Origin of the sequence: Vibrio sp. 661, from assembly GCF_033339315.1 — a bacterium.
Lineage (GTDB): Bacteria > Pseudomonadota > Gammaproteobacteria > Enterobacterales > Vibrionaceae > Vibrio > Vibrio alginolyticus.
This window is the reverse complement of the sequence record NZ_JAWOUJ010000004.1, coordinates 159,298-216,968: the sequence shown is the minus strand read 5'-3', so window position 1 is coordinate 216,968 and position 57,671 is coordinate 159,298. Positions and strand designations below refer to the sequence as shown.

Below are 57,671 nucleotides of genomic sequence, written 5' to 3'. Positions count from 1 at the left end.
GCGCTAATCAAATCAATTACCAGCAAGCGTACTGGTACAGCCTTGGCGTCGAGGCGCTAGCAAAAGTGGGTATCGAACAAAGTTATAAAGACACCGACACGATTAATATGAGTCAACCGTGGGCGATAAAAGAGCAAGTCTATCCGTTAGATTATGGTCAAGCGGCGGGACGAATTAGAGACAAGCAAGCGTGCTTTAATCTAAATGTATTGAGTCGTGTGCAACCAACGGGTCAGCAAATTACAAGACCATATTTAGTGAATGTATTGCAGCGCCTATTAGAAGAGTTGGATGTCGAGCCATATCAAGCAGAAATCATTGCAGACTCTACTTGGGAATATATTGATGCTGACGACTCTGTCCGTTCGACTACTGGGGTTGAAGACAGCACATATGAAGCGATGAAGCCTTCCTATTTAGCATCAAATGGTTGGATGGCAGATGCTTCCGAGTTACGGGCTGTCTATCAGGTGAGTGGTGAAATTTTCCAAAAATTGGAGCCGCTGGTCTGTGCATTACCAAGTGATGACTGGCGTTTAAACGTGAATACGATTGATGTTGAGCAAGCTCCGATTTTGGTGGCAATGTTCTCACCAAACTTAAGCAGTAGTGATGCGATTCAGCTAATTGAAAAACGCCCATTTGATGGGTGGGATAGCATTGATGAATTTTTAGCAGAGTCAGAAATGGCTGGCTTAAGTGAAGATGTAAAGAAAAACGCCAAAGGCTATTTGGGTGTGGATAGCGCCTTTTTTGAATTGGATGCACAAGTGTTGGTGGATGAATCACGTGTACGTATCCGAAGCCTTTTGCAAAGTACAAATAGAGAAACGGTGACTGTAGTTCGCCGTCGTTTTGGAGGGATCAGTGAGCGAGTTTCTGACCGTTCGGCTGAGTAGCGAACAACAAAGTACCATTCCTTGGGTGGTGTGGTCGATAGATCAACAGGAAGTGATTGCTAGCGGTGAAATCGCCGGGTGGGAACACTTAGATGAATTGGTCTCATATGCTGGTCAGCGCCAAGTTGTGGCGCTGTTGGCGAGTAATGATGTGGTCCTGACGCAAGTGGATATACCACCTGGTGCAACACGCCAATTCGAGGCGATGTTACCGTACTTAGTGGAAGACGAAGTTGCTCAGGACGTTGATGGCCTGCACTTTAGCGTGTTGGGTAAACAAGCGGACAAAGCGCAGATTTGCGCAGTTGAACGTGCTTGGATTCAGACTGTACTGCAACGTTTTTCAAGCCAAGGTATCGCCATTAAACGCATTTTACCCGATGTGCTTGCGTTACCGGTTCGTGGAGAGCACAGCAGTGCTGCAATGATTGGCGAGCAATGGCTAATTCGTCACTCTGCAACAGAGGGCGCGGTTGTCGACGCTTCTTGGTTAGACCTTTACCTCTCTTCTTATCTACAAAATCATGAAGGTTGGAAGCTCGATTGCTATAGCTCGGTCCCGGAATCTGCGTTACCTGAAATATGGGAGCCACAACCAGAAGAAATGACGATGGCTTTACTGGCGAAGGGGGTGACAGAAAGCAAAGTCAATTTGCTGACTGGGATCTTCAAGCCGAAATCTTCTTGGGGTAAATACTGGAAGCTCTGGCAAAAAGCCACCATTGCTGCGGGGGTGCTTATCGTTGTCATGGTTGCGCAGCAGTTGCTCGTGGTCCACAAGTACGAAGCACAAGCTCAAGCGTATCGTGAGGAGAGTGAGCGTATTTTCCGCCAGGTGTTCCCAAATAAACGACGCATTCCTACCGTTAGTTACCTCAAACGACAAATGGATGATGAAGAGCGCCGCTTATCTGGTGGAAGTGGTCAGCAGGCAATGTTGTCATGGTTGGCGGCATTACCCGCGACGCTTGGTCAGGTCAGCGACTTGGAGATCACTAGCTTTAAATACGACGGACAACGTGGCGAAGTACGTATTCAGGCTCGTAGTTCAGACTTCCAACCTTTTGAGCAGGCTCGTGTGAAATTGGCAGAGAAGTTTAATGTTGAGCAAGGTCAGTTGAACCGTAGCGATAACGTTGTGGTTGGCAGCTTTGTTTTGAAGCGTTTGTGAGGTGATGATGAAAAATTTAATTTCTCAAGCTCAGGTTTGGTGGAGCAGCATCTCGCAGCGTGAGCAGCGTTTGGTCATGGGATGTGGCGCTATTGCCGTTATCGGTATTATTTATTGGGGTTTATTACAGCCAATGAGCCAACGTGCGGAGCTAGCTCAGTCACGTATTCAAAGCGAAAAACAGTTGCTAGCTTGGGTACAAGATAAAGCGGATGGCATCACTGCACTGCGAAAAAGCAGCGGTGTGAGCTACTCTAGTCAACCGTTGAATCAGTTGGTTTCTTCTTCAGCTCGTCGTTATAAAGTTGAGTTGATTCGCGTACAACCTCGTAATGAGAGCGTTCAAGTGTGGATCAAACCACTCGCGTTTAATCAACTAGTGGATTGGTTACGTTACTTGAAAGAGCAACAGGGTATTGAAGTCGAATTTTTAGATATCGACCGAACAGAGCAAGCGGGCATGATCGATGTAAACCGCCTTCAGTTTAAGCGAGGTTAAGGTGAAGCGAGCAGTACTTTACGTTGTTATCTTTATCGTCTTTTTTTCAGTCAGTCTTTTAATGGGATTACCAGTCTCTTGGGTGTTACAACAAGCACCAACAGTGAGAGGCCTGGACATTCAAGGAGCCAACGGTTCGGTATGGCAAGGTCAAGCTGCTAGTATTCGTTGGCAGCGCCAGAACCTTGGAGAAGTTAATTGGGATTTCCAATGGTCGAGTCTACTGACAGGTAAAGCTGAGTTTGCTGTGCGCTTTGGTCGTGGTAGTGAAATGGACGTTCGTGGGCGCGGTTTTGTCGGCTATAGCTTAAGTGATGGCCCTTATGCCAAAAACTTAGTTGCCTCGATTCCGGCGGTAAAAGTTGTTGAGCAAGCGCGCCTCCCTGTGCCTGTTGGTGTTGATGGGCAGCTTGAGCTGAATATTCGTCATGCGACTTATGCTGCGCCTTGGTGTAAGAACGGTGAAGGCACTTTAGTATGGAATGCCAGTGGTATTCAAAGCCCCGTTGGCAGCTTAGATCTCGGTCCTGTGATTGCCGATATAAACTGTCAGGATAGTGTATTGACGGCAACTGGTGAGCAGAGCAGCAAACAAGTCTCTGCGGCGTTTTCCGCTGAACTGATGCCTAATCAACGGTACTCAACCAAAGCGTGGTTCAAACCTGGTGCAGAGTTCCCATCCAGCATGGGGGAGCAACTGAAATGGTTGGGTAAGCCGAATGCTCAAGGTCAATATGAGTTTAATTACCAAGGGCGCTTCTAACCTATCGTGACAAAATCCAATATCTTAAAAGAGCTGCTATTGTGCAGCTCTTTTTGCTTTTGGATCATCGTAAGCTAAAACCTCTATTCGCTGTACATTGGGAATGAATGGAAATTTAAAACCATGATTTTTAATTGATTTGTTTTCTTTCGTTCAGCTTTACAGGCAATTGGAACATAGTAGGCCAAATACTCCAAGTGCTGTACAGAAGGTCAAAAAGAAAAGGCCACGAAGATATTCGTGGCCTTTCTATTGCTAGAATTTTGTGCTCTAAATTTTACCGATAGGGCGCTTAATCTTTGCGTTGTAAAATCTCATTCCAAGGTAAATCCGCATCACCAAGAACAATAAAGTTCGGGTTTTCTAGTGTTTCCCGCTCGTTATATGACAGCGGTTCTAATTGCGTGCTGAGAATACGTCCGCCAGCTTCTTCAACAATGCATTGTGTCGCAGCGGTGTCCCACTCACCTGTTGGACCTAGTCGGAGATAGCAATCTACCGCCCCTTCCGCGACGAGGCATGCTTTCAATGCCGCAGAACCGAGCGGTATTAAGTCGTAATTCCAGGCGCTACTCATACGGTTAGTAATACGATTGATGTCTTGGCGACGACTAATAGCAATTGCGATGCTTTGCTCTGGCTGTTCGTGTTTGTGTGTATGGATTTTGACGCTGTCCGACATGTCGGGAATTTTCCAGGCGCCTTTGCCATTATAAGCGTAGTAAGTCACGCCAGATACAGGGCCGTAAACGACGCCCATGGTTGGTCGATTGTTGTCGACCAACGCAATAATAGTGGCAAAGTCACCACTGCGAGCGATGAATTCTTGAGTACCATCAAGAGGGTCGACTAACCAATAACGTTCCCACTGAGCGCGTTGCTCTAAGCTTATGTCTGCGTCTTCTTCTGACAACACGGGAATGTCAGGCGTCAGATCACTCAAGCGTTCAGTGATGAACTTGTGAGCTGCAATATCTGCACTTGTTACGGGAGTTTCGTCACTTTTGGTGTAGGCCTCGTATTGCTTCTTTTCATATATTTCGAGGATCATTTGCCCAGCACTGCGGGCAATCTCGATGACTTGAGGAAGTAGGTGAGATAGATCTTTTGTCATTGGCATAAGTGATAGTCCTTACTCACAGTGTTATTCGGTTCTAATGACCGTTATTGGTTATGCTTGTGAGTGGTGTTTGGTAAGTGTTTCAGTGCCAACATTAGCGCTGTGATGCTTCGTGCTTCACAGAAATCCATGTGAGTTAATAACTCTTCGGCTTGCGCAAGTGGCCAACGCACAATTTCCAGTGGTTCAGGCTCATCGCCTTCTTGCTTCTCTGGATAAAGCGCCTGTCCTAAAAATAGAGTCATTTTGCTCGAAAAGTAAGATGGCGCGAGGATAACTTGTTTCAACGGGGTTAACTGATTACAGCCAAAGCCGATTTCTTCTTTTAACTCACGATCCGCAGCTTGGTGTGGTGTTTCTCCTGGGTCAATCAGCCCTTTTGGGAAACCTAGCTCGTAACGTTCAGTTCCAGCGGCGTATTCACGCACCAGTAATAAATCGCCTTGTTCTGTTACAGGGACTACCATTACAGCATCTCGTCCACTTGGCTTCATACGCTCATAAGTACGATGCTCACCATTGGAAAAACGAAGGTCGAGCGCTTCCACAGCAAACAGTTTGGATTTTGCAACCGTCTGGCATGAGAGTATCTCTGGTGGGGTTCGTTTCGGCATGACGCTGGCTCCTTGGTGTCGTTGGCGTTTACGAGATGCGTAAGATTCTTAATATATGAGAACTCCGCCTGAGTTTCTAGCGGATTTTACGAGTCGAGCTAAGCATCTCAGCATCACCTCAGTATCGATACAAAAATGGGAGACCGAAGCCTCCCATTTTCTGACAGTGTTTACTCTTAGTAGTAAGAGTGATCACCACGGTCATGTTCTGTAGCATCACGAACTGCGGTTAGTTCACCAATGAACTGGTTTAGCAGCTCTTTCTCGATGCCTTCTTTTAGTGTTACGTCAACCATAGAACAGCCATTACAACCGCCACCAAATGCAACAATCGCAACACCGTCTTCAGTGATCTCAACCAAGTTTACGTGACCACCGTGGCCAGCAAGTTGTGGGTTCACTTGAGTTTGGATAACGTACTCAACGCGCTCAACCAGTGGTGCGTCGTCCGCAACTTTACGCATTTTAGCGTTAGGTGCTTTTAGCGTTAACTGAGAGCCCATTTTATCGGTAACAAAATCGATTTCAGCGTCTTCAAGGAATGGCAGGCTTAGCTCATCAACGTAAGCTGAAAAACCGCTGTAAGAGAGTTCAGTGTCGGTCGATTCTACTGCTTCTGGTGGACAGTAAGACACGCCACACTCAGCGTTTTGTGTACCTGGGTTCACAACGAAAATACGAATGTTAGTGCCTTCAGGTTGTTGACCTAAAAGGTTAGCGAAATGCGTTTGCGCAGTTTCTGTAATAGTAATATTTGACACGACGAATACCCGAGTAAATTTGTAGGTTACTGCTGCTATTCTACTCTTGTTGACGTATGGGTCTAGTCTTTTTGATGCTAAGGCATGGCGAAGCGATCTAGAGAGAACGAGGAGCAGGTGTTCTGCAGATGCAGTAAATATCGATGCTTTCTACGCCAACTTCAAGTAGTAAATGACATAATTGTCGGACGGTACTGCCTGTGGTGACTACATCATCGACGATGGCAACATGGGAAGAGTGAGGGCGCTTATTGAGAATAAACGCGCCTTTTAAGTTTTGTTCACGGCTTGTTTTGGTATTACCACGCTGTGATTGGGCGAGCCTTACTCGACGAAAGACCTTCGCATCAAAATTAGTCTGCAATTGCTTGGCGAGGTGTCGGGCTAAAACATCACTTTGATTAAAACCCCGGCGCAGGTAACGCTGCCAGTGCAATGGCACACTGGTAATGATTGGAGCTGGCGTGGTGATGCGCTGTGCCAGTTGCTCGGTTAATGCTTTTACATGCCAAGACTCTCCGTGATCTTTAAAGCGTTGTACTTCCCGTGAAAGGGGAAAGTCGTAATCGCCTAACGTGTATAGCCTTTGCCATGGCGGTGGCTTTGAAAGACATTCACCACAAATACTATCCGTACTCATTTCTTCTTTCTGTAATGATAAACCGCAGCGTTGACATCGTTTTACCGGAGTTAGGTATTTTAAACAGTGCTCGCACCAGCGCAGAGTATTTGTGTGGCTTGGTGTTTGAATAGGGAACCGACACAGGCCGCATTGACTGCTCAATACGCGATGCATGATGTTTTGCCAGTGATGAGATAACATAGCGTTTATTCATGGTGATATTTTACTCAGCCTAACGCTTGGCTGAAGCCGTAGGGAATAAAATAAGTGGGAGAGATTGAGAGCATGAGCACGAAATTACACTGGCAGTCATTTGGTCAGGGACCAGATTTGGTGTTACTGCATGGTTGGGGCATGAATGGTGCGGTATGGCAGCAGACAGTCGAGTCTCTTCAACCTTATTTCCGAGTTCATGTGGTTGACCTTCCGGGGTACGGACATAGCGCCGAATCTCATGCTGAAGATTTAGACCATATTGCTAACCTGGTGGTGCAAGGTGCGCCAGAGAAAGCGATTTGGCTTGGTTGGTCCCTCGGAGGTTTAGTGGCGACGCATGTGGCGTTAAATATGCCCGAGCGCGTGGCTAAGTTGATTACGGTTGCCAGCTCACCAAAATTTGCCGCAGAAAAACCGTGGCGCGGCATTCAACCGAATGTACTGAGTGCGTTCACCTCTCAGTTGCTAGAAGATTTCTCACTGACCATTGAGCGCTTTATGGCGTTGCAAGCGATGGGCAGCCCATCAGCGCGTAAAGATGTTAAACAGCTCAAGCAAGCGGTACTATCGCGCCCTCAGCCAAACCCTGAATCGCTGTTGGTTGGGCTAAACATCCTTGCTGATGTGGATCTGCGCGATGCGTTGACGTCTCTTTCTGTTCCAATGTTGCGTCTTTATGGCCGTTTAGATGGGTTGGTGCCAATTAAAGTAGCTAACGATTTGAGTGAACAGTTGCCTCATACCCAGCAGTTTGTTTTTAATCAGTCCTCTCATGCGCCTTTTATCACCGAACATGACGAATTTTGTGTTCAAATCCGAGAGTTTGCTCACGATTGAGCAAGTGCGAACGGAAATACCTCAAGTTGTTTAAAAAGTGGTCGATATAAAGGCTGGTGAGGTTTTATTAGCCAATAAAGCTAAGCCATATTGACGAGTTGGGCGACTCTGAGGAGGGTTCGCAATGATTGTGTCACCGACCAACGTAAGTGTGCCACTGATCGCCCCATCCGTGAATGTGCAGACGGAACAAGCAGCTCGCGACAATAAAGTCCGAGAGCCTGTAACGCCAACGGTCGCATTGGCCAAAACCAATGCAGAGCGAAAAGTAAAAGGTGATGACAAGCGCCGACGTCAGTCTTCTTGGGATCCTTCAGAGCATCCTGATTATGATATGGAAACGGAAGTCGACACGCGTTATCAAGAAGAGCCGGAAGATACACTAGAACGGCTTTTTAGTTTGCTTGCGCTCAAATCGTATAGTGAAGACCAGGGGAAAGGCTACGCGATCCGCTTTCGCTTACCAAAGCGCATTTTGGATGCTGCGATCAATGAAGGATTAATGGAAAAGCGCAGGAAGGTGATCAAGTTTCATTATGGTCATGCAGTCGCTCCCCATACCCCGTCAGAAGTGATAGCAGTATTATGACGACTCAATATCCTACTCAAACAAAAACGCTCCAAGCAGGTTGACTGATTGGAGCGTTTTCTTTTTAGTTATGAAAGCTCGTTAGCGGTGAAGCCTAGGTAAGATTACTTTTTCGCTTTAGCAAACGCTGCAGCAAATGCACCGCCCATCGCGCTGTTCGATGACGAATCATCACGGCGAGGCTGACGACGCTGCGGTTGGTCATTACGACGCGGCGCTGCTGATGAGCGTTGGCTACGGTTGTCTTGACCCGGTTCGTCGTTCATACGCATCGATAGACCAATACGTTTACGCTGCACGTCAACTTCCATCACTTTCACTTTGACGATGTCGCCCGCTTTCACCACTTCACGTGGGTCAGACACATAACGATCTGTCAGTGCAGAGATGTGTACGAGACCATCTTGGTGAACGCCAATATCAACGAAGGCACCGAAGTTGGCTACGTTCGATACCACACCTTCTAGAATCATGCCCGGTTCCAAGTCAGATACCGAGTTTACACCCTCTGCAAACGTCGCCGTTTTGAATTCTGGACGTGGGTCACGACCCGGCTTATCCAGCTCTTTGATGATGTCTGTAATGGTTGGAACGCCGAAGTTATCGTCGGTGTAATCGACCGCATGCAGACCTTTAAGGAAGCTTGAATCACCAATCAGTGCTTTGATGTCTTTGTTGTTCTTCTCAGAAATTGCTTTGACCACCGGGTACGCTTCTGGGTGAACCGCAGACGCATCAAGTGGGTTCTTACCATCCATGATTCGTAGGAAGCCCGCACACTGCTCGAACGCCTTAGGACCTAAACGAGGTACTTTCTTCAAGGTTGTACGTGCTTCAAAGCGACCGTTTTCATCGCGGAAGTCGACAATGTTCTGCGCGATGGTGCTTGATAAGCCTGCTACGCGTGTTAATAGTGCGGCAGAAGCGGTGTTCACATCAACACCAACCGCATTTACACAGTCTTCCACAATCGCATCTAGGCGTTTTGCCAACATAGATTGGCTTACATCGTGCTGGTATTGACCCACACCAATAGATTTCGGATCAATTTTCACGAGTTCAGCCAATGGATCTTGCAAACGACGTGCAATCGACACTGCACCACGCAGTGATACGTCCATATTCGGGAACTCTTTTGCTGCAAGCTCAGACGCTGAGTAAACCGAAGCCCCCGCTTCACTTACTATGATCTTCTGAACTTTCAGGTTGCCACGTTTGATGACGTCTGCGACAAAGCTGTCGGTTTCACGTGAAGCCGTACCGTTACCAATCGCAATCAAATCCACGTTGTACTTACGCACCAACTGCTCAACGATTTGTGCTGACTTGTCGTATTGTTTTTGTGGTGGGTGAGGGTAGATGGTTTCGGTTGCAAGCACTTTACCTGTTGAGTCGACAACCGCGATTTTTGAACCTGTACGCAGACCCGGATCGAGACCAAGTGTTGCACGAGGGCCAGCCGGTGCTGCCATCAACAAGTCTTTTAGGTTAGTGGCGAATACTTCAATCGCTTCGATTTCAGCGCGCTCTTTCATTGCGCCCATTAGCTCGGTTTCCATGTGCATCGATACTTTGATGCGCCATGCCCAGCTGATCACTTGCTTACGCCAGGTATCCGCCGGTGCGCTGCTTAGCGTCACGCCATAATGATCGGCGATAATCGTTTCGCAGTAAGACTGACGAGCGCCTTCTTCCTGTTCTGGATCAGCGTTCATTGCCAATGTCAGGAAGCCTTCGTTACGGCCGCGTAGCATCGCCAGTGCGCGGTGCGATGGCACTTTGCTTAGGGGCTCGTTGTGGTTGAAGTAATCTTTAAACTTCTCGCCTTCTTGCTCTTTGCCTTCAACGACTCGTGAGACCAGTTCCGCATTGCGATTTAAGTGGTTGCGAATTTTTTCCAGTAAGTTTGCGTCTTCTGCGATGCGCTCCATGATGATCGCGCGAGCGCCATCCAATGCAGCTTTGGTGTCTGCGATGCCTTTGTCTGCATCAAGGTATTTGCTTGCTTCGCTTTCTGGCTCGGTTTGTGGGTGATTCCAAAGCTGATCTGCGAGCGGCTCAAGACCAGCCTCAATCGCGATCTGACCTTTCGTACGACGCTTGGGTTTGTAAGGTAGGTATAAGTCTTCAAGACGAGTTTTGCTGTCTGCCTGCGCGATCTCTTGTTCTAGCTCTGGCGTCAGTTTGCCTTGCTCTTGGATTGATTTGAGGATGGTTTGACGGCGATCATCCATTTCACGAAGGTAAGACAGACGGCTGTCCAAAGTACGCAGCTGGGTATCATCAAGGCCCCCCGTCACCTCTTTGCGGTAACGTGCAATAAAAGGGACAGTGTTGCCATCATCAATTAGGGTGACAGCGGCGTTGACTTGCTCTGGGCGAACATTCAGTTCTTGAGCAATCATGCGACAGATAGCTTGGCTCATCCGTGTTTTCTCTTTTAATTCGGTTTTGGTTGTATAGAACATTGGGGTCATTCGAAGAATTTGCAATGTTTTAAATTAACGAGGCAAAAATTTACCGGGCGCTGGTGGACATCAGTCAGATTTATGTCAAAACTGTAATTAAATTGAGAACTTATATCCGCAGTTATCGACTAACCTAATTCCACGGTTGTTGATATCACTAAATGTACCTCGGCTTATACGGATAATCATGATGAAAAAAATGTCTTTGGCGTTAGCGCTTACGAGTGCCTTACTTGCCGCCCCGCTTAGTTGGGCGCAGTCTATCTCAGGAACCACACAAGCTCCCGTTTATCAGCTCGATAACAAATTGGTACTAGGGCGTGTGGAGAGCGTCTACTACAGTGACATTCCGGAACTAAAAGCGGTGCCATTTATTGGCAAGATTGATACTGGTGCAGATACGACATCGATGCATGCGGAGAATATCCATGTCAGTAGCTCACACCCAGATTACCAAGATTTGAAAGATAACGAGTTACTTTGGGCGATTGTCGATGACTTAGGTGGTACGAAGGCAAAGTGGGACGCCGACAGCTTTAAGCCATATCAAGTAAAGGTTAGCTTTACGGTTCCTCACCCTTATACAGGGAAGGAAATACAGATTACCGATGATCTGGAAAGAGTGAGCGCGATTCGCAGTCGAACAAGCAAAAAGCCCATCCTACGCCCGACAATAAAAATGCCGATGACAATCGCTGGTCACACCGTTGATACGGAAGTGAACCTGACCAAGCGTACGCAATTCTCTTCTCCTATCTTGATTGGTAAAACTTATCTCGATGATAACGCATGGGTCTTCGCTGGTTACGATTATCTTCAAGAACAGCCAAGCGCAAAAATGATTGGCAAAAAAGAGACGGTTGAAGTCGAAGGTGTGCCATATAAGATCAGCATTTCAACTTCTAGCCGTTATACCAACGTCCATGCACTGGACATCAAGGTAGACAAAAAGCATAACGAAGTCTCTTTTATGTTAGAGGGCGAGAATGGCAAGCGTCATCCAATGACATTACCCTTGGTACGAATGCTGAAAACGACCAAAAGCGAGCGCCCTTTAGTCTATTTACCCGTAAAAGTCGGCGAAAATGAAACTCAACGTTGGTTGGTGTATCTGCGTGATCGCAGTAAGTTCAGTTCGCAAATTCGCTTAGGTCGGGACGTCGCGAGTCAGCACTTTGTTATTGATACGGACAGAGAAAATCTACTGGGTGGCGTAGAAAAAACGTTCAAAAGCGCACTCAAATCAAAACCTCTTGTCGTTTCACCAGAAGAACAGGTCACCATTGATGGTTATACCGTCCCTGCTTACCCCACTTTTACTGTGAAAACGCCATTACTGCGTGTAAATGGGTTTGAAGTAACAGAAAAAGGTAAGGATGAGTCCGTCACGTTTTATTTAATGAACGATGAGGGAAAAGAAGAAAAAATCACCAAACCAGTGTTGAAAAAGCTCAAGGTTGGCAGCGCAGTGCGCCCTGTTGTTGAAGGAGACTTTCTTCTCGGTAGGAAAGACACATCAATGAAGTTTGCGCTCGATGTGCTTGATGAGGGTGACACTCAACCCTTTTTCGTCTTTGGTCATGACATAGCCAAGGGGGGTGTGTTGCTGAACACTCGCGCAGACCATCTACTAGATGTAAGGCCACTTTTCAAAGCTGGCCATATCGAAGTGGCGGAAGTTGAGGGGATGTCTTTCCCTGTGAAGTTAGACACGGGTGCAGATGTAAGCTCAATCAATGCTAAGAACATCAAGCAGTTTAAGAAAGACGGCAAAGACATGGTGAGCTTTACCTATGAGAACGATCTTGGCATGAAACAGGCGTTTACTAAGCCTGTTGTTGACGTCATGCGTATTAAAGCGAAGAAAGGCGAGAAAGCGAACGTACGCCCTGTGGTTGAAATGCATGTTAAGCTTGGCGAATTAGAGAAGAAGATCCGAGTCAACTTACAGGACCGAGGTCGCTTCCATTACAGCATGATTTTAGGTAAAAACTTCCTAAAACATGGCGCGGTTGTTTCGAGTGATACGAATTACATCGTGACGCAAAAACCGGATTACGAAAAGTAACACTCTGGCCGCCTTATCACCTTGATACCCAAAGCCTGAAAAACATTGGATCTTTGGGTATATCATCTCCTTAATGCTGCCAAAGAGCAGCATTTTTTAGTTGAGATAGGAGTTAATTTGAAAACTAAGCTGATTACACGAGAAGGTTACAACAAACTCAAACAAGAGCATGATTACCTTTGGAATGAAAAGCGCCCGGAAATCACCAAGATCGTCACTTGGGCTGCGAGCCTGGGCGATCGCTCAGAAAATGCGGATTACACCTTCAATAAACGTTTACTCCGTCAGATCGACCGTCGTGTCCGCTTCCTTCGTAAATTCCTGCCAGAAGTCACGATCGTTGACTATTCTCCGCAACAAGAAGGCAAAGTCTTTTTTGGTGCATGGGTGGAAATAGAAAATGAGGCAGGAGAAGTGAAAAAGTTTCGTATTGTCGGGCCTGAAGAGATTTATGGCGATGCGAAAGACTACATCTCTATCGATTCACCTATGGCGCGAGCGATGTTGAAAAAACAAGTGGATGAAGAGTTCACGGTACGCACCCCAGAAGGTGAAAAAGAGTGGTTCATCAACTCAATTGAATACACTCAACCGGCCTCGGAAGACTGAGGCTTTATCACCGATTCAAGTCTCATGAAGTTCACTAGAAGTGACTTGGGTCTCAACGTCAGAATATTTGGTATAAAGGCATGGTGCCTTTCTCGGAGAAGTAAAATGAACAAAGCAGTCATGTGTAGTGCTGCACTAACAATAGGTTTCTCACTTTCAGTTTTTGCTCAAGATGAAGTGAAAGGCTGTGACGCTAAAGAGTTAGCGGTAGAGCAGCAGCTTGAGTATGCAAAAGCGCAAGGTAATGAGCATCGCATTAAAGGCTTGGAGCAAGCACTTTCCGCTATCCAGAATGAATGCTCGGAAGGTGAGCTGCGCCAAGAGCTGCAAACAGAAGTGGAAGAAAAGACTAAAGAAGTTGAGGAGCGAGAGGAAGAATTAGTCGAAGCTCAGCATTCAGGGAAAGCAGACAAAATTGAGAAAAAACGTCACAAGCTGGCTGAGGCACAGCAAGAGCTGCTTGAGGCCAAACGTGAACTGGAATGGAATTATGGTCAATAGTAGGTGCTGAAAATACCTGCTAGAGAGAGAATAAAGCGCTTAAGATAAAAAGAGTAACAATTTGCTTGAGCACGTTAGGAAAAACAGTGATACATTTTCGACAATAGACGCTTCTGAAAGGATGTTTCAATGCAAGAAAATCATAAAATTTTAGTGGTTGATGACGATGCTCGTTTACGTGCTCTATTGGAGCGTTACCTTTCTGAGCAAGGTTTTCAGGTACGAAGTGTCGCCAATGGCGAACAGATGGATCGCCTACTAACGCGCGAAAACTTTCACTTAATGGTGCTGGACCTAATGTTGCCAGGTGAAGACGGTTTGTCAATTTGTCGTCGTCTACGCCACGCGAACAATATGTTGCCAATCTTAATGCTCACCGCGAAAGGTGATGAAGTGGACCGCATCGTAGGTCTTGAGGTAGGGGCGGATGATTATTTGCCAAAACCGTTTAACCCACGCGAATTGTTGGCTCGCATCAAGGCCGTATTACGCCGCCAAACTGTAGAGTTGCCGGGTGCACCAAGCACGGAAGAAAAAGTGGTGGAGTTCGGGGAGTTCCGACTCAATCTAGGCACTCGCGAGATGTTCCGCGGTGACGAGGCAATGCCACTCACCTCTGGAGAGTTTGCTGTTCTAAAGGCGCTCGTGATGAATGCACGTGAGCCAATGTCACGAGACAAATTGATGAACATGGCGCGTGGCCGTGAATATTCTGCAATGGAACGTTCTATTGACGTACAAATCTCACGTTTACGTCGCATGTTAGAAGACGATCCGAGCAAGCCGCGCTACATTCAAACCGTATGGGGCCTAGGTTATGTTTTCGTCCCAGACGGCAAAGAGGTGTAACCTCTTCACTCCATAGCCAGCACTTGGCTATAGCAACTTCAGCCTTCATTACCTTCCCTTTGAAGGCTGAAATTTCGCGATTAGGACCACTAGGAACGTTCCATGCGCATCCGAAGTTCACTGACACAATCTATTCTGCTGTTCATCTCTTTGCTTCTCGCGAGCCAAGTTTTCTCTTACTACGCCGTTTTTAACTACGCGTTGATGCCGAGTTTGCAGCAGTTCAATAAAATTCTCGCCCATGAGCTCAATTTGGTGCTTGATGATGAAGGACCTTTAAAGTCTGATGCACCGTTAAGGCGTCAATTATTAGAAAGATTAGGGGTGACGGTTCACAGCCTTGACAGCGATAAGGCGATTGAATTTCATCACGCAATGTCGATTGATTTGATGTCTGAAGAAATGAGCCAAGAGCTGGGTTCGCCTACAGAAGTACGCTTATTGCTTGGCGATGAAAGTTACATTTTGTGGATGCACATCGAAAAGTTGCCGAACTCCATCATTCGTATTCCGTTATCTGAGCTGCAAGAAGAAGATTTTGCACCGCTGTTTCGTAACAGTTTGATTATGGCGCTGCTGATCATTGCTGGTGGTTGGTTGTTTATTCGTTTGCAAAACCGTCCACTTTTGGCTTTAGAGAGAGCCGCGAAAGACGTCGGTCGAGGTGAGATCCCGCCCCCCTTAGCAGAGAAAGGCGCATCGGAGATTCGCTCTGTAACTCGAGCCTTTAATCAAATGTCGAAAGGTATTCAAGAGCTAGAAGAGGACCGAGCCTTATTAATGGCGGGGATTAGCCATGACTTACGAACACCTCTGACGCGTATTCGCCTAGCGACAGAAATGATGTCTCCTGAGGACAGCTATCTTGCGGAGGGGATCATTAGCGATACGGAAGAATGTAATGAGATCATCAGTCAGTTTATGGATTATCTCAAACCGGTGAACCAAGAATCGTTTGAAGCGGTTGATATCAGTACGATTGCCAGTGACGTTGCCAGTTCTGAAGGTGGCTATGAGGTTGAAATTGAAACAGATCTTAATCTTAACTTGCCACCAGCCAAAGGAAGCGCGATTGCGATTAAGCGGGCGATCAGTAATTTAGTTGTGAATGCGCTACGTTATGGTAATGGCTGGGTCAAAGTCAGCACTGGTGTGACAGCAGATAAGCAGCTAGTGTGGATTTCAGTAGAGGACAACGGACCGGGTATCGAGCATTCTCAAATCGCGAGGTTATTTGAACCCTTTACGCGTGGTGACACCGCTCGCGGTAGTGAAGGCACTGGGCTAGGGTTGGCGATTGTGAAGCGTATAATCAGCCAGCATTCAGGCTCTGTGGTGATACGTAATCGCAGTGAAGGCGGTTTAATCGCTCAAATCAGTTTTCCTACCAAGTAAGTCGATGGCCTGCACCCTTTAAAACAAAAAGCCCAACCTAAATAGGTTGGGCTTTTCTTATTCTCAATAATCTTAAGACTCTTTCGCTTCCTGAGGAAGTTCATCTTCGTCTTCCAGTTTCTCTGGCAGAAGTAGATTTAAAATGATCGCTGTGATGCCACCTGCTGCAACACCAGTTGAGAAAATACTCTTAATAAATTCTGGCATAAATTGCAGGATCTCTGGTTTTTGTGCGATACCAAGTCCCATTGAGAAGGATAAGGCCATGATCAGAATTGCGCGGCGATCGAGCTCAACACGAGAGATAATACGCACACCAGCGGCAGCAATCGTACCAAACATGACAATCGTTGCGCCGCCAAGTACTGGCTCAGGAATCAGCTGAACAAAGCTAGCGACGCCAGGAAACAAGCCAAGAATCACTAACATGCCAGAAATAAAGTAACCCACGTAGCGGCTCGCGACTCCTGTTAGCATGATGATGCCGTTATTCTGGCTAAACGTTGAGTTCGGGAAGCTGTTGAAAACGGCTGCGATTGCAGAGTTTAAGCCGTCTGCTAACACACCGCCCTTAATGCGTTTCATGTACACTGGGCCTTTTACTGGCTCACCAGACACTTCAGATGTTGCGGTAATATCACCGATGGCTTCTAGTGCGGTAATAAAGAAAATCAGTACCAGCGGAATGAACAGAGACCAGTCAAACGATAAGCCATATTGCATTGGTACGGGCAGTGCTACGATCTCGGTTGCGCCTAGCTGAGAAGTATCTACCATCCCCATAAAATACGCCATGATGTAGCCCACTAGCATCGCAATCACGATTGAAGCCACACGGATGTATGGGTTTTTCGAGCGGTTTAAAATCACAATTAATCCAAGTACCGTCCCAGCCAGAGCAAGTTTGTCTAAGCTGCCGAAGGTTCCTTCATTTAATGCTGCGTAGCCACCGCCCATTGATACTAAGCCGACTTGAATCAGTGTGAGACCGATAAGAGTGACGACGATGCCTGAAACAAGCGGAGTGATGATTCGGCGGGCATGCTCCAACACGCGAGATAGAAAAATTTCTGCAAATGATGCGACTAAAATCGTACCAAAAATGGCAGCCATCATGGTACTGATGTCTGCTCCACCGGCTTTCAGCGATAGGCCTGCACCAATAATAGGACCTAAAAAGTTAAAGCTGGTGCCTTGAACAGAGAGCAAACCAGAGCCAATTGGGCCAACGGTGCGAATTTGAATAAACGAAGACACGCCTGACGCAAACAAAGACATGCTGATGATGGTATTCGTTTGGTCTGCTGGTACACCCAAAGACTGACAGATGATCAGTGACGGAGTGATAACCGCGACGAACATCGCCAATAAGTGCTGAAGTGCGGCAAAAATGGTTTGAGGCAAAGGTGGTCGATCGTTGAGTTGATAGACCAGTTCCGAAGATCGGTTTGAAGTTGTCATTGTTTGTCTCGCTAGTCGCAATATTTCCCTAGTTCTCGCTGAATGGGAGAGCAGGGTGGAGTTGACGTCGTTACCTGTGATTGCTGTTAATCAGAGTCAACTCAGGTTGGTGGAGTGTGATCTAACACACTTAAAAATTTGTGCGCGATTATAGAGAGATTTTCTCAAAAAGCAAACGTTTGCTTTTGGCGTATTAAAAAACGAGCCATTTGGCTCGCTTTCAATCATTACGCTTTGGAGTAAATATCCCGCTCACCCAACCAGCGATCGATAATCGCTGTTGCGTTAGTCGGGTAATTGTCATGAATATGACGCGCAATACGCTGAACTTCGGGAATCAGGCGTTGATCTCGAACTAAGTCTGCGATTTTGAAATCAGCAAGACCTGTCTGCTTTGTACCCAATAGTTCTCCAGGGCCGCGAATTTCTAGGTCTTTCTGCGCAATGACGAAGCCATCGTTACTTTCACGTAGTACTCCGAGACGTTTTTGCGCGGTTTTTGACAGCGGAGAGTGGTACAGCAGCACACAATGGCTAGCAACGGAACCTCGGCCCACGCGACCTCTTAACTGGTGTAATTGTGCCAAACCAAGACGTTCAGGGTTTTCTATGATCATCAAGCTAGAGTTTGGCACATCCACACCAACTTCAATCACTGTCGTTGCGACCAGCAAATGCAGTTTATTGTCTTTGAAATCTTGCATCACCGCTTGTTTCTCTGCCGGCTTCATTCGTCCGTGTACTAGACCAATTTTTACGTCCGGTAGCTTACGTTGAAGCTCTTCTGCGGTATCTGCCGCGGCTTGCGCTTCTAATACTTCCGACTCATCAATCAGGGTACACACCCAATATGCCTGCTTGCCTTCGTTTAAGCAGGCATTTCGGACACGTTCGACGATATCATTGCGTTTGGTATCTGGAATCGCGACAGTCTGGATTGGTGTTCGACCTGGCGGTAACTCATCAATCACCGACGTTTCTAAGTCAGCATAAGCAGTCATGGCTAACGTTCGCGGAATCGGCGTTGCTGTCATGATGAGCTGATGTGGATAGGCGCCTTGTTTTGCGCCTTTTTCACGCAATTCTAATCGCTGATGGACACCGAAGCGGTGCTGTTCATCAATGATGACCAAAGCAAGGTGATGAAATTCAACGTGCTCTTGGAATAGCGCGTGAGTACCCACTACCATTTGCGCTTCACCACTGGCAATACGAGCCAGCTCGGCTTCCTTTGCCTTACCTTTGAGTTTGCCCGCTAACCAACCGACTTGAATGCCCATTGTTTCAAACCAGTTTGCGAAGTTGATAGCGTGTTGCTCGGCCAATAGTTCGGTTGGCGCCATGAGTGCCACCTGATGGCCATGCTCAATGGCTCTAACAGCGGCCAAAGCGGCAACCAATGTTTTCCCCGAACCAACATCGCCTTGCACTAATCGCATCATTGGGTGCGGTTTTTCTAGATCGGCTTCAATCTCTTGTACTACTCGGGTTTGAGCGTTTGTAGGAGAGAAAGGCAGTTGGGCTAAAAGCTGCGTTTTTAGTTTATGACAAGGACCGAGAGGTAGCGCTGAATCCTTCTGACCTTTGCTACGCACCGCCAGCATCGATAAGTTTTGTGCGAGCAATTCTTCCATGATCAAGCGGATTTGGGCAGGATGTTTGCCTTCGTCAAACTCATCTAAATTAATGGTTGGTGGTGGGCGATGAATGGTGTGCAGCGCTTGCGACATCGTGATTTGATGGTCATACAACCCAGCTGGAAGTAATTCCTGCACTGCGGTTTTATCAAGCAGGGCTAAAGCTTGTTCGGTAAGGTTGCGCAATGTGATTTGACGTAAACCATCGGTGGTGGGATAAACAGGGGTTAAGCTCTGTTCTACATCGGGCTTTTGCTCGCTGACGTAAAACTTGTAGTCAGGGTGAACAATTTCCAAACCCATGCCACCGCGCTTAATTTCACCGTAAGCATGTACTAACTTACCTTGCGTGAAATTGTTCTTCATGGCTGCGGTAAAGTTGAAAAAGCGCAGCGTGATAGTGCCATTACCGTCGCTGATTTTTACCGTTAGCATTTTGCGCTTACCGAAGATGGTGTCGACTGCCATGACCTTACCTTGCACGGCCGCCCAAAGGCCAGCATGCAGTTTGGCAATAGGGTAAATACGAGTACGATCTTCGTAGCGTAACGGAAGGTGAAACAGCAAATCTTGAACGCTATGTAAGCCAACTTTGGCGAGTTTTTCTGCGACTTTCGCGCCAACTCCAGAAAGGGAGGTTAATGGGACGGCAGATAACATTTGGGCGGGCATAGAGGGCTCAAGAAAATGGTTAACATAGCAGTATGTTAACCATGGAGCTGTGTTTTTGTACAGGAAAAAATAGTCATGCTTTAGTTAGTGTCATGATTTGACTGATAACCTATCATTCCGAGGAGCTTTAGCGACATCACGATTCTATTTCCAACAAGTATGTCGCTGAAGTTAACACTATCAGCATCTGTATATTTGAGAATTAGATCCTGAACCACGCTCCTTCGCCGCCGTTCAGGATGACGAAAGTCTGTTACTTGCTTTGCATCTCTTGCCACCACGCGTCATCGGCGATGATTTGACCTTCTTCATCGAGTGGTGGGTAAACGAGCCCTTTTCGTTTCGCGACCTTTGCCAGCACTGGGTGACCACGTTCAAAGAGAATACGGTTGATTGTCTCTTTAGGCAGAGCGCTTTCTTCTCGGTCGTACATGCCTGCGGCTTCACGTTGACGTTGCGCTTCATACAAAATTACGGCACTGGCAACCGATACGTTTAGTGACTGCACCATGCCCACCATCGGGATAATAATGTCTTGATCGGCAAGCTGTTTGGCTTGCTCCGAAGCGCCAACCTTTTCGCTGCCTAAAATGATTGCCGTTGGTTTGGTGTAGTCGATTTCGCGAAAATCGACGGCGGTGTCCGAAAGATTGGTCACCAAAACCTGCATACCTTGCGCTTTGAGTTCGGTAATCGCAGTTTCAATCGAATCGTGAGTATCCACTTCAACCCAGTTACGCGCGCCAGCTGAGGTATGGCTCAGCGTACGCATTTTGTCTGGCCAAATTGCGTGAACTTTGTGTAAGCCTGTCGCGTCAGCGGTGCGGATCACAGCAGAGACGTTGTTTGGCTTATGTACTTCTTCGAGACAAAGTGTCAGATCAGTTTGGCGAGTTTTTAGGACTTGGTGAATACGGTTGTAACGTTCTAGGTTCATATTTATTGAGGTATAAAAAATCGCCACCTAACAGAGTAGGTGGCGATAGAGGTTAGTTCTTTCTGCGTCTGACTCGGGTTGCTTGAGGCATTGCCTTAATCTTACGCATGATACCAGCAAGGTGGACACGATCTTTCGTCGTCAACAGCACAGTCACAGTGTATAGACGACCATCACGTTCTTCCGTTGAAAGGCCATGAATGTTTGATCCTGTTTTCGAGATCACGTTGGTCAGTTCTGCAAGAGCACCTTGGTTGTTAAGCATGTCGACTTTAAGTTCAGCAATGAACTCTTTATCGTAGTCTTCAGACCAAGCGACAGCCATATAACGGTCTGGCTCTTTCTGATAACCACGAACGTTCGGACATGTTTCTCGGTGAACAACCAAACCACGACCAGGCGATACGTGAGCAATAATGTGATCATCTGGGATAGGATGACAACAATTTGCAAACGTCAGCAATAAGCCTTCTGCGCCACGAATCGGAAGCTTCTTCTTCGAGTCCGTTGGGATTGAACTTGTTGTCGTGAGCTCTTCGGTGTCACCAAGGAGACGACGTGCGATCACAATGCTCATCAACTCACCCAATCCAATAGCAGCCAATAAATCATCGATGCTTTCTAGGCGAAGATCATTCAAGACTTCTTGGATATTTTCTGGATAAATTGAATCAATCGAGTGACGGCCAAGTGCGTGATTAAGTAGGCGACGACCTAAAGTAATCGACTCTTCACGACGCATCGTTTTCAGTACTTGTCGAATCTTAGTGCGGGCACGAGAAGTCACGACATAGTTCAGCCATGCCGCATTCGGACGCGCACCAGGGGCACTGATAATTTCCACTGTCTGACCGTTTTTCAATGCCTTACTCAATGGGTAAGGGTTACGATCAACACGAGCACCAACACAAGAGTTGCCTACATCGGTATGTACGGCATAGGCAAAGTCGACAGCCGTTGCGCCTAAAGGTAGTTCAACGATACGACCTTTTGGTGTGAAGACGTAAATCTCATCTGGGAAAAGATCGGATTTTACGTTTTCAATGAATTCGAATGAGTTACCCGCGCTTTGTTGTAGCTCTAACAGGCTTTGCATCCAACGCTGAGCTTTCACTTGCGCAGTGGTACCAGACTTGTCGCCTTTGTCTTTGTAAGACCAGTGTGCCGCGACACCTTTGTCCGCCATTTGATCCATATCTTCAGTACGGATCTGAACTTCAACAGGTACGCCGTGTGGGCCAACCATGGAAGTGTGTAGCGATTGATAGCCGTTCGCCTTTGGTACCGCGATGTAATCTTTCATGCGACCAGGACGTGGCTTATACAAGCTGTGTACTTGGCCTAAAACGCGATAACAAGTATCAGCGGTATCAACAACGACTCGGAACGCATAGATATCCATGATGGTGTGAAAGCGCTGTTCTTTGGTTTTCATCTTGTTATAGATAGAGAACAGGTTTTTCTCACGACCAACGACGCGAGCATTCAAGCCAAAATCTTGCAGACGGCCTTCTATTTCGCTGTGAATGCGTTGGATCATCTCTTTACGATTACCACGTGCGGCTTTAACCACTTCTTTCAGTACGCGGTAGCGGTTGGGATATAGCGCCTCAAAGCCCAACTCTTCGAGTTCGGTTTTGATATTGTGAATACCAAGACGATGAGCGAGGGGCGCGTAAATTTCTAACGTTTCACGAGCAATACGACGCTTTTTATCTGGTCGAAGCGCGCCAAGCGTACGCATGTTGTGCGTGCGGTCAGCCAGTTTGATCAGAATGACGCGGATATCTTGCACCATGGCCAGAACCATCTTACGAAAGTTCTCAGCCTGAGCCTCTTTCCTATCGCGGAATTTGAGTTTGTCCAGTTTAGATACACCATCAACCAATTCTGCGACAGTGTTGCCGAATTTCTCTTCGAGATCTTCTTTAGTTACATCACAGTCTTCAATGACGTCATGCAGCAAAGCAGCTTGGAGGGTTTCGATATCAAGGCGCATTTCGGCCAAGATACGAGCCACAGCGACAGGGTGGATGATGTATGGTTCACCGCTAGAGCGGGTTTGCCCTTCATGGGCATCTCTCGCTACCACATAAGATTGACGCAGAGCCTCAATCTGAGGCTCTGTTAGGTATTCTTGGGCAACGTCTTTGAGGCTATCGAATAGATACAAATTATAGGCCCGGGAGGTTGTTGAATTCTAAAGTCAGAATTAACGGTTGTGAGCGATGCTGCTTACTGCCGCTAGCTCTGCCGCTTCTTGCTCTTGCTGTTCTTGACGTTCACGAGCGTCTAGAACTTCTTTAGTAATTAAACCTTCTTCGATTTCGCGTAGAGCGATAACCGTTGGCTTATCGTTCTCTTCTGGCACTAGTGCATCTTTACCGCCAGTTTGCATTTGACGAGCGCGGCGAGCCGCAATCAGTACTAGGTCGAAACGGTTGCCAACTTTTTCAACAGCGTCTTGAACAGTTACGCGTGCCATGAGGACTCCAAATAGTTAACTAAAATTTTAGAATGACGAGAAAGTATACAACCTAACTACTTTATTTACTAGCAATTAGACAAGCCACCGTTTGTGGACTTTCTCAGGTAGTTTATTGTGTTTTTCGCACTGGGCAAAAAACGGGAAATTCTTTATGTTTTACAGCGTGACTTTTTTGAAGTTACTCTGCTAACAACGCGTCAAGCATACCTTTATATTTAGCAGCTTGCTTTTCTTCCTTCAATCTTTCAGCACGCAAGATAGCTTTAAAATCCATCAAAGCGGTATCAAAATCGTCGTTTACGATCACGTAGTCGTACTCGTTGTAATGAGAGATTTCCGACTTGGCTTCAGCCATACGCTTTGCGATCACTTCATCGCTATCTTGACCACGAGTGTTCAAGCGACGCTCTAACTCACCGTTTGATGGTGGCAGGATGAAGATGCTTTTGGCTTCTGGCATTTGTTCACGGATTTGGCGTGCGCCTTGCCAGTCGATATCTAGAAAAACGTCGATACCTTTATTTAGTGTTTCTTCAATCCATACACGAGATGTGCCGTAATAATTACCAAACACTTCTGCGTATTCTAGGAAGTCACCTTTAGCGATCAGGGCTTCAAACTCATCTTTCGCTACAAAATGGTAGTGGACACCATTTTCTTCACCAGGTCGCATGTTGCGCGTGGTGTGAGACACAGACACTTTCATTGCGTAGGTTGGGTTGCGTTCCAACATCGCTGAGATCAAGCTAGATTTACCTGCGCCGCTAGGTGCAGATACGATATAGAGAGTACCTTTGCCCATTGTACTGTTCCACTTTTGATTGGATTGATTGAGTGCCGAAGGAAAGTTCGACATTCTTATAACGATAGCACTGGCATTGAGAAATCAACCACCAAAGGGGTGGATATTGGTGATAATCCCGCCAGAAAAATGGAGGCGAAGAGTATCATGATCTCTATTTTGTTACCAGTTGATCTTTCTGTCTATGATCGTCTCAGATGAAATAGTTACTTACGCCAGAGTGTTCCTAAACAGCGAAGAAGGAGCGTGATACAGGACTTACCATCCGCGCACTCTGTTATTAAAACCATTTCTACAACCGTTTAGTGTGCTGATTTTAGGTTTAGAGTCCCGATTTGGCTTGCGTGAGTGACTCTGGTTAAAAATAGGGGTTAATAAAGATAAAACGGAAAAAAGGGGAAGCTTTCACTTCCCCAGGCGTGCGACTGACTCACACTTAATCTTCGAATTATCCTTGAGACTCTAGGAAATTTATCCAAGGGCTAACGGTTGACCTGAATTTTGGCGATTGAGCAGCGCCTTTCATCGCCTGCAAGGCCTTTTGTGGCTGCTTAAGCTCGAAATAGGCCATCCCGCGAATGTATTCAAGTTCTGCCTTTTGCTCTTTAGAGGCACTGGATGCCGCGCTTTCTACAAAACGAGTTGCTTCAGAATACTGCTTGTCTTGTATCATTAAGCGAGCAATCTGAATTTGCGTTTTAGCAGAAGGAGCGAGGTTATATGACTTTTTATAAGCGAGAATTGATTTATCTAGCTCTTTAGCTTGCTGCCAGAAGCTGGCTAGGCGGTCATAGTTTTCCTTCGTCTTTTCAATGTTTCCAGCTGCCATTTCCTTTTCAAGAGTTTTGGCTGCTTTATATGGAATACCTTGATAAGCCAAGAAGTTTACAAAGCGCAAATATTCCTTCTCTCCTTCTAGTTTCCCCATTTTGTAAACCATTTCTAGGGTGGCTAGAGAGTTGCGCTCTTGACCTAGCTCCATGTAGACACCAGAAAGTTGCATCCAGTAACGCTTTTTCTGAGGGTACTTTGAAGTCAGAGTTTTGAGTACACTGGCAACGCTTTTCAGCTGGCCTAACTCGTAGTGAGATGCAACGAGAATTAAGTACCAAGACTCACTTGGGCTCTTGCTCATCGCGATGGCTTTTTTGGTTGGCGGGATTGCATTTTTGTAATCTTCCAACTGAACATAAGCGCTCGCTAACGTGATATAAGCATGAGCTTGAGGCTTCTCTTTGGTTGTTTCTGCAACCTTGAACCATTCCTTCATCGTTTTTACAGACAACGTATACTTTTCTTCAGCTAGGTAAAGCTGAGCCAAGCTGTAGCGAACTTGTTGAGCAACCGGAACGGGAAGTGCGTCGAGCTGTAATGCTTCGGCAAAGTATTTTGCTGCTTGCACATAATTGTCTTGTAGCGAATACAAAAAGCCAGTCTGCTGAAGTAAAACTGCTCGGTCGTATTTTTTCGAACTTGTGCTTTCTAAAGCGCTTGCTAGTTTTTCTTTCGCTGCTGAATATTTTTCAGTTGCGATCAACTCTTGCACTTTGTTAACGGTTCGAAATGTCCGATCTGATAACTGAGGAGCTTCTTTTGCCATCGTAGGAGCGGCCATTGCCACTCCTGCGAAGAGAATTAAAGAAGCCACTTTGCTTTTCCATAAACTTTTCATCGTGACTCCTTAATTGGTTGAGAACTCTATTTCTTGCGATAGGCGCGAGCTAACAGGTTTCCCGTCAACCAATTTTGGTTTAAATGTCCATTTAGAGACTGTTTTTCTTGCCGCTCGACCGAGGCCTAAGCGTCGTGGTTGCTCTTTAAGAACTTTGATGTCCTCTACGGCACCACGTGCGTTTACAGTAAACTCTAATAAGACGACCCCTTTTTCTATTCCTGCTTTCGCAGCCTTCCTAGGCATTTGAGGTTGGAATGTCGCTAGAGGTGTTGGACCTCCGCTACCCGCGAGTTGCGCACCTCCACCCTGGCTATAATGTCCAAGCACCGAACCACCTGTAACATTAACGGGTAGGTCAAGCTTTGGCATATCCATTGGGGTCTGCTCCATCACCGGTTTTACTGTCGCTGTCACTTTCATTTCTGGCGGCGGCGGCGGACGCTTAGGCGGTGGTGGCTTTGGAAGTTCGCGTTTTTTCTCCTGTATTTTTTCGTCTGGTTTAATGCGAATAAACTCTACCATACGCAGGTCATCATTCGACACTAACTCGTGGCGCTCTTTGTTTACTAGCTTGTCCATCCCCCAGAACAACCCGAGGGAGACAATGAGCGCCAGTGCAATTGAGGCCAGATACCGCATAAGCTTAATCCTTATTGGTTGCGGCAATGGAGATGCTTTCTACACCTGCCATTTTGATCTGGTCCATAACCTTCACTACTACGCCAGCATTTGCTTCTGTGTCGGCTTGGATAACAACTGCGCCATCAGGGCTTTCTGCACGAAGACGTTCAATATTCGCGCGAACCGCGTCCACTTCGATGCGGCGTTTATCAACCCAAACATCACCCGCCGCACCAACTGCGACCATGATGTTACCTTTTTTCACGGTTTGCGCAGAGCTTGCCGTCGGGCGGTTTACTTCTAGACCAGCTTCTTTTACGAACGATGTTGTTACGATAAAGAAGATCAACATGATGAATACGATGTCGAGCATCGGTGTCATATCGATAGCGGTTTCATCACTGCTATCACTGCTATAGCGTCTTTTCATGACCTATACCTCTAATTCCATTTACTCAGGCAATATGCTTTAGCTTATCTTCCAGCTTTTGCGTTGTGACTTTGGCTAAATGATCAAGACGTGAACTAAAGAACAGTCCTGATAGAGAAGCCACCATCCCGGCTAAAGTTGGGATTGTTGCCTTTGAGATCCCCGAGGCCATTGCTCGAGGGCTTCCTGTTCCTGTTACCGCTAAGATGTCGAATACTTGGATCATGCCAACAACGGTGCCGAGCAAACCCAGTAAGGGACAAAGCGCAATCAATACTTTCACGATTGGCAGGCCCTTTTTATTCTCAATGTCCTGACGAGAAACAATTTCTTGTCGGATCATCTTAGCGTTCCAGCTCTGGTGCTCTGATCGCCCCTGCCATGAGCCAACGGCTTTTTTCATGGCTTTTGGAGCGACGGCAGCAAAATAGAACCAACGTTCTAACAATACTGCCCAAAGCATAAAGCTGAGGATGAAGATGGCGACGAGTACATCGCCACCCATTCCCAAGAAGCGCCTAATTGATTCAAGTTCTCCAACTAACCACCACATAACGCCTCCTTAGCTTTCGGCTTTATGTAGTTTTTCCTGATAGCGAGCGATGAAGCCTGCACTCTGTTCTTCAAGAGTTTGAACCAAACGACGACCTTTACTGTGTACGATGGTGTACAGGAACAGTAGAGGAATTGCGACAACCAGACCAAGCATCGTAGTAACAAGTGCTTCAGAGATACCGCCAGCCATTAGCTTAGGATCACCTGTACCAAATAGTGTGATTGCTTGGAACGTACCGATCATACCCATAACCGTACCCAGTAGACCTAGAAGTGGTGCTACAGAAGCGAACAGTTTGATTGAGCTGATAAAGCGTTCAATGCTCGGTGCGTTACGTAGGATGATTTCGTCCAGTTTCGCTTCAAGATCTTCAAGGTTGTCACCTTTGTGTTCTTGGTAAGCTTGGATAACTTCACCCAGAGGGTTACCAGGAATCACGGTTTCTGATTTCGCTTGCTTACGCATTTTACCGCCAATCACTTGAAGGCGTAGGAAGCAAACTAGAGCAATGATAGCGCCAACTGCACCCATACCAAGGATGACGTAACCTACAATGCCACCTTGATCAATACGTTCTTGAACGGTAGGGCTTTGTACAAGTAGAGACAGAATTACACCACGGGATGGGTCAATGAACAGTGGCTCATAGCTGTTTGACGCTGACTCAAAGCCTGCAACATGACGTGTAATATTGGTGCGAGGCTGTCGAGAGAGTTCTTCGAACTTACCTGTTTGAGGTACATAAGTAACGTACTTACCATCGGCAATCGCGTTAAATTCACCGACAAGAGTAACATCGCGAACCGCTTCTTTACCTTCGCCATAAACAACCGTTGCTTGGGTTGTTGCTGTCTCGCCTGAGGCAACCACTTGTTGAAGAATGGTATGCCAGAATGCTTCTAGCTCTTGTGTTGATGGCAGTTCTTTGCTTTCAGCCAGTTTCGTTAGTAGAGCGTCACGCTCTGGGAACTGAACAGCGTTTTGAGAGGCAGCAAATAAGCCCTTAAACTCGCCCGCATATTGGCGGACCACACCAAACATTTCGCCCAAAGTACCAGAGCGAACACGTAAGGTTTCTGTTAGTTCAGTCAGCTGCTTATCGTTTTCATCAAATGTCGCTTTAAGTTGATCGCCCAGTGCTTGCTGTGAAGCTAGCTCTTCACGAGCCTGTTGCAATAATGCCGCTTGCTTATCTCGGTTGTTCTTGAACTCAGCTTCACGGGCTTTGTTCTCTTTTGACTCAACGATGCTTTCTGATTTTACGTTTTTGAGTAGTTCAGATAGGTTTTTAGGCGTTTCTGCTTGTACGCCTGAAACCATAAATAAGCTCGCTAGTAGACCAGCGGCTAGAGTTTTGAATCCTTTCATCTCTTATTCCTCCCCAGCATATACAGGCAATTTGATTAGCGCTGGTGGCGCTTGCTTCTTCGCGATACGAAGGCCTTGCTGTACCGCTATGCGGTAGCTTTCCGGTAATGTTTCCCATTGACGTGTTTGTTGGTTCCACATACCTGTCTCACCACCGTCTGGAGATTGGAATAAAAGCGCCGTGCGACCAATACGTAGGAAGTCGTAAGTCACGGTTTCCCCATTTCTATCTAGGCTAGCTTTGTAAGATTCAATTGAGCGAGAGAAGCCTTCTTCAATTTGGTAGGCTTCCATCACTTTACGGAATTTCTCAGAAGTCGTTACGTCGGCGCGATCCATGAGACGACGCAGTTCTTGGACACGTTTATTACGTTCTTTTTTCTGGAAAGGCAGATCGAGAGTCACAAACTCATCGAGTGCATCGATCATTTTAAGTGTTAGTGGCACTACTTCTGTTGCCGTTTGATCGATCTGAGCTATTTGGTTATTTAATGAGTCCAATTCACCTTGCTGTGATTGAACCATACGATTAATTTGCTCGTTGTAGACTTTCATGCTGTCGATTTGACGTAGTAAGCCTTTGTATTCTGCCAACATGCCTTCAGTACTTTCGGCATAATTGTCGATTTTTTGTTGCGAAGCTTCTGAAGATTGATTTGCTTTTGCTTGTGTGGAAACGACAGCACCAGAGTTGGCCGCTATAGAGCTACTACTGATAGTAAGCAATGCTGCAGCTATGGCACTGAGACCAAATTCCTTGAATTTCATGGTTGCATCCTTGTCAGTGTTTTAGTCAGTCGAAAAGGGCGCGGAAAACCCGCGCCAAATATTTTTTAGAAGTCGTATGATGCCTCGACGTATAGCTGACGTCCGATTGGATCGTCATACCCAGTTGCATAGAATGGAGAGGTATCGCTTAGAGGATCTGCAGGCGGTACTTTGTCAAACATGTTGATAGCACCAAGAGTTACACGACCACTCTCGTTGAATTGGTAAGAAGCCGTTAGGTTCCACGTTGTCATACTAGCGATTTCTGCTTTGTAACCCGCTTTTTTAGCAGAATCACAGTCATCAAAGTAGTAACGGTTTGCGTAGCTTGAACACATACGGTCGCGGTATTTACCAAATAGGTTGATAGCGACATCTTCATATGCCCAGCCAAGATTTAACGTTGCGGTGTATTCAGGCATGAAATCTCTTTCATCCGTTACAGGCTCGCTGTCGTTTTCTTGATATTCAGCAATCAAGATCTTCGTTACAGCAACACGCGTGTTAAATGAACCGAACTCATTAGTGTCGTATGCGTATTTGATCGCTAGGTCAATACCAGAACGCTCTTCATACGACTGGTTCACTGGACCATAGGATACCGACTTGATGGTGCCATCTGGGTTACGAACGACTTCAGTACCTGGGTATTTACCTGGATCGTTAATTACGTCTTGGTAAGTTGGTGCTGTTACGACGTCTTCCATCTTGATGTGGTACCAGTCAACAGTTACACCAAGATCATCCACAGGCTCCCACGCTAGGCCCAAGTTAATGTTTGTACTTGTTTCTTCTTTCAGCTCAGAGTTAGGGCCATTAAGCGTATCGAAGTACTGAGTATCACACTCTGGGTACTTGTCTTTATCTTGTGGGCCGCTACCACCAGCGTTGGCACAAAGCACAGGGTCAAAACCAGAACCAAAGCCTCGAGTTTGATCACCAAATAGTCGCTTCAAGTCTGGAGCTCGGAAGCCTAGACCGTAGCTACCACGTAGCAATAGGGTGTCAGTAGGACGGTATGCTAGGGCTACTTTAGGAGTGAATGCGCCGCCAGTTGCCGAGTCGTCGAAGTAGTGGTCGTAACGACCAGCGACAGTCATTTCTAAATCTTCAATGATAGGAATAAGAGCTTCAACACCAAGACCAATCTGATCGCGGTCACCGCCGCCTGATGTTCCACCTAGACCAGAGAAACCACCAGCTGCTGTTGTCGCATCAATCGTCTCATTGTAGTCAGTACGGTTCCATTCACCATAAACAGCAAAGCCAGACATACCTGCAGGAAGTTCAACCAAATCACCAGCCAGTGAGCCGTTAACAGAGTAAAGCTTTGAGTAAGCTTCTTTGCTTGAAGTGCCGCTGTATTTGTCTACAACGTCTTGAGAGATAGGCCCTAGAAGATCGACATCACCATTTTGTACAGCTTGGTCGAGAGTTAGGAAGATTGCTGGGTTGCTTGTTTCAACGCTTTGCTCAGAGTAACCAGCGGAGAGGTCCCAATCATACGTATCAGCAAGCAGGCCGTTCAAGCCTAAGGTTAAGCCAAAAGAATCGGCTTCAGTGTTACTTTCGCGTGGTCCAAATTCGACCATACGGCGAGTGTATTCGCCTTCGCCGCGGAAGTGAGTGGCATCAACTTCTACGCTGTAAGGGTTAGGTTCGAATTCAGATTCTGTAGACTTGTAGCCAAAACGGGCTTCTGCCATGGCAGTGACATTGTCGTTAATGTCCATTTCACCACGTAAAAGTAGGTCTACTTGTTTGTTTTCTGGTTTTAATGTTCGGTACGCAGAGCGGTTAACACCACACTTTCCATCCGCTCGTTCAATCGCGGCATCACCAACGACTTCTTTACATGAAGAACCTGCATCAGCTGGTGTTAGAAGTGTTCCGTTGGCGCCTTCAAAGTTTGCACCGTAGCTAGAGTAGCCACTTAGCTGAGAACGGCTAGAACCGTCATCGCCAGCCCAATCATCTCGGTCAGATTGCTTTAGCATTTCGTTGCCCGCAAATTGGCCAACGAAGAGAATACGTTTGTCGTCAAAGTTTTTGCCAGCTACAACGTCTAAACGACCATTTTGGTAACCACCATCCGTCGCGTCACCCGCGCGTACTTTTACAGAAACGCCATCAAAGTCTTTCTTTAAAATGAAGTTTACGACACCACCGATTGCGTCGGAGCCGTAGATAGCAGAACCTGAGTCGGTCATTACTTCAACACGCTCAATAGCGGCGACAGGGATTTGGCCGATATCTTGGAAGTTAGATGTACCATCTTGTGCTAGCGGGTATTGAGGAAGACGACGGCCATCAATAAGAATCAATGTGCGTGACGCGCCAAGGCCACGTAAGTTGACTGACTGCGCTGCTGGTGTAAACGAGAAAGAGTCTGTTTGAGCCATTACACCACCTGTGTTTTGGGTCAAACTGTTCAATACGTCTTGCGCGCTGTTAAAGCCTTTAGACTCAATGTCTTTACTATTAATAACAGTAACTGGTGAAGGACCTTCCATATCCGTCGTGGAGATACGCGAACCAGTAACTTTCATCTTTTGAAGTTTTTCAACTTGCTGCTCTTCTGCCAGTGCTGTTGCTGGGGCTGCAACTGCTGCTGTCCCCAAAGCAAGGCTTATCGCAACAGATAAAGCGGTTGTGTTTTTATACATCCTTGTTGCTCCGATTATTATTATTTCCTATGTCTGGCCGCATAGCGGCCAAATGTGACGTTAATATTTCGTTAACGTTCGGCCAATGTATAACCGAGATGAAAAAAGGAAGTCAAACCAGTGGTAAACGGGGATGCTTAAATGTAAAAAAGATGTAAATAACCAGGCTTTGTTTAAAAGGCGGAATAAAAAACCGAATAAGGTTTATGCATCGAGATTAAATTTCAATAAAACACCGTATTTTGTGTTTCTTATAAACTTTAATGACTTATCTTGCCTATGGTTTTTTAGTGGGTAATTGAATCTGGAAAAAGATATTTTTCCAGTGAATTGTTCTGAGATGAGTTTTATATCGAATCCATACTTTGTTAGCTCGAACTTATTAGGTGGTATCAAAATATGATACCCATTGCTGTTAAAGGGCTCACTCGTATTTTTAGGTCAAATATAACCTTGGATTATGTGTCTATTTATGTGTGTAGGGTGCATTTTTATGTAGGGTTTTGGCTCTAAACAGCCTAGATTGATATTCTGTATGAATTATTTTTGTGGTTTTTTATAATTTTTTACAAAAACATTTCTGTTTTTCGACATCGAAGGAAGTTTGTCATGTTTTGGTTTCAAACACTTGAAGCTGATGTGGATTCAAGATAAATATGACGCTGAAATTATTGCAGTAGTAGAAAAGTCTAGCTCTTGAGGCGCAGGGAGTGTGCTTCAACAGTTTTAGTTACTACGAGATAAATATGCACCATTTTGGGCGGAAAATATCCTCTTTCACTCCGTTTGAACTGGACAGTAGACAAGGAGCAAGTTGTATATGCTGTCGTACTTTTTACGCCGTTTGGCGTTGGTTATCCCAACGTTTCTCGGGATAACTATTCTCATCTTTGCTATCACTCGTTTCGTGCCTGGCGGACCTGTTGAACGCATGTTGTCACAAATGCAGTCTCAGGGGGACGGCGCCGCATCAATGACGTCTGCGGGTGGTAATACGGCCCTTTCTGACGATCAAATCGCGGAGCTGAATGCGTTTTATGGCCTGGATAAACCTGTAACGGAAGCGTACGTCGAGTGGTTAAGTCGTTTGGTAATGCTAGATCTTGGCGAGTCGACGCGTTACTACGAGCCTGTCTCGGATATGATCGCAGAGCGTTTGCCAGTGTCGTTGTTTTATGGCGGCATGACCTTCTTTATTAGTTATTTTATCTCGATTCCTCTTGGTTACTATAAGGCGCTCAAGCACGGTTCTGTGTTTGATTCCGCCTCTTCAGTACTCATTTTCGTAGGCTACGCGCTACCAGGTTATGTGGTGGGTGTATTGCTGATCACGTTATTTAGTTATCACTTGGAATGGTTTCCGATGGGAGGCTTTGTCGGCGATGACTTCGACGATTACGAAACCTTCTTTGAACGCGCTAAAGACATTATGTGGCATGCGGTGTTGCCTTTGATCTGTTACCTCATTGGTGATTTTGCCACGCTGACGATGACAATGAAAAATAACCTGATGGAAAACCTTTCCTCAGATTACATCCGCACCGCAATTGCGAAAGGATTACCTTTCAAAAAAGCAGTTCGTAAGCACGCGTTGCGTAACAGCTTAATTCCGATCGCGAGTCACTTTGGTAACTCTTTGTTGTTCTTCATGACCGGTGCCTTCCTGATTGAAGTTATCTTCAATATTGATGGCATTGGCTTATTGGGTTACGAATCAATCATGGAGCGTGATTACCCTGTTGTTATGGGTATTGTCGCCATTAATGCGTTGTTACTGCTCATTGGTAACATCATTTCAGATATTTGTGTTGCTTTAGTCGACCCACGTGTGAAGTTTGGAGCGTAACATGATTAAAGTTAGTCCATTAACTCAAAAGAAAATTCGTCACTTTAAAGAGATCAAACGAGGCTATTGGTCGTTTGTTGCTCTTTCTATCATGTTGATCCTTTCTCTATTCGCCGAACTTTTGATCAACAGTAAAGCGCTAGTCGTCAAGTACGATGGTAGCTACTATTTTCCTGTTGTCAGTGACGTACGTTTAGGTAGCGAATTCGGCCAAGAGTCTTCCAGTGAAGCCGATTATCGTGTACTGCAAAAAGCGTTTGAGGCTGAAGGGGGCGACAACTTTGTTATTTTGCCGCTTGTGCCGTGGAACCCATACGAACAAGATTTTAGTGGTGATTTCCCGCCAACAGCGCCTAGTGCCGAAAATAAGCATTATTTAGGTACAGATGTGATAGGTCGCGATATTTTGGCGCGACTCGTCTACGGATTCAGAACGGCGATGGGATTTGCGTTGCTTACGATGGCCATTTCCTACGCGATCGGTACTGCAGTCGGTTGTGCTATGGGTTTTTGGGGCGGTAAATTTGACTTGTTTGTACAGCGACTTATCGAAATCTGGTCAATGGTCCCGTTTTTGTACGTCATTATGATTCTTGTCTCAATCGTTCAGCCGACGTTCGCTCTCTTTGTCGCTATTAACGTGCTTTTCACTTGGATGGGGATGACATGGTACATGCGGACCATGACCTATAAAGAAGCGGCACGAGAATATGTAATGGCGGCTCGTGCTTTAGGGGCATCGACCGGACGTATCTTGTTTAATCACATCTTGCCAAATACGATGGTGATGATTGTAACCCTAGCGCCTTTCACTATTGCAGCTAACATCACAGCACTGACTGCTCTCGATTACCTAGGATTAGGCTTGATGCCACCAACGCCAAGTTGGGGTGAACTACTGCAACAAGGTAAGTCAAACTTAGATTCGCCATGGATTGTTGCGTCAGTAGTGACTTCTATTGTTCTGGTTCTGGTAATGGTGACCTTTATTGGTGAAGCCATTCGAGCGGCTTTCGACCCGAAAAAATTCACACGCTATGTTTAAGCGAGCATTGTGAGCAAAACATAAAAAGGGAAGTTTTATGAAGAAATTATTTTTAGCGTCCACGCTGAGCGCCCTGAGTTTTGGTGCAATGTCAGCAACGCTTCCGACTGACTTAAACTGGCAAACAAACTGGGATGAGCCTCAATATGGTTCGCCAGAAGCGAAACGTGGAGGGACTTATCGCACCTTTATGTCAAGTTTCCCACAGACGTTACGTAGTGTTGGTCCAGACGCTAATGCAGGGCTACGTTCTTTTATCTTAGATGAAACACCAGGCTTGGTGGTCCGCCACCCAGATACTTTAGAGTTCATACCTGAGCTTGCTAACGAGTGGGCGTTAGCAGGTGACAACAAAACGGTCTATTTCAAACTCAATCCTGAAGCCAAATGGTCGGACGGCAAACCTGTGACTGCCGACGATTTCGTGTTCATGCTGAAGTTTTATCGTTCCAAAGACATCTTGGAACCTTGGTACAACGATTACTACAACAAAACGATTGCGGATGTTATCAAGTACGACACTCACACGTTTGCTGTTAAGGCGGCGAAAGAGTTTAATCCGGAAGAGTTGCTGTTACGAATGGGGGCCCTGCGCCCACGTCCCGCACATTTTTATGCTAACCCTTCAAAAGATGAAAATGGTGACGGTATACATGACAACTTTGTCCGCTACTACAATTTTAAAAGTGAACCAACGACCAGTGCATACTACCTAGATGACATTAAAAAAGGTAAAAGTGTGACCTTCAAACATGTCGGTGAAGACTGGTGGGGTTACAGCAATAAGTATTATCAACATCGCTATAATGTCGACAAAATCCGCATCACAGTGATTCGCGACAGTGATATCGCGATGAAGCACTTTGAGAAAGGGAAGCTGGACGCATTTGGTCTTGTTTTACCAAGCTTATGGCATGATAAATCGAATACGGAACCTTACCAGAAGGGATACATTCAAAAGTTCTGGGGTTACAACCAATTCCCAGTTGGGGCTGGTGGTGTATGGATGAACACCGCGATGCCTTTGCTGGATGATTTAAACATTCGCAAGGGCATTACTTACGCGATTGACTTTGATGGCATGATAGAGAATGTCATGCGTGGCGACTACTCCCGTAAACCGAACCCGACCGGTTATGGTCATGGTAAATACACCCTACCAGATGCTAAGGCACCGAAGTTTGATCCCGCAAAAGCGGCCGAGGCATTCGAAGCCGCAGGCTTTAACAAAATTGGTTCTGATGGTATTCGTGTTAATGATAAAGGTGAGCGCTTAAGCTTCGAGCTGACCTACGGAACACCTGTTCATACTCCTCGTATTGCATTTTTGCGTGAGCAAGCCAAGCTAGCAGGGCTGGATATTGAGCTCAAGTTAGTTGATGGCTCATCCATGTTCAAATACGTACGTGAGAAAAAGCACGATTTGGCTTTCTTAGATATGGGTACGTCTGAGATCCCAACGTATTGGGAGTACTTCCATTCAGTCAATGCGAACAAGCCGCAAACTAACTCTTTCACAAACTACAGCACGCCTGAACTGGATGAAAAGATCATCGAGTATCGTTTTGGCATGGATATGGATAAAAAGATCCAGCTAGGTCATGAGATTCAGCGTGACATCATTGATGCTCACGTTATCGTCCCAGGCTACATGGTTCCTTATGTCCGCTATGGTCACTGGCGCTGGTTAAAGTTTCCAGATAAGCCAATGAATCGCATGACAGAGGCGCTGTTCAGTGGTGCAATCATAGGCGATGGCACTTACTGGATTGATAGTGATATCAAAAAAGAAACGAAACAAGCGATGAAGTCAGGCAAAGCTTTTGAACCTGTTGTTGTCGTAGATGACACTTATAAGCTGTAAGGATTGGTTATGGAAAACGATGTAATCCTAAGTGTTAAAGATCTCGAAGTTGAATTTACCACCGATGATGGGCCAGTGAAGGTTCTGCATGGTGTGAACTTTGATGTGAGAGCCGGACGTACACTCGGTCTGGTAGGAGAGTCAGGTAGTGGTAAGAGCGTAACCTCAATGTCGATCATGGGGCTATTACCTAAGCCATATGGCAACATTATCAAAGGTGAAGTGAATTATCGCGGCACCAACCTAGTTGATTTGCCTGCGGAAGAGATGTACGCCATGCGTGGCGATCGCATTTCGATCATCTTCCAAGACCCGATGACGGCGCTCAACCCAGTGCACACCATTGGTCGTCAAATATGTGAAGTGCTTGAGCTCCATCGACCTGAGCTCGACAAAAAGGAGCGGGAGGCGTACTCGATTGAAATGCTGGCAAAAGTAAAAATTCCAATGCCAGAGAAGCGATTGAATGAGTATCCCCATAACCTATCTGGTGGTATGCGCCAGCGTGTCATGATCGCGATGGCATTGGCCTGTAAGCCGGATATTCTGATTTGTGATGAACCGACTACAGCGTTGGATGTTACGGTTCAGGCGTCTATCCTTGAACTGATGAACGAGCTTCAGGAAGAAACGGGCATGGCGATGATCTTCATCACTCACGATCTCGGGGTTGTGGCAGAAGTGTGTGATGATGTTGCCGTGATGTATGGCGGACGTATTGTCGAAAAAGCAGAAATTTTTGAGTTGTTTGATAACCCGCAGCACCCATACACAGAGCGTTTAATGGGATTGATGCCGAGCTTAGATAATGAGCCGAAGCAGATGATCGATATCAAGCCTATTGATGCCAGTATGTTTGCCAGTTAACTGGGCAAAGTGAACCAGTCATAAAAGAGGATGTTATGGCAAAAGAAGTATTAAGAATTGAAAATCTTAAGCAGCACTTTGTTTCTGGTAAAGGGCTGTTCAAGAAAGGCTACACCATCAAAGCGGTAGACGGGGTTTCACTGTCTGTTTCTGAAGGTGAAACACTGGGGCTAGTTGGTGAGTCAGGTTGTGGTAAAAGCACCCTTGGTCGCACGATCTTAAAGTTATACGAGCCAACAGAAGGTAAGATTTTCTTTGAAGGTAAAGACATCACTAAATTGTCTGTGAAAGAGATGCGATCGCTGCGTAAAGACATGCAAATCGTCTTTCAAGACCCAATGGAGTCACTCAATCAGCGTCATACCATCGGTATGATTCTGGAAGAACCGTTTGTTATTCATAAAATTGGCACGCCAACAGAGCGTAAACAATGGGTAAAAGAGCTTTTAATCAAAGTGGGATTACCAGAAACGGCAGTAAACCGTTATCCACATGAATTTTCAGGCGGGCAACGGCAGCGTATCGGTATCGCTCGCGCGATTGCATTGAAGCCTAAACTGCTGATTTGTGATGAATCGGTATCTGCGTTAGATGTGTCGGTACAGGCGCAAATCTTGAACCTATTGCTACAACTGCAACAAGAAATGAACTTGGCGATCATATTTATCTCTCACGATCTCTCGGTGGTGAAACATGTTTCTGACAAAGTTGCCGTGATGTATTTTGGTAAAGTGGTAGAAGCAGGCAGTGCTAAAGAAATTTATGCAAACCCGCAAAACGAATACACCAAAAAACTCCTATCTGCGATTCCGATCACTCACCCTAAATATCGGAAGAAAAAGCGCGTAGCTGAAAAAAAGCAGCAAGTGGCGTAAGTGATGCCACAGGTCCTATAACACAAAAGCGCTCCGCCAAATAAGCGGAGCGTTTTTATAAGCAAATGCCAGGACTTGGAGTCGATTTGCACTGATGTTTATTCTGATTGATTGAAGATCGTTGCATGCTAAACTCAAGGCCTATTTTCTTTGTTTGGATAATGGACCATGCCGTCGAATTTACCGAAATCCTTTAGTCGACCTTTCCTGAAAATCTTCCATATTTTGGAGGCGGTGTTATTAGTCTCTATTACCTTGGCGACGTTGTACGCCATGATGCAAGAGTTTGTGCACGTATTTGTAGAGAAGCGTGTCTTACTCACGGATATTCTGTTGATGTTTATCTATCTGGAAGTGCTCGCTATGGTGCAGCAGTTCGTGATGAACGGTAAAATTCCGGTACGCTATCCTATCTACATCGCGATGATGGCCATCGCCCGCTACATCACACTCGGAATGAAAGAGCTGGATGCAGTTTTGGTTGTGTGGTTATCTCTGGCTGCGTTTATTTTGGCTGCGGCTACTTTGCTGATCAGAATTGGGCACCATTATTGGCCCTACGTTGATAACAGTACCTTGGAAAAAGACGAATAAAAGAAAACCCCGTATTAGCGGGGCTTTTTTGTTTCAATACTCGATGACTTTTAGATCATTCAATGTTTTGGATCTGCTCACGCATCTGTTCAATTAGAACTTTCAGTTCAACGCCCGATGCGGTGATGTCGGTGCTGATGGATTTCGACGCTAGCGTGTTCGATTCACGGTTGAACTCTTGCATCATGAAATCTAGACGACGACCCACTGCGCCGCCTTTTTTCAGAATGTTCGTGGTTTCTTTTACGTGAGAATCAAGACGGTCTAGCTCTTCTGCTACGTCTGATTTCTGTGCCAGAAGGATAAGCTCTTGCTCAACGCGAGATGGGTCTAGCTCTACTTTTGCATCTTCAAATTTAGAGAACAGACGCTCACGTTGCCACTCTAGTATTTCTGGCATGCGTGCGCGCACTTTCACAACTTCTGATGTGATCGCTTCGAGGCGTTGCTCAATCAGCGCCTTCATGTTCTCGCCTTCACGAGCGCGCGCTTCAATAAATTCATCCATTGCGCCATCAAACGCTTCTAGTAGCACTTTATTTACCGCATCCATGTCTTGCTCTGGCGTTTCCATTACCCCCGGCCATTGCATAACTTGAAATGGATTGATTCGGCTCAGTTCACCAGTCATGTGCATGACTTGTTCAGCGGCTTTAATTACCTGGCTAGCAAGCGCTTCATTGATGCTAAGCTCACCTTTTGCGGCAGGGTTTGCTTCAAAACGTAGATTACATTCTACTTTGCCTCGCGCTAAGCGCTTACGAAAACGCTCACGTAAAACGGGCTCTAACCCGCGAAATTGCTCTGGCATGCGGAAGTATGTTTCTAAATAACGCTGGTTCACGCTGCGGATTTCCCATACCGCAGAACCCCAATCGCCTTTTACTTCTTTGCGTGCATACGCTGTCATACTGTAAATCATCGAATTTTCCTGTCTTCATTTTTTGAAAATTACTTCAAGAGTGTATCACGCTGCGTCGATAGGTGCGCGGGATGTATGGATTGTTTATGTTGTGCCAGATGCGTAACCTATGAATCCGGAATCGATTCCGTTATAATCTTCGCCCAACCAAATCGTCTTCTCCTCATATTTAAGGTAGATGCCCATGCGTCCAAACGATCGCAAGGCGGATCAAGTTCGCCCTATCAAAATTACTCGTAACTACACAGCTTACGCTGAAGGGTCAGTGCTAGTTGAGTTCGGTAACACCAAAGTGTTGTGTAATGCGACCGTCGAAGAATCTGTGCCACGTTGGCTAAAAGGTCAAGGTAAAGGCTGGGTTACAGCTGAATACGGCATGCTACCTCGAGCAACACATTCGCGTACTCGTCGTGAAGCGGCAAGTGGAAAGCAAGGCGGCCGTACGATGGAAATTCAGCGTCTTATCGCGCGAAGCCTACGTGCAGTTGTCGATCTAAAAGCCATGGGTGAGTTCATGATCACCGTTGACTGTGACGTTATCCAAGCTGACGGTGGTACGCGTACTGCATCCATCAGCGGCGCAAGTGTTGCAATGGCCGATGCATTCCAACACCTAGTAGATAGCGGCAAGCTAAAAGCAAACCCAATGAAAGGCCACGTAGCGGCAGTTTCAGTTGGTTTGCTAGGTGATGATGTTCTGTGTGACCTTGAGTACGTTGAAGATTCAGCGGCAGACACAGACATGAACGTGGTAATGACAGAAGAAGGCAAGATGATTGAAATTCAGGGCACCGCAGAAGGTGAACCGTTCAGTCACGAGCAGCTGATGGCTCTGCTAGAGTCGGCGAAAGTCGGCATTACGGAAATTGTCGCAGCGCAGAAGGCGGCGTTAGCCAATTGATTTAAATAGCTCCCATTATGGGGGCTATTTTTTTATCTCGACAATAGAGAAATGAATGATTGTCGAGAAGAGACACAAGAAACCAAGGACATAGAGAGAAAATAATGAAAGCATACCAGCGTGAATTTATTGAGTTTGCACTTGAGAAAGAAGTTCTTAAGTTTGGTGAGTTTACTTTGAAATCTGGCCGTAAAAGCCCGTACTTCTTTAACGCTGGTCTTTTCAATACTGGTCGTGACCTAGCGCGTCTTGGTCGTTTTTACGCAGCAGCGCTTGCTGATTCTGGCATTGAGTTTGATGTGCTGTTTGGCCCGGCGTACAAAGGTATCCCAATCGCGACGACAACAGCAGTCGCGCTGGCGGATCATCATGACGTCGACACGCCTTACTGCTTCAACCGTAAAGAAGCGAAAGATCACGGCGAAGGCGGTAACCTTGTAGGCTCTGCGCTTGAAGGTCGTATCATGCTAGTGGATGACGTAATCACAGCAGGTACTGCGATTCGTGAATCGATGGAAATCATTCAAGCAAATGGCGCAGACCTTGCTGGTGTGTTGGTTGCGATTGACCGCCAAGAAAAAGGCAAAGGTGAGTTGTCTGCGATTCAAGAAGTGGAGCGTGACTTTGGTTGTGCAATCATCTCGATCGTTAGCTTGACTGACCTTGTGACTTTCCTTGAAGAGAAAGGCACAGACAAAGAGCATCTAGAAGCAGTCAAAGCATACCGCGCAGAATACGGCATTTAATTGGTTACTTTTTCTGAAAAAGTAAAAAGGGCAGATGGATATTCATCTGCCCTTTTTTGTTTTTGGATTCATCGCCTTGACCACTTACTTATAGCGAATGCCTTTCTCGACATGCTCATCTTGCATGGTTTTATAGCGTTTATGGAGCCACATCCATTGCTCTGGAGCGCGTAGAATGACTTCTTCCACATACTTGTTCATATAAGCGGCAGCGGCGACTTCGTCTTTTTGTGGATAATCGGCTTCAATGCACTTATCGGCGATGATGTCGTATTTTCCTTCGTCATTGCGAAACCCTGAGCCTGGGATGATCGCACATTTTGAGGTATACGCCAGAATGCTCGTGCCTGTTGTCGTACACGCATCGTCTACGGCAAAGAAGGGCACAAATACTGATTTTTTGCGACCGTAATCGTGATCCGGTAAATAGAACAGACGCTCACCGCTGCGTAAAACACGAATCATCTTTTTTACATCTTTACGATCAATCAGTTTATTGCCGTTATGTGTCCGTCCCCAATACTGGATAAAGTTATAAGCAGGATTATTATGCGGACGAAACGCGCCGTACCCGGCCACGCCTAACACGGCGAAAGCACGCGCAGTGATCTCTAGATTTAGAGCATGGACACAACAAAGTAGGACGCCTTTACCTTCTTTGGCTTTTTCACGCAGTGCGCCGAGATCTTTCTCGACGATCAGGTTTTTAAAGCGCCAAGTCGGCCAGAACCAAGTGATTCCGGTTTCTATCAGTGCCATACCGGTATTTTTGAAGTTCTCTTCAACAATATGTTGAATCTCTTCAGGTGTTTTGTCTGGAAAGGCCAATTCTAAGTTACGCTGAGCAACGTGGACACGCTTTTTACCGTAGCGCATGCCAAGTTTACCGAGTGAACGACCTAATGAAAGCAGCAGCCGATAAGGAAGAATATTGACGAGGATGGCCAACAGACCAAAACCAAGCCATACGCCCCAGTTACGAGGGTGAAGAAGTGAAAGAGAAAACTCGGGCTGCGTGTATTTGTCTTTACTCATAGTCTTTTACTTTATTTGTGCACTCAAAAGCGCCCAGTACTCGTCAAAGTTTGCAGTCGGCTGGTATTTAAAGTCGCTACGCACAAAGCGGTTTAGGCTCCCCTCAACTTGTCCCAGAATTTGCGCGGCTAGGATGCGCTCTTCGACAGGGAAAGACTTCCCTTCACGAATCTTACGTTCACGCAGGATTTGGCGCAATTGTGTTTCTATACGCTCAAAGAGTTGATTGATGCGTTCACGTAGACGTTCATTTTCAAACATTAGAGCATGACCCGACAAAATGCGTGTCAGACCTGGGTTACGTTCAGAGAACGCCAAAATAAGGTGCATCACCATACGAATACGCTCTAGTGTATCTTTTTCGTCGTCTAGAATACGGTTGATACGTGTCATCAAGGCTTCTTCAATGAACTCAATCAACCCTTCGAACATGCGCGCTTTACTTGGGAAATGACGATACAGCGCGGCTTCTGAAACGCCGACTTGCTTGGCCAGTTTTGCCGTAGTAATGCGTGAAGCGCCATCTGTTGATTCAAGCATTTCTGCCAATGCTTGTAAGATTTCTTCACGACGGTTGGATTTTTTACTGCCGGCCATTAGTTACTTCCTTTCAAAATACAAAGTTGAGCGGAGGGGATTATAAGACGCTATTTCGCCTCAAACTAGACCACTAAGGGTGGAATGGGAGATTTAACACCCTTAGTTGTCATTTTTGTACCAAATTTATGCCAGCTTTTGTAAAAAATTGGCAGGGTTTTCAAACGTTAGTTACATCAATTGATGCATTTTTTCGAGAATTTTAAAGCTCAATGCTTCTTTTGATTCCAAAGCGAGCGCAAGTTCACCTTCAGGCCAGTAAAGGGTAATTGCGTTGTCGTTGCTGTTAAATCCTTGCCCTGCAACCGAAACGTCGTTTGCACAGATCATATCGAGGTTTTTCTTTGTTAACTTGCCTCGAGCATAGGTCTCTACATCATTGGTTTCAGCCGCAAAACCGACGGTAAACGGACGCTTCTCCGTCATTGCTGCCACAGATGCAACAATATCAGGATTTTTAACCATATTAATGACCATTTCGTCGTTGTCTTCTGTCTTTTTCAACTTTTGAGACGCGATCGTTTGTGGGCGGTAGTCGGCAACGGCAGCGCAGCTAATAAAGGCATCATGCTGGTTTGCATGTGTCATAACGGCTTCGTGCATCTCTTGTGCACTGGAAACATTTATGCGCTCAACACCTACGGGCGTATTTAAACTGACAGGACCGCTCACGAGGGTGACTTTTGCTCCCATCTGCGCTGCGGCGCTCGCCAATGCATAGCCCATTTTCCCGGAGCTATGGTTCGTAATGTAACGCACTGGATCAATCGCTTCGCGAGTTGGTCCGGCGGTAATGAGTATCGACCTACCTTCTAGCAATTTTGGTTGAAAGAACTGTTCACATAGCTGTACTAGCTGCATTGGTTCCAGCATTCGACCTGGTCCTACATCACCACAGGCTTGCTCTCCTGCCGCAGGGCCCCAGATGTGCATACCACGACGCGCTAACGTAGCGATGTTCTCTTGGGTTGCGATATTGCGATACATCTGTTGATTCATCGCCGGAGAAACAGCAACAGGGGAATCCGTCGCGAGCACGAGCGTAGTAAGTAAATCGTTCCCCATGCCTGCGGACATGCGCGCGATTAAGTCCGCGGTCGCGGGCGCTAATAGCACTAAATCTGCCCATTTGGCCAATTCAATATGGCCCATAGAGGCTTCCGCTGCTGGGTCTAGTAAACTGTCCGAGACAGGACGGCCCGAAACGGCTTGCATGGTTAAAGGGGTAATGAACTCTTTTGCGGCTTTCGTCATTACAACTTGAACTTGCGCTCCTCTCTCTATGAGGCGACGGGTTAGCTCCGCACATTTATACGCGGCAATACCGCCACTGATGCCGAGTAGAATTTTCTTTCCTGCTAGTGTTTGCATGTGAGATCTCCAATTTGATGACCGGATTTTAACACAATTCAAAGTCTGACCGCCCGAGCATATATAACGAGAAGATAATTCACATCAAACTCCAGAGTATTAATCTGACCGAGGAAGGGAAAATTCTCGCCTACCTCACAGACAAGTTGCGCGGAGTTTGCAAGTCTGAAAAGAAAAAGAGGTAGTGGAAACCATGGTGTTGAAAAGTCGAAACAAATTGCTGCTGATAACCCTAATTCCGCTGCTGTTGATCACTACGTTGATCTCAGTGGTGTATTACATCAACAGCAGTAAAAGTTTGGAAGCGGAGTTAGCAAGAGACAGGCAAGAGCTCATCGAAACGAAAAAGAAAGAGTTACAAGCCTATATGATGATGGGCGTGACGGCGATAAAACCGTTATACGACGCGGATGTAAATGGAAGTAATAAAGAGGCAGCAAAAGAAATTCTGAAAGCCATGCGCTTTGAAAGCGATGGTTACTTTTTTGCCTACGACTCTCAAGGTGTGAATACGTTGCACGCCATCAAACCTGCATTAGAGGGTAAAAACCTTTACGACTTAAAAGATGAAAATGGGGTCGCAGTTATTGCGGGCTTGATTGACGCTTCTCAAAAAGGGGATGGGTTCCTCTATTTCTCGTGGCACAAACCGACCATTGACGCACAAGCGCCTAAGTTGGGCTATGCAGAATATCTATCGAAATGGGACTGGGTTTTAGGTACTGGCGTTTATATTGATGACATCGACCAGCAAGTTGCGATGCACAGAGAGTTAAAGACTCAAGAGCTAAAAGAGCATACGTTATCTGCCGTGTTGATTTCCGCTATTGGATTGATCATTACCAGTGTTCTCACCAGTATCGTGGTGTCTAAAGGTATTCAGCCATTACAACATGTCGCGGCTTCATTAAAAGATGTTGCCGCAGGCGGCGGTGACTTAACGGCTCGTTTAAAAGTCGAAAGTCAGGATGAAGTCGGTGAAGTGGCGGCCGCGTTTAATGATTTTATGGATAAGCTGCACCCACTGATGCAGGACATTCATCGCTCTGCGACGACAGTACAGACCGTTTCCCAAAGCCTGAACACTCAGACCAGCCAAGCGAGCGGTCAAATGCAGGATCACTGTTTAGAGACGGACAAAGTCGTGACGGCAGTGACGCAAATGAGCATGACTGCCAAAGAAGTAGCCAGCAATACTAATGCGACCGCGCAGGCAATTGACGATGCCAACAGTCAAGTCACCGCTGCTCAGCATGAGGTCGAGCAAGCAATAGAAGGCATTACCGAACTCGTGACGGAGATAGACAGCACGTCAGATGCAATTTCTGAGTTGAGTTTACAGACCGAAAAAATAACCAAAGTGCTGGATGTGATTGGCGAGATAGCCGAGCAAACGAATTTGTTGGCCCTAAATGCGGCGATTGAAGCGGCTAGAGCCGGTGAGCAAGGTCGAGGGTTTGCCGTCGTTGCGGATGAAGTGCGCTCGTTAGCCAGTCGTACACAAAATAGTACTCATGAAATTGGCGACATGCTCAAGCAGCTACAAAATGGTGTATCAAGAGCGGTCAGTACGATGTCGGTGAGCCAAAAACGAGGTGTAAAAACGGCGGAAGAGTCCGCGCTCATTCAGCAATCTCTTTCTGGTGTTCATCATTCTATCGGAACAATTCGAGATATGGGTATTCAAACCGCGTCTGCCGCAGAAGAACAAAGTGCGGTTGCAGAAGACATCAACCAAAACTTAGTGGCTATTCAACAGATCGTGAACAACATTAATGAGACGTTGCAGCATGCCGAGTTAATCAGCACGCAGCTATCACAGTCTGGAACGGAAATTCACGGCTTGGTTGGCAACTTTAAACTCTGATGAACTGTTAAGTTGCATGGAAAGCACTGATGGTACGAAGAAAGCGAAAGTCATACTCGACTTTCGCTTTTTGTTTTGTGGAATAGGGGCACTTTCCATATAAAGAGACATCAGATGATACTGAAAGCTATGCCAACTGAGTCCATGCCCAGAGAGAAGTTGTTGCAACGAGGGCCGCAAGCTTTGACCGATGCCGAACTGCTGGCCATCTTCTTGCGCACAGGCACCCGCGGAATGAACGTGATTGAGCTTGCAGACTTCCTTATTCAAGACTTTGGTTCGCTCAGACAACTATTTTCAGCATCAGAAGAAGAGTTTTGTCGTCACAAAGGATTAGGGCAAGCCAAGTATGTTCAGTTGCAAGCGGTACTAGAAATGACACAACGTTACTTGGCGGAGACGCTAAAGCGTGGTGATGCCTTAACCAGCCCCGACCAAACTAAGTTATATCTGTCTTCTATTTTAAGGGATCGGCAAAGAGAGGCTTTTTATATTCTTTTTCTCGATAACCAGCACCGAGTGATAAAAGATGAAATTTTATTTGAAGGAACGTTGGATGCAGCGTCGGTGTATCCGAGAGAAGTCGTCAAGCGTGCTCTGCATCATAACGCGGCGGCTTTGATTTTGGCGCACAATCATCCTTCAGGGGTTGCTGAGCCGAGCCAAGCTGACAGAAGGATTACAAGGCGTCTCACCGACGCATTAGCATTGGTGGATATTCGTATTTTGGACCATTTCGTCATCGGAGATGGGGAAAGTGTCTCTTTTGCTGAAAGAGGCTGGATATAACTGTGCGTTTTTTAGGTTGTTAGTTGCTAAAAATCTGCTATCATCCACGCCACTAAATTTTTAACTGAATTCAGCTTGGACTGCTAAAAAAATCTGCTGTCTAAAAAAAGATCACGAAAACCTGTAAAAAGGATCTGTTCGGGTCTTGAGCAATGCATATCAAGTTAGTATAATGCGCGACCTTTGATAGCCTTGTATGGATTTTCCATAGCGGTTCTTAACCTCTAACTTCTTTTCGAGAGATAGAGAGGTTCGGCCACCAAGGTTGATATCGAGCTGAAACGATTTTGGAGAAGACATTCATGTCACGAGTATGCCAAGTAACTGGTAAGCGTCCAGTAACGGGTAACAACCGTTCACACGCACGAAATGCTACTAAGCGTCGTTTTCTGCCGAACCTACAAACTCATCGTTTCTGGGTAGAGAGCGAAAAACGTTTTGTTAAACTACGTCTATCTGCTAAAGGTATGCGCATCATCGACAAGAAAGGTATTGATACTGTTCTTGCAGACATGCGTGCACGTGGCGAAAACGTTTAAGAGGAAATAAGCAATGGCAAAGAAAGGCGTTCGTGAGAAAATCCGTCTAGTATCTTCTGCAGGTACAGGCCACTTTTACACAACTGATAAGAACAAGCGTAACATGCCAGGCAAATTTGAGATCAAAAAGTTTGATCCAGTAGTTCGCCAGCACGTTATGTACAAAGAAGCAAAAATCAAATAATTGGTTTCAGTCTCTTTGATGAATTGAAAAACCCAACTTTCGAGTTGGGTTTTTTATTACGTGAATAAAAGTGCTGAAGAAAAGGTTCAGTACGTCATCGGGTTATAAAGCACTGCTGAAGTTATTCTACTGGTCCGACTCTATACTCGAATTTTTGATTGATCGCCTCTGCCGCTTAGTTACAACTTCCCTACACACTTGCACATCGTTGTTCTAGTCAAGCTCAATACTCTTTGGTAATTTACTCATAACGATAAGAGAGTAGAGATGGTTATGCGTGTGAGTCCGGCTCGTCGCCGCCGATGGAACAATATTCTTATTCTGGGCATTATCGCATTTATAGTGATCTTAAATGCGCCGATGTGGATCAAAACTTACCTATTAACAGATCAAGCAGACCCTTACCCAAATGTACTTCGCTCCGACTATACGGTGGAGTCTTTGTACTATAGTGGCTGGGAGTTCGAGCTGCATGATGGACGGTGGCAATCCAACATCAAAGCTGATGCACCGATCAGTGAACTTGTATCACGCTGGCAATCATTGGAAGGGACCGAGCTCACCTCAGAACAGTACGATCATTTAAAACCTAACCTGGCGGTACCTGAAACGGTAGAAGTTTGGTATCAGGATCTCGAAGAGCCGCAGCGGGTGACTTTCTTTCGTTTACCTGATTTTTGGCTATTTAAAACCTGGCAAGACAAATGGGTCGCTATCTCCGTCGATGAAAACTACCTTATGCCAGAGTAGAGCCTTTTTTCGCCTATACCCCTAATAAGCTTCCCTATTTATCGTTTTTCTTTTCGATTATGCTAGCAGCGAGAACTATTAGCCGGTGAATTGGAGAATCTAATGCCTGAGTTGCCAGAAGTTGAAGTCAGCCGTATGGGGATTAGCCCCCACATGGTTGGACAAACGATCCAGTCGTTTACTTTTCGAACGCCTAAATTGCGCTGGGATATTCCTACAGAGCTTAAAAAATTGGAAGGGCAGGTGATCCGTGCGATTAGCCGTCGTGCGAAATACTTACTGATCGAGACAAACACAGGTACAGCCATTGTTCACTTGGGCATGTCTGGGTCTTTACGTGTCCTAGATGCTGACTTTCCGCCAGCAAAGCACGATCATGTGGATCTCAAACTAAGCAGTGGAAAAATACTGCGTTATAACGATCCGCGTCGTTTTGGGGCATGGCTGTGGTGTGCTCCTGGCGAGTCACATGCTGTGCTAGCAAACATGGGGCCTGAGCCTTTAACTGAAGAGTTCAATGCGGAATATGTAGCGGAGAAAGCTAAAAATAAGCGTGTTGCCGTCAAGCAGTTCATCATGGACAACAAAGTCGTGGTTGGTGTCGGAAATATCTACGCGAATGAGTCGTTGTTTAAATCTCGAATTCACCCTTCAAGGCCCGCAGGTAAGTTGACTTCTCAAGAGTGGGGGTTACTTGTTGAAAATATCAAAATGACACTTGAGATTGCCATTACGCAAGGTGGGACTACGCTGAAAGATTTTGCGCAAGCCGATGGAAAGCCGGGTTACTTTGCACAAGAGTTATTGGTTTACGGAAAAGCAGGAGAGCCATGCCCAGAGTGCGGCGAACGACTTCAAGAGCTAAAGATTGGCCAACGTAATACCTTCTTTTGTAGTGAGTGTCAGAAGTAATAGGCTTGCAGAGTTATTGATAGCTTTCGCTCAACAATGAGTATCCTTGCTAATAATTATTGGGGTAGATACTATACTGAGCTGCACTAAATCAGCTGAGGGTTTAACGGTGGAACTAAGCAGTAATACACCATTGAAAGTGTTTGTTATTACAACTGGAAATGAAGAGCGAGTAAATCGCATTCAAAATTACCTAAAGGGTATCGATTTTGAATTTGTTTACTCAGATTCTTATGATGATCTTCTTAAGCTAGAGAGAGAGTATGAAAGTTACTCTCATAAGTTTCGCCAAAAAGCGATCATGGCTGGAGAGATTGGTTGCTTTAAGACACACTCTCAAGCATGGGAATTGATTGTTGCGTCAGGAACGCCTGCGATTGTTATTGAAGACAATATTGAGTTCATCGGTGAAGCATCAAGGTTACTTGCTGATGACGTACTAGCTTATATCCAAAGTTGTGGCTTAGTGAACTTTACTAACTTCTGCTACATTTTAGACCCAGAAAAACCGTTTAAAATATCAGATGTAAAAGAAAAGAAGCCGTTTCCAACCGTGTGCTATGGCATTACACCATTAAGAGCTAGAGATCTATTAAGCAGCATGAAAAAAACGGCTTATGCGGTGCCAATTGACAAGTGGTTATCGATTCCAAAATTAAGTGGTTGTTATGGTTACATCAGCCCAATAGTGGTAGCGAAAAGAGAAGATAACCTGACTAGCATTGCTAATAAACGTAAGGGGAAAAAGACTTTTAATCCCCTTAATATGATTCAGCGTGTTATCAATAAAGTTAAGTACGATTACTAGTTGTTTCAGGGTTACCTAATAGATTTAGGTAACCCTTCTTGTTTCTGCAAGATTAAAATACTTCTCTGCGACTAATAGAGAAATCAACCTTTCTCTTTTAGTATCTTTAAATTGCTCAACCCACTGATGAGCATTCTGTATAATTTCTTCTGCCTTGTCAGGGTGTTCCAAGTAGTAGTCCATTTTTTCATCTAGGTCAGAAAAATCATCTTTGACTTGAACAAAGTGCACACCCGCTTTTAATTTCCCTTCCATAAACCATGTTTCGTAGCGCAGTTTAGGGGTAAAACACAAAGAATTGGAGGACATGATCCACTTAAGATTGGTTGCGACGTCCATTCCCTCCAAGCTCAGAATGAATTTGTACTCAAGTTGTTCTGAGATACTCATTGAAGGGGTCACGTAGCTCAGTTGTTCTGGATCTTTATCCTGCGTATCCACTCGACCGATGTTGCAGCGAGGATTATGGAAATGACGAGAAAGTAGTTTTCTTCGATTTGGTCGAAATCCCGTCCCACGCCATACAATCATGTCTTTTTTAGTTTGGTACGGCTTGTCTTTATCCACAAAAAAGTAGTGTCTAACGGCGTTTAGCTTTAGTAGGACCGAGTTAGTGTTCTCTCCTTCAATAGGTCGACTTTTTAAAAAACTCGGCTCGTTTGGTACATCAATGACATCGCCATTGACATATTTGAAGACGGCCTTTTTAGGGAAGCATTTAATAACCTTCAACAGATCATAGTAATAAGCGCTGCCGCCGGTTTTTTTAAAGTCTTTTACTTTCGTAAGATCTGGAGGAGTCAGTTCGAAGCTCGTGGTATGTTTATTGTAGTAATTAACTCGTTCACGCAAGTACTCTTCATCATAGCTTGGAGCACGTACTAACAGTTTTTTTGCGGAATAACGAAACAAAAAAGAAGGTAAATAAGCGAGTATTCCGTTAGATAAGTAATACTTTAACTTTTTCATGCTGAACGTAGTTTTTCTAAGATGGCTGTGTTTACAGGATTCGGAACGAATTGGGCGACATTTCCGCCATGAATCGCTACTTCTCTTACTATTGTTGAGGACAAGAACGCGAACTCTTCAGAAGGGGTAAGAAAAATACTTTCTAGTCCGGGTAGTAACTTACGGTACATGCTCGTCAAACCAAACTCGTACTCAAAGTCCATTGTTGTGCGAAGCCCTCTGATTAGGATCGAGGCTTGTTGTTCTTTGGCGAAATCCACAAGTAAACCACTAAAGCCGACAACGTTGACATTGCTTAAGTGTTGACAGCATTGGTGGACCAGGTCTACACGCTCATCCAACGAGAACATGGTGTTTTTCGAAGGGCTAGCTGCAACTCCAATTGTTACTGAGTCGAACATTTTTGCTGTACGTTCGATTAAATCTAGATGGCCATTAGTAATTGGATCAAAAGTTCCAGGATAGATCACTTTTTTATTCATAGCTGCAATCCTCTGAAATAAACTGATCAATACCATTCTCACAGCGTTTAAGCTTGTTTTTAATGGTGTTTTCTAAAATCTCGTCATTTTGTCCGAGTGACGCACGAGAGTTTTCTACGTGGTACAAGTGGTAGCCTACACCTGCGAATTTTAGGTAAAGACGTGACTTACCCGCATTCAACATGCGATGAACAAACTCGCTGTCTTCGCGTCCCCATCCAACAAAATCTTGGTTGAAGCCATTCACCTCGATGACATCTTGTCGCCAAAACGCCATGTTGCAACCGCGAGTGGCTTTATCGTTATTGCGCTCGTAAGAGAACCATTTCGATAGCAAAGCGTTGGTGATGCAGTTTTTACGATTGCGAATGCCTTTGCTGAAAATGGAAGGCACTAAGCCGTTTTCCATGATGGCCTTGCTGCAGCTTTCATCCGTTAACACACGTCCACCCTGCACAAACCAATTTGGCTTTGCGACTTGCTTATGTGATTCAATAAACGTTTGAGACAACACCATGTCGCCATCAATCATGATGAGGTAGTCACCTGATGCTTTTGCGATCGCACGGTTGCGGCTCATTGAAAGTTGAAAGCCATTATCTTCGTGCCAGCTATGAATAAGTGGTACTGGAAAGCCGTCACGCAGTTGGTCGATCATTGCTTTGGTGTCTTCTCGAGAGCCATCATCTGCAACAATTACTTCGTCAGGCAAAACGGTTTGACGTTTCACGCTTTCTAACACCGCTTTTAATGCTTCTTTCCAGTTGTAAGTGGTGATAATTAAAGTCGTTTTCATGATTTTTTTGCCTGTTCACGTAAGTAGAGATCGATATATTTTACAAAAGTAGAGTGCATGCTTAGCCAAGCTAGAATGAAGCCATGCTTGCCATCAAGGAAACCTCGTTTGAGCACATACATCTTCAAAAAGCTCGCAAGAGCGTGAACGATAGCGGTCGTTAAACCTGCTTTCTTTTTACCTTCACGTTCATCCGTCCAGGCCTTGAGGTAACCAGTGGTTTTATTGATGTAATGATGAAGGTGCTCGTAAGTGTAGTGATGCAGTCGACCATCCAACTTTTCAGTTTGATAGTTTTTCTCATCAACTTTTTCATGAACGAGCGAATCATTATATTGCGTATATTCGGTGCGATATAAGCGCACAATCCAGTCTGGAGACCAACCAGAATGGTAGATGAACTTACCAAACGCTGAGCTTAGTCGATTAAGTTTGTATAAAACGTTCGGCTTATTGGCTGATACCGCGTGTAAGATACTTTCTTTTAGCTCTGGAGTGACTTGTTCGTCCGCATCAAGCCACAAAACGTAGTCTGCCGTAACGTATTGCTGCGCCAGTTGGCGCTGTTTACCGAATCCTGGCCAATATAGGTTGGTGTAAAACTTATCTGTGTATTGTCGGGCGATTTCTTCAGTGCGATCAGTGCTGCCCGAGTCTAGAAGGACAATCTCATCGACCCAATCTTTTACTGTGTCTAGACAAGCTTGTAAGTGCTTCTCTTCATTTTTTACAATTAAGGCAACGGCTAAGGTTGGTTTGGACAAGGTCATTTCCTTCTTAACAAATCAAGACAGTAAGTTTACTGGTATTGAGGATACAAATCTTCTAAGACTTGATCGAACATGCTCATTACTTGAGTGTTGGTAATGCGGTTCATTGCCGTTTCATCTTTAGCGCGAGTTCGCCAGCTTAACTCGTGACTATTTTTGCCTGTTTCCGCAAAGATTGTTTCTTCATAAACCGAGACAACGTATTTTAGGTAGCGGTAAGGTCCCACTCGCAGCGGGTTATGGTGTGCATAGAGCCCGATGATTGGCGTTTTCATGGCATTTGCCATGTGTGCTGGTCCGGTATCGGGGGCGATGACCATTTCAACCTTATCTATTAACGCAAGCATTTGCAGAATTGAGCTTTGTCCAACTAAATTTAGACACGGTTCTTCCAAGCGAGATTGAATGGCCTCTGCCAGGTCCAATTCTACCTGAGCAGGGCTGCCTGCCAGAATCACGTTCCAGCCTTTTGCTCTGGCGTGATGAATCACATCCACATAACCTTCCGCGTTCCAGTTTTTATAAGCTTTGCTCGCACCAGGCACAATCAACAGGTTAGGTTTACTACGAGAAATATGAGACTCTGCCCAAGCTTGGTCGCGGTCTGAATAAGAAAGTACCCAGTCTAGTTCTGCCTTTGGTACCCCAATTTGATGGGCAAAGGCCATTAAGCCATCTGCGACATGCAGAGATTGCGGGGAAGGCACTTTGACATTGGTAAATAGTGTTTGAAAGTCCTGGCTTCTATCAAAAGAGAAACCAAGTTTGTATTTTGCTTTAATGCCCAACGTTGCGACACTCGCTCGAATCGCGTACTGCATATGCAATAGCGCATCAAACTCTCTGCCTTTCAGCTGTCGCCAAAGCGATTTGTAGCCATCAAGTCCCGCTTTTTTATCAAAAACAATCACTTCTACACCATCGATGGCGGCTAATAACTGGGCTTCAAGTTTACCCGTTATCCAAGTAATCTGGGTCGAAGGCCAGTATTTCTGAATAGCTTGAATGGTGGCGATAGTATTGCAAACGTCTCCGATAGCTGACAAACGCAAGACGCATAGTGACGATGGGGCAGAAGTGAACATAATTATTGTCTGATTCGATGAATAGAGGCAGGTAAATTATGCAGACATCCCCAATAAATGTAAAATACACGGCTCGAATATAGCTAAGTACTGATAAGTGTTCTGCAATGTCAAAGACAACACCACATCAATCGCAAGAATCTGGCAAGCCGGGTAACACCGGGCTAAAGCGCATCGTTAAAGCGACGGGTTATTCGATCCAAGGATTAAAAGCGGCTTTTAAGCATGAAGCTGCCATTCGACAAGAGTTGGCTCTTTTGAGTATTGCTGTGATTTTGGCTTGGCTAGTGGATGTCGGCATGGTTGAGCGTATCTTAATGATCGGGGTCGTGGTATTAGTCTTGATTGTAGAGCTTGTAAACTCAGCGATTGAGGCGGTAGTGGATCGTATCGGTATTGAACGGCATGAACTCAGTGGTCGAGCTAAAGATATAGGCTCTGCTGCCGTTATGGTTGCTTTGGCGTTTGCTGCATTTACTTGGTTGTATATATTAGCCAGCCGGTATTTAGGCTAGAGGGTGAGCGTATGACTCAACAGTATAAAAACAACAACCAAGTGATCTGGTTTGATGACGAGATCATTACAGACCCTAGCCAACCGATATTTGATGCGGAATACTGGCAGTCCTCCGACAAGGTGGTTGGCAGTGCGACGGGGCGAGGCACGACATGGTTTATCCAACTAGAGAACATGCAAGCGGCACTACGTCATTACCGTCGTGGCGGTTTGTTTGGGAAGTTAGTTAACGATCATTATTGGTTCTCTGGCTGGGATAACACCCGTTGTGCGCAAGAGTTTCAGCTTTTGTTGGCGCTAATTGAGGCTGGGGTACACGTTCCTCGTCCTATTGCAGCAAGAGCCGTAAAGTCAGGACTCTTCTATCAAGCTGATTTATTAAGTGAGCGAATCCCAAACGCCAGAGATCTGGTTAGTATCTTGCAAGAACAGTCTTTATCGGTAGAAATGTATCAGAAAATAGGGCAAGAAATTGCCAAGATGCATCAGGTTGGCGTTAACCATACCGATTTGAATATCCACAATATCTTGATCGACGACAAAGATAAGGTATGGATTATCGATTTTGATAAGTGTCGTTTTGAAACTTCTGGTGACTGGAAGCATCAAAATCTAAATAGACTTCTGCGTTCATTTAATAAAGAGCGTTTAAAGCGACAGATTATTTGGCAAGAATCCGATTTTGAACATTTTCAGGACGGTTATGCTTCTCAATCTTAATTGAGTTTTTTATCATTTTATATTGATTGCTCTAAGTAAGCCTTCTTGAGTCTAACGATGCTCGAGTGAGTCTATAAACTACAATAATCATAAAGTATTCATGTGTATCTGATGGCACAAAAATTAACGTAGGTAACATTTGTAATGAAAATATTAGTAACCGGTGGAGCAGGCTTCATTGGGTCAGCTGTTGTCCGACATATCATTCGTGACACCCAAGATACCGTCATCAATTTAGATAAACTGACCTACGCAGGGAATCTAGAATCACTGGTTGATGTCTCAGAGAGTGAACGTTACTACTTTGAGCAAGTAGATATCTGTGACCGAGCTGAACTAGATCGCGTGTTTTCAGAGCATCAACCCGATATGGTGATGCATTTAGCGGCTGAGTCTCATGTCGATCGTTCTATTGATGGTCCTGCTGCTTTTATTGAGACCAACGTGATGGGCACTTACCATCTGCTCGAAGCGGCCCGTCAATATTGGTCGGGCTTAGATGAAGCGCGCCAATCGGCATTCCGTTTTCATCATATTTCTACGGATGAAGTGTATGGCGATCTAGAGGGAACGGATGATTTGTTCACCGAAACCACCTCATACGCGCCGAGCAGCCCATATTCTGCATCTAAAGCTTCGAGCGATCACCTGGTTCGCGCTTGGCAACGGACTTATGGCTTACCAACACTTATCACGAATTGCTCCAACAACTATGGCCCGTACCACTTCCCAGAGAAGTTGATCCCTCTGATGATTTTAAATGCCCTCGACGGCAAGCCGTTGCCTGTGTATGGCGATGGTATGCAAATCCGAGATTGGCTGTTTGTGGAAGACCATGCTCGCGCGCTTTACAAAGTGGTCAACGAAGGTGAAGTAGGTGAAACCTACAACATTGGTGGCCATAACGAAAAAGCCAACATCGAAGTGGTGAAAACCATTTGTGCTTTGCTTGAAGAGCTGCGACCAAACAAACCTGCCGGGATAGAGTCTTATGAGTCTTTGATCACTTATGTCAAAGATCGCCCAGGTCATGATGTGCGCTACGCAATTGATGCCACCAAGATCGCTCAAGAGCTTGGCTGGACGCCAGAGGAAACCTTTGAAAGCGGCATTCGCAAAACCGTGGAATGGTACCTAAACAACCCACAATGGTGGCAACGTGTGCTTGATGGTTCATACAGTCTTGAGCGATTAGGAGCGGGCGAATAATGAAAGGCATTATTTTAGCAGGCGGCTCGGGCACTCGACTTTACCCTATTACACGCGGTGTCTCTAAGCAGTTACTGCCGGTTTATGACAAACCAATGATTTACTATCCGTTGTCGGTACTTATGCTTGCTGGCATTCGTGAAATCTTGATCATCACCACACCAGAAGACCAAGAAGGTTTTCAGCGCTTGTTAGGTGATGGCTCAGAGTTTGGCATTGAGTTGCAATACGCGATTCAACCAAGCCCAGATGGCTTAGCTCAAGCCTTCATCATTGGTGAAGAATTCATTGGCGATGACTCAGTATGTTTGGTGCTGGGTGACAACATCTTTTATGGGCAAGGGTTCACTCCTATTCTTCAGCAAGCTGCGATGAAGAGCCGTGGTGCGACGGTATTCGGTTATCAGGTTAAAGATCCAGAGCGATTTGGCGTTGTAGAATTTGATGCCAATATGCAGGCGATTTCGATTGAAGAAAAACCAGTAAAGCCTAAATCCAATTATGCTGTCACTGGGCTGTATTTTTATGATAACCGAGTCGTCGAATTGG

The 57,671-nt window shown here is 45.8% G+C and carries 57 protein-coding genes (2 of these 57 only partly in view); 30 read left to right on the top strand and 27 right to left on the bottom strand.

Annotated elements, in window-relative coordinates; all coding sequences use genetic code 11:
• The 4 genes in view from gspK to R7P69_RS11180 are tightly spaced (at most 7 nt apart) and all read left to right on the top strand, a layout consistent with a single transcriptional unit that may run on beyond the window.
• Window positions 1-899, top strand: partial view of a type II secretion system minor pseudopilin GspK gene (gspK, locus tag R7P69_RS11195; RefSeq protein ID WP_005379302.1) — the 3' portion only. 112 nt of this gene lie to the left of the window's left edge; the window shows 899 of its 1,011 coding nt (coding positions 113-1,011); its start codon lies beyond the left edge, outside the window; the stop codon is at window positions 897-899.
• Window positions 868-2,070, top strand: a complete 1,203-nt coding sequence (gene gspL, locus R7P69_RS11190; RefSeq protein ID WP_238952170.1) for a type II secretion system protein GspL — start codon at window positions 868-870, stop codon at window positions 2,068-2,070. The genes gspK and gspL overlap by 32 nt, the downstream gene beginning before the upstream one ends.
• Before the next feature lie 7 nt (window positions 2,071-2,077).
• Window positions 2,078-2,569, top strand: a complete 492-nt coding sequence (locus tag R7P69_RS11185; protein WP_005383002.1) for a type II secretion system protein M — start codon at window positions 2,078-2,080, stop codon at window positions 2,567-2,569.
• Between the two features lies 1 nt (window position 2,570).
• Complete coding sequence (locus R7P69_RS11180; RefSeq protein WP_017635007.1) at window positions 2,571-3,332, top strand: type II secretion system protein N; 762 nt, start codon at window positions 2,571-2,573, stop codon at window positions 3,330-3,332.
• Between the two features lie 292 nt (window positions 3,333-3,624).
• Here R7P69_RS11180 and cysQ read toward each other — a convergent pair whose 3' ends face one another.
• The 4 genes from cysQ to R7P69_RS11160 form a co-directional block, all read right to left on the bottom strand.
• Window positions 3,625-4,452: a 3'(2'),5'-bisphosphate nucleotidase CysQ gene (gene cysQ, locus R7P69_RS11175; RefSeq protein WP_005379308.1), complete on the bottom strand. Its 828-nt coding sequence runs from the start codon at window positions 4,450-4,452 to the stop codon at window positions 3,625-3,627.
• Window positions 4,453-4,496: 44 nt separating this feature from the next.
• The gene (gene nudE / locus R7P69_RS11170) at window positions 4,497-5,066 is read right to left on the bottom strand and encodes an ADP compounds hydrolase NudE (RefSeq protein WP_005379309.1); all 570 of its coding nucleotides are present in this window, start codon (window positions 5,064-5,066) and stop codon (window positions 4,497-4,499) included.
• A 176-nt stretch (window positions 5,067-5,242) separates the two neighbouring features.
• Window positions 5,243-5,827: a Fe-S biogenesis protein NfuA gene (gene nfuA, locus R7P69_RS11165; protein ID WP_005379313.1), complete on the bottom strand. Its 585-nt coding sequence runs from the start codon at window positions 5,825-5,827 to the stop codon at window positions 5,243-5,245.
• Between the two features lie 97 nt (window positions 5,828-5,924).
• Window positions 5,925-6,650, bottom strand: coding sequence for an amidophosphoribosyltransferase (locus R7P69_RS11160; RefSeq protein ID WP_033905914.1), 726 nt, complete (start codon window positions 6,648-6,650; stop codon window positions 5,925-5,927).
• 84 nt (window positions 6,651-6,734) lie between these two features.
• On the opposite strand from R7P69_RS11160, the gene bioH reads away from it, so the two are divergent.
• Window positions 6,735-7,502 (top strand): pimeloyl-ACP methyl ester esterase BioH, encoded by a 768-nt coding sequence (bioH, locus tag R7P69_RS11155; protein WP_005384724.1) that lies wholly within the window; start codon window positions 6,735-6,737, stop codon window positions 7,500-7,502.
• 124 nt (window positions 7,503-7,626) lie between these two features.
• Window positions 7,627-8,091, top strand: a complete 465-nt coding sequence (locus R7P69_RS11150; RefSeq protein WP_005379316.1) for a hypothetical protein — start codon at window positions 7,627-7,629, stop codon at window positions 8,089-8,091.
• Window positions 8,092-8,195: 104 nt separating this feature from the next.
• Here the strand turns inward: R7P69_RS11150 and R7P69_RS11145 are convergent, their stop codons facing one another.
• A complete protein-coding gene (locus R7P69_RS11145) occupies window positions 8,196-10,517 on the bottom strand; it encodes a Tex family protein (protein ID WP_005379317.1) in 2,322 nt (773 codons plus the stop codon).
• A 229-nt stretch (window positions 10,518-10,746) separates the two neighbouring features.
• Here R7P69_RS11145 and R7P69_RS11140 point away from each other — a divergent pair, with 229 nt between their 5' ends.
• The 5 genes from R7P69_RS11140 to envZ all read left to right on the top strand — a co-directional run bounded on the left by R7P69_RS11140 (window position 10,747) and on the right by envZ (window position 15,981).
• Complete coding sequence (locus R7P69_RS11140; RefSeq protein ID WP_155489901.1) at window positions 10,747-12,627, top strand: ATP-dependent zinc protease; 1,881 nt, start codon at window positions 10,747-10,749, stop codon at window positions 12,625-12,627.
• Window positions 12,628-12,744: 117 nt separating this feature from the next.
• The gene (gene greB, locus R7P69_RS11135) at window positions 12,745-13,236 is read left to right on the top strand and encodes a transcription elongation factor GreB (protein WP_005379321.1); all 492 of its coding nucleotides are present in this window, start codon (window positions 12,745-12,747) and stop codon (window positions 13,234-13,236) included.
• A gap of 105 nt (window positions 13,237-13,341) precedes the next feature.
• The gene (locus tag R7P69_RS11130; RefSeq protein ID WP_005379332.1) at window positions 13,342-13,737 is read left to right on the top strand and encodes a DUF1090 domain-containing protein; all 396 of its coding nucleotides are present in this window, start codon (window positions 13,342-13,344) and stop codon (window positions 13,735-13,737) included.
• Window positions 13,738-13,866: 129 nt separating this feature from the next.
• Window positions 13,867-14,586: a two-component system response regulator OmpR gene (gene ompR, locus R7P69_RS11125; protein WP_005379333.1), complete on the top strand. Its 720-nt coding sequence runs from the start codon at window positions 13,867-13,869 to the stop codon at window positions 14,584-14,586.
• Between the two features lie 102 nt (window positions 14,587-14,688).
• The gene (envZ, locus tag R7P69_RS11120; protein ID WP_025768312.1) at window positions 14,689-15,981 is read left to right on the top strand and encodes a two-component system sensor histidine kinase EnvZ; all 1,293 of its coding nucleotides are present in this window, start codon (window positions 14,689-14,691) and stop codon (window positions 15,979-15,981) included.
• A 72-nt stretch (window positions 15,982-16,053) separates the two neighbouring features.
• Here the strand turns inward: envZ and R7P69_RS11115 are convergent, their stop codons facing one another.
• From R7P69_RS11115 to R7P69_RS11055, 13 genes are all read right to left on the bottom strand, one after another.
• Window positions 16,054-17,442, bottom strand: coding sequence for a uracil-xanthine permease family protein (locus tag R7P69_RS11115; RefSeq protein ID WP_025768313.1), 1,389 nt, complete (start codon window positions 17,440-17,442; stop codon window positions 16,054-16,056).
• A 227-nt stretch (window positions 17,443-17,669) separates the two neighbouring features.
• Window positions 17,670-19,751, bottom strand: coding sequence for an ATP-dependent DNA helicase RecG (gene recG / locus R7P69_RS11110; protein ID WP_182038430.1), 2,082 nt, complete (start codon window positions 19,749-19,751; stop codon window positions 17,670-17,672).
• A 253-nt stretch (window positions 19,752-20,004) separates the two neighbouring features.
• Window positions 20,005-20,688, bottom strand: a complete 684-nt coding sequence (gene trmH / locus R7P69_RS11105) for a tRNA (guanosine(18)-2'-O)-methyltransferase TrmH (protein WP_017820702.1) — start codon at window positions 20,686-20,688, stop codon at window positions 20,005-20,007.
• A gap of 52 nt (window positions 20,689-20,740) precedes the next feature.
• Window positions 20,741-22,861: a bifunctional GTP diphosphokinase/guanosine-3',5'-bis pyrophosphate 3'-pyrophosphohydrolase gene (gene spoT / locus R7P69_RS11100; protein ID WP_005379340.1), complete on the bottom strand. Its 2,121-nt coding sequence runs from the start codon at window positions 22,859-22,861 to the stop codon at window positions 20,741-20,743.
• A gap of 39 nt (window positions 22,862-22,900) precedes the next feature.
• Entirely contained in the window at window positions 22,901-23,173 is a 273-nt protein-coding gene (rpoZ, locus tag R7P69_RS11095) for a DNA-directed RNA polymerase subunit omega (RefSeq protein WP_005379346.1), read from the bottom strand.
• A 181-nt stretch (window positions 23,174-23,354) separates the two neighbouring features.
• Window positions 23,355-23,978, bottom strand: a complete 624-nt coding sequence (gene gmk, locus R7P69_RS11090) for a guanylate kinase (protein ID WP_005379347.1) — start codon at window positions 23,976-23,978, stop codon at window positions 23,355-23,357.
• A 448-nt stretch (window positions 23,979-24,426) separates the two neighbouring features.
• Window positions 24,427-25,650 (bottom strand): tetratricopeptide repeat protein, encoded by a 1,224-nt coding sequence (locus R7P69_RS11085; protein WP_005379348.1) that lies wholly within the window; start codon window positions 25,648-25,650, stop codon window positions 24,427-24,429.
• 9 nt (window positions 25,651-25,659) lie between these two features.
• Window positions 25,660-26,292: an energy transducer TonB gene (locus tag R7P69_RS11080; protein WP_005379353.1), complete on the bottom strand. Its 633-nt coding sequence runs from the start codon at window positions 26,290-26,292 to the stop codon at window positions 25,660-25,662.
• Between the two features lie 4 nt (window positions 26,293-26,296).
• Window positions 26,297-26,704 carry an ExbD/TolR family protein gene (locus tag R7P69_RS11075; protein WP_005379359.1) on the bottom strand — a complete coding sequence of 136 codons (408 nt, stop codon included), beginning with the start codon at window positions 26,702-26,704 and terminating at the stop codon, window positions 26,297-26,299.
• Between the two features lie 25 nt (window positions 26,705-26,729).
• Complete coding sequence (locus R7P69_RS11070) at window positions 26,730-27,257, bottom strand: MotA/TolQ/ExbB proton channel family protein (RefSeq protein WP_005379363.1); 528 nt, start codon at window positions 27,255-27,257, stop codon at window positions 26,730-26,732.
• Between the two features lie 9 nt (window positions 27,258-27,266).
• On the bottom strand, window positions 27,267-28,628 hold the full coding sequence (locus tag R7P69_RS11065; RefSeq protein WP_005384750.1) for a MotA/TolQ/ExbB proton channel family protein: 1,362 nt from the start codon (window positions 28,626-28,628) through the stop codon (window positions 27,267-27,269).
• A 3-nt stretch (window positions 28,629-28,631) separates the two neighbouring features.
• Window positions 28,632-29,396, bottom strand: coding sequence for a DUF3450 domain-containing protein (locus tag R7P69_RS11060; RefSeq protein WP_005379365.1), 765 nt, complete (start codon window positions 29,394-29,396; stop codon window positions 28,632-28,634).
• 65 nt (window positions 29,397-29,461) lie between these two features.
• On the bottom strand, window positions 29,462-32,062 hold the full coding sequence (locus R7P69_RS11055) for a TonB-dependent receptor plug domain-containing protein (protein ID WP_017634998.1): 2,601 nt from the start codon (window positions 32,060-32,062) through the stop codon (window positions 29,462-29,464).
• An 820-nt stretch (window positions 32,063-32,882) separates the two neighbouring features.
• Here R7P69_RS11055 and R7P69_RS11050 point away from each other — a divergent pair.
• The 6 genes from R7P69_RS11050 (at window position 32,883) to R7P69_RS11025 (ending at window position 39,153) form a co-directional block, all read left to right on the top strand.
• On the top strand, window positions 32,883-33,908 hold the full coding sequence (locus tag R7P69_RS11050) for an ABC transporter permease subunit (RefSeq protein WP_005384771.1): 1,026 nt from the start codon (window positions 32,883-32,885) through the stop codon (window positions 33,906-33,908).
• Between the two features lies 1 nt (window position 33,909).
• Window positions 33,910-34,953 (top strand): ABC transporter permease, encoded by a 1,044-nt coding sequence (locus tag R7P69_RS11045; RefSeq protein ID WP_005379369.1) that lies wholly within the window; start codon window positions 33,910-33,912, stop codon window positions 34,951-34,953.
• 37 nt (window positions 34,954-34,990) lie between these two features.
• On the top strand, window positions 34,991-36,817 hold the full coding sequence (locus R7P69_RS11040) for an extracellular solute-binding protein (protein WP_017634997.1): 1,827 nt from the start codon (window positions 34,991-34,993) through the stop codon (window positions 36,815-36,817).
• Window positions 36,818-36,826: 9 nt separating this feature from the next.
• Window positions 36,827-37,684: an ABC transporter ATP-binding protein gene (locus tag R7P69_RS11035; RefSeq protein ID WP_005379371.1), complete on the top strand. Its 858-nt coding sequence runs from the start codon at window positions 36,827-36,829 to the stop codon at window positions 37,682-37,684.
• Between the two features lie 35 nt (window positions 37,685-37,719).
• Window positions 37,720-38,559 carry an ABC transporter ATP-binding protein gene (locus R7P69_RS11030; RefSeq protein WP_005379372.1) on the top strand — a complete coding sequence of 280 codons (840 nt, stop codon included), beginning with the start codon at window positions 37,720-37,722 and terminating at the stop codon, window positions 38,557-38,559.
• Window positions 38,560-38,727: 168 nt separating this feature from the next.
• Window positions 38,728-39,153, top strand: coding sequence for a phosphate-starvation-inducible protein PsiE (locus R7P69_RS11025; RefSeq protein WP_025768316.1), 426 nt, complete (start codon window positions 38,728-38,730; stop codon window positions 39,151-39,153).
• Window positions 39,154-39,208: 55 nt separating this feature from the next.
• Here the strand turns inward: R7P69_RS11025 and R7P69_RS11020 are convergent, their stop codons facing one another.
• Window positions 39,209-40,075 carry a YicC/YloC family endoribonuclease gene (locus R7P69_RS11020; protein WP_005384776.1) on the bottom strand — a complete coding sequence of 289 codons (867 nt, stop codon included), beginning with the start codon at window positions 40,073-40,075 and terminating at the stop codon, window positions 39,209-39,211.
• A 184-nt stretch (window positions 40,076-40,259) separates the two neighbouring features.
• Between R7P69_RS11020 and rph the strand changes: the two genes are divergently transcribed.
• On the top strand, window positions 40,260-40,976 hold the full coding sequence (rph, locus tag R7P69_RS11015; RefSeq protein ID WP_017634994.1) for a ribonuclease PH: 717 nt from the start codon (window positions 40,260-40,262) through the stop codon (window positions 40,974-40,976).
• 104 nt (window positions 40,977-41,080) lie between these two features.
• A complete protein-coding gene (gene pyrE / locus R7P69_RS11010; RefSeq protein ID WP_026000307.1) occupies window positions 41,081-41,722 on the top strand; it encodes an orotate phosphoribosyltransferase in 642 nt (213 codons plus the stop codon).
• Between the two features lie 84 nt (window positions 41,723-41,806).
• Here pyrE and R7P69_RS11005 read toward each other — a convergent pair whose 3' ends face one another.
• The 3 genes from R7P69_RS11005 to coaBC form a co-directional block, all read right to left on the bottom strand.
• A complete protein-coding gene (locus R7P69_RS11005; RefSeq protein ID WP_033905948.1) occupies window positions 41,807-42,757 on the bottom strand; it encodes a Kdo(2)-lipid IV(A) acyltransferase in 951 nt (316 codons plus the stop codon).
• 6 nt (window positions 42,758-42,763) lie between these two features.
• Window positions 42,764-43,354, bottom strand: coding sequence for a nucleoid occlusion factor SlmA (gene slmA / locus R7P69_RS11000; RefSeq protein ID WP_005379386.1), 591 nt, complete (start codon window positions 43,352-43,354; stop codon window positions 42,764-42,766).
• Window positions 43,355-43,525: 171 nt separating this feature from the next.
• Window positions 43,526-44,725, bottom strand: a complete 1,200-nt coding sequence (gene coaBC, locus R7P69_RS10995; RefSeq protein WP_025768318.1) for a bifunctional phosphopantothenoylcysteine decarboxylase/phosphopantothenate--cysteine ligase CoaBC — start codon at window positions 44,723-44,725, stop codon at window positions 43,526-43,528.
• Window positions 44,726-44,918: 193 nt separating this feature from the next.
• Here coaBC and R7P69_RS10990 point away from each other — a divergent pair, with 193 nt between their 5' ends.
• From R7P69_RS10990 to R7P69_RS10960, 7 genes are all read left to right on the top strand, one after another.
• A complete protein-coding gene (locus R7P69_RS10990; protein WP_053349784.1) occupies window positions 44,919-46,592 on the top strand; it encodes a methyl-accepting chemotaxis protein in 1,674 nt (557 codons plus the stop codon).
• 114 nt (window positions 46,593-46,706) lie between these two features.
• Complete coding sequence (radC, locus tag R7P69_RS10985; RefSeq protein WP_053349745.1) at window positions 46,707-47,381, top strand: RadC family protein; 675 nt, start codon at window positions 46,707-46,709, stop codon at window positions 47,379-47,381.
• A gap of 302 nt (window positions 47,382-47,683) precedes the next feature.
• Entirely contained in the window at window positions 47,684-47,920 is a 237-nt protein-coding gene (gene rpmB, locus R7P69_RS10980) for a 50S ribosomal protein L28 (protein WP_005384783.1), read from the top strand.
• A 13-nt stretch (window positions 47,921-47,933) separates the two neighbouring features.
• On the top strand, window positions 47,934-48,104 hold the full coding sequence (rpmG, locus tag R7P69_RS10975) for a 50S ribosomal protein L33 (RefSeq protein ID WP_004410866.1): 171 nt from the start codon (window positions 47,934-47,936) through the stop codon (window positions 48,102-48,104).
• A gap of 273 nt (window positions 48,105-48,377) precedes the next feature.
• On the top strand, window positions 48,378-48,854 hold the full coding sequence (locus R7P69_RS10970; RefSeq protein ID WP_238952172.1) for a hypothetical protein: 477 nt from the start codon (window positions 48,378-48,380) through the stop codon (window positions 48,852-48,854).
• Between the two features lie 102 nt (window positions 48,855-48,956).
• On the top strand, window positions 48,957-49,766 hold the full coding sequence (mutM, locus tag R7P69_RS10965; RefSeq protein WP_053349744.1) for a bifunctional DNA-formamidopyrimidine glycosylase/DNA-(apurinic or apyrimidinic site) lyase: 810 nt from the start codon (window positions 48,957-48,959) through the stop codon (window positions 49,764-49,766).
• Between the two features lie 46 nt (window positions 49,767-49,812).
• Window positions 49,813-50,574 carry a glycosyltransferase family 25 protein gene (locus tag R7P69_RS10960; RefSeq protein ID WP_238952173.1) on the top strand — a complete coding sequence of 254 codons (762 nt, stop codon included), beginning with the start codon at window positions 49,813-49,815 and terminating at the stop codon, window positions 50,572-50,574.
• A gap of 24 nt (window positions 50,575-50,598) precedes the next feature.
• Here the strand turns inward: R7P69_RS10960 and R7P69_RS10955 are convergent, their stop codons facing one another.
• The 5 genes from R7P69_RS10955 to R7P69_RS10935 are packed head-to-tail and all read right to left on the bottom strand — an operon-like array spanning window position 50,599 to window position 54,676.
• Window positions 50,599-51,543, bottom strand: a complete 945-nt coding sequence (locus R7P69_RS10955) for a glycosyl transferase family 90 (protein WP_054574191.1) — start codon at window positions 51,541-51,543, stop codon at window positions 50,599-50,601.
• Complete coding sequence (coaD, locus tag R7P69_RS10950; protein WP_017449082.1) at window positions 51,540-52,025, bottom strand: pantetheine-phosphate adenylyltransferase; 486 nt, start codon at window positions 52,023-52,025, stop codon at window positions 51,540-51,542. Before coaD ends, R7P69_RS10955 begins: the two co-directional genes overlap by 4 nt.
• Window positions 52,018-52,821, bottom strand: coding sequence for a glycosyltransferase family 2 protein (locus R7P69_RS10945; RefSeq protein ID WP_238952174.1), 804 nt, complete (start codon window positions 52,819-52,821; stop codon window positions 52,018-52,020). The genes coaD and R7P69_RS10945 overlap by 8 nt, the downstream gene beginning before the upstream one ends.
• Window positions 52,818-53,585, bottom strand: coding sequence for a glycosyltransferase family 2 protein (locus tag R7P69_RS10940; RefSeq protein WP_054574294.1), 768 nt, complete (start codon window positions 53,583-53,585; stop codon window positions 52,818-52,820). Before R7P69_RS10940 ends, R7P69_RS10945 begins: the two co-directional genes overlap by 4 nt.
• A gap of 35 nt (window positions 53,586-53,620) precedes the next feature.
• Window positions 53,621-54,676 carry a glycosyltransferase family 9 protein gene (locus R7P69_RS10935; protein WP_054574193.1) on the bottom strand — a complete coding sequence of 352 codons (1,056 nt, stop codon included), beginning with the start codon at window positions 54,674-54,676 and terminating at the stop codon, window positions 53,621-53,623.
• A 107-nt stretch (window positions 54,677-54,783) separates the two neighbouring features.
• Between R7P69_RS10935 and R7P69_RS10930 the strand changes: the two genes are divergently transcribed.
• From R7P69_RS10930 to rfbA, 4 genes are all read left to right on the top strand, one after another.
• Window positions 54,784-55,191, top strand: a complete 408-nt coding sequence (locus tag R7P69_RS10930) for a diacylglycerol kinase (protein ID WP_005395798.1) — start codon at window positions 54,784-54,786, stop codon at window positions 55,189-55,191.
• Between the two features lie 11 nt (window positions 55,192-55,202).
• Window positions 55,203-55,913 carry a 3-deoxy-D-manno-octulosonic acid kinase gene (locus tag R7P69_RS10925; protein WP_005379425.1) on the top strand — a complete coding sequence of 237 codons (711 nt, stop codon included), beginning with the start codon at window positions 55,203-55,205 and terminating at the stop codon, window positions 55,911-55,913.
• A 144-nt stretch (window positions 55,914-56,057) separates the two neighbouring features.
• On the top strand, window positions 56,058-57,122 hold the full coding sequence (gene rfbB / locus R7P69_RS10920; protein WP_054574194.1) for a dTDP-glucose 4,6-dehydratase: 1,065 nt from the start codon (window positions 56,058-56,060) through the stop codon (window positions 57,120-57,122).
• A protein-coding gene (rfbA, locus tag R7P69_RS10915; protein WP_006742522.1) for a glucose-1-phosphate thymidylyltransferase RfbA crosses the window boundary here: on the top strand, window positions 57,122-57,671 show its 5' portion. 332 nt of this gene lie beyond the right edge of the window; 550 of the gene's 882 nt are visible here — the first part of the coding sequence; its start codon is at window positions 57,122-57,124; the stop codon falls past the right edge of the window. Before rfbB ends, rfbA begins: the two co-directional genes overlap by 1 nt.

Coding starts and splice junctions, on each gene's coding strand:
- R7P69_RS11070 (WP_005379363.1), bottom strand. CDS start 27,257: ATGTGGTGGTTAGTTGGAGAACTTGAATCAATTAGGCGCTTCTTGGGA.
- R7P69_RS10925 (WP_005379425.1), top strand. CDS start 55,203: ATGACTCAACAGTATAAAAACAACAACCAAGTGATCTGGTTTGATGAC.
- R7P69_RS10990 (WP_053349784.1), top strand. CDS start 44,919: ATGGTGTTGAAAAGTCGAAACAAATTGCTGCTGATAACCCTAATTCCG.
- R7P69_RS11055 (WP_017634998.1), bottom strand. CDS start 32,062: ATGTATAAAAACACAACCGCTTTATCTGTTGCGATAAGCCTTGCTTTG.
- R7P69_RS11020 (WP_005384776.1), bottom strand. CDS start 40,075: ATGATTTACAGTATGACAGCGTATGCACGCAAAGAAGTAAAAGGCGAT.
- R7P69_RS10955 (WP_054574191.1), bottom strand. CDS start 51,543: ATGAAAAAGTTAAAGTATTACTTATCTAACGGAATACTCGCTTATTTA.
- R7P69_RS10930 (WP_005395798.1), top strand. CDS start 54,784: ATGTCAAAGACAACACCACATCAATCGCAAGAATCTGGCAAGCCGGGT.
- gmk (WP_005379347.1), bottom strand. CDS start 23,978: ATGGGCAAAGGTACTCTCTATATCGTATCTGCACCTAGCGGCGCAGGT.
- R7P69_RS11030 (WP_005379372.1), top strand. CDS start 37,720: ATGGCAAAAGAAGTATTAAGAATTGAAAATCTTAAGCAGCACTTTGTT.
- rph (WP_017634994.1), top strand. CDS start 40,260: ATGCGTCCAAACGATCGCAAGGCGGATCAAGTTCGCCCTATCAAAATT.
- coaD (WP_017449082.1), bottom strand. CDS start 52,025: ATGAATAAAAAAGTGATCTATCCTGGAACTTTTGATCCAATTACTAAT.
- radC (WP_053349745.1), top strand. CDS start 46,707: ATGATACTGAAAGCTATGCCAACTGAGTCCATGCCCAGAGAGAAGTTG.
- recG (WP_182038430.1), bottom strand. CDS start 19,751: ATGCCCGCCCAAATGTTATCTGCCGTCCCATTAACCTCCCTTTCTGGA.
- R7P69_RS11040 (WP_017634997.1), top strand. CDS start 34,991: ATGAAGAAATTATTTTTAGCGTCCACGCTGAGCGCCCTGAGTTTTGGT.
- R7P69_RS10970 (WP_238952172.1), top strand. CDS start 48,378: ATGCGTGTGAGTCCGGCTCGTCGCCGCCGATGGAACAATATTCTTATT.
- cysQ (WP_005379308.1), bottom strand. CDS start 4,452: ATGCCAATGACAAAAGATCTATCTCACCTACTTCCTCAAGTCATCGAG.
- mutM (WP_053349744.1), top strand. CDS start 48,957: ATGCCTGAGTTGCCAGAAGTTGAAGTCAGCCGTATGGGGATTAGCCCC.
- slmA (WP_005379386.1), bottom strand. CDS start 43,354: ATGGCCGGCAGTAAAAAATCCAACCGTCGTGAAGAAATCTTACAAGCA.
- R7P69_RS11065 (WP_005384750.1), bottom strand. CDS start 28,628: ATGAAAGGATTCAAAACTCTAGCCGCTGGTCTACTAGCGAGCTTATTT.
- R7P69_RS11005 (WP_033905948.1), bottom strand. CDS start 42,757: ATGAGTAAAGACAAATACACGCAGCCCGAGTTTTCTCTTTCACTTCTT.
- rpmG (WP_004410866.1), top strand. CDS start 47,934: ATGGCAAAGAAAGGCGTTCGTGAGAAAATCCGTCTAGTATCTTCTGCA.
- R7P69_RS10945 (WP_238952174.1), bottom strand. CDS start 52,821: ATGAAAACGACTTTAATTATCACCACTTACAACTGGAAAGAAGCATTA.
- R7P69_RS11050 (WP_005384771.1), top strand. CDS start 32,883: ATGCTGTCGTACTTTTTACGCCGTTTGGCGTTGGTTATCCCAACGTTT.
- bioH (WP_005384724.1), top strand. CDS start 6,735: ATGAGCACGAAATTACACTGGCAGTCATTTGGTCAGGGACCAGATTTG.
- rpmB (WP_005384783.1), top strand. CDS start 47,684: ATGTCACGAGTATGCCAAGTAACTGGTAAGCGTCCAGTAACGGGTAAC.
- rfbB (WP_054574194.1), top strand. CDS start 56,058: ATGAAAATATTAGTAACCGGTGGAGCAGGCTTCATTGGGTCAGCTGTT.
- coaBC (WP_025768318.1), bottom strand. CDS start 44,725: ATGCAAACACTAGCAGGAAAGAAAATTCTACTCGGCATCAGTGGCGGT.
- R7P69_RS10935 (WP_054574193.1), bottom strand. CDS start 54,676: ATGTTCACTTCTGCCCCATCGTCACTATGCGTCTTGCGTTTGTCAGCT.
- R7P69_RS11145 (WP_005379317.1), bottom strand. CDS start 10,517: ATGAGCCAAGCTATCTGTCGCATGATTGCTCAAGAACTGAATGTTCGC.
- R7P69_RS11185 (WP_005383002.1), top strand. CDS start 2,078: ATGAAAAATTTAATTTCTCAAGCTCAGGTTTGGTGGAGCAGCATCTCG.
- R7P69_RS11160 (WP_033905914.1), bottom strand. CDS start 6,650: ATGTTATCTCATCACTGGCAAAACATCATGCATCGCGTATTGAGCAGT.
- R7P69_RS11140 (WP_155489901.1), top strand. CDS start 10,747: ATGATGAAAAAAATGTCTTTGGCGTTAGCGCTTACGAGTGCCTTACTT.
- R7P69_RS11060 (WP_005379365.1), bottom strand. CDS start 29,396: ATGAAATTCAAGGAATTTGGTCTCAGTGCCATAGCTGCAGCATTGCTT.
- nudE (WP_005379309.1), bottom strand. CDS start 5,066: ATGCCGAAACGAACCCCACCAGAGATACTCTCATGCCAGACGGTTGCA.
- R7P69_RS11035 (WP_005379371.1), top strand. CDS start 36,827: ATGGAAAACGATGTAATCCTAAGTGTTAAAGATCTCGAAGTTGAATTT.
- trmH (WP_017820702.1), bottom strand. CDS start 20,688: ATGAACCTAGAACGTTACAACCGTATTCACCAAGTCCTAAAAACTCGC.
- R7P69_RS11150 (WP_005379316.1), top strand. CDS start 7,627: ATGATTGTGTCACCGACCAACGTAAGTGTGCCACTGATCGCCCCATCC.
- ompR (WP_005379333.1), top strand. CDS start 13,867: ATGCAAGAAAATCATAAAATTTTAGTGGTTGATGACGATGCTCGTTTA.
- R7P69_RS11115 (WP_025768313.1), bottom strand. CDS start 17,442: ATGACAACTTCAAACCGATCTTCGGAACTGGTCTATCAACTCAACGAT.
- rpoZ (WP_005379346.1), bottom strand. CDS start 23,173: ATGGCACGCGTAACTGTTCAAGACGCTGTTGAAAAAGTTGGCAACCGT.
- R7P69_RS11025 (WP_025768316.1), top strand. CDS start 38,728: ATGCCGTCGAATTTACCGAAATCCTTTAGTCGACCTTTCCTGAAAATC.
- R7P69_RS11075 (WP_005379359.1), bottom strand. CDS start 26,704: ATGAAAAGACGCTATAGCAGTGATAGCAGTGATGAAACCGCTATCGAT.
- R7P69_RS11080 (WP_005379353.1), bottom strand. CDS start 26,292: ATGCGGTATCTGGCCTCAATTGCACTGGCGCTCATTGTCTCCCTCGGG.
- pyrE (WP_026000307.1), top strand. CDS start 41,081: ATGAAAGCATACCAGCGTGAATTTATTGAGTTTGCACTTGAGAAAGAA.
- envZ (WP_025768312.1), top strand. CDS start 14,689: ATGCGCATCCGAAGTTCACTGACACAATCTATTCTGCTGTTCATCTCT.
- R7P69_RS11130 (WP_005379332.1), top strand. CDS start 13,342: ATGAACAAAGCAGTCATGTGTAGTGCTGCACTAACAATAGGTTTCTCA.
- R7P69_RS11085 (WP_005379348.1), bottom strand. CDS start 25,650: ATGAAAAGTTTATGGAAAAGCAAAGTGGCTTCTTTAATTCTCTTCGCA.
- R7P69_RS11045 (WP_005379369.1), top strand. CDS start 33,910: ATGATTAAAGTTAGTCCATTAACTCAAAAGAAAATTCGTCACTTTAAA.